Below are 55,671 nucleotides of genomic sequence, written 5' to 3' on the forward strand. Positions count from 1 at the left end.
CGGTGGCTATATGAAGATTATCTCGCTCGCTCCGGAGGTGCTGTAATGAAACTCCGTAGAGACGATAAAGTCATCGTGATCACCGGCCGCGACAAGGGCAAAACCGGCACCGTTATGGCCGTACTCCCCGCGCAAAACAAGATTGTGGTCGAGAACATCAACGTGGTAAAGCGCCACACCAAGCCCTCGCAGAAACTCCCGCGCGGCGGCATCCTGGACATCACCAAGCCTATCGACGCCTCCAAGGTCATGGTGCTCGACCCCGCCTCCGGCAAACCGGCTCGCGTTGGTTACCAGATCAAGCCCGACGGCACCAAGGAGCGCATCTTCAAGGTGAGCGCCAATCACGACAAAGCCGCCAAGAAGGCCGAGACCAAACCCGCCAAAAAGTCCCCATCACCTAGCAAAGCAGGTAAGAAGTAATGAATAGATTAAGCGAAAAATACCAGAAAACCGCCGTACCGGCACTCAAAGATGAGTTCAAGTACACCAATCCTCACCAAGTCCCCCGCATCCAGAAGGTCGTGGTGAGTGCCGGTGTGGGTCGCGCAGTCAGTGATGCCAAGCATCTCGACGCCGCGGCTGAGACGCTCGCCAAAATCACCGGTCAGCACCCCGTTACCACCATCGCCCGCAAGAGCATCGCCAGCTTCAAGCTGCGCGAAGGCAACAAGGTCGGTACCACCGTCACGCTGCGCGGGGCTCGCGCCGAAGAGTTCGTGGACCTGCTCGTGAGCGTGGTGTTGCCCCGCATCCGCGACTTCCGCGGCATTTCGGCCACCGCCTTCGATCCATTTGGCAATTACAGCCTCGGACTGCCCGATCACACCATCTTCCCGCAGATCGCCTTCGAAGAAGCCGGCGCTCCGCACGGATTGCAGATCAATGTGGTCACGAGCGCTAAAACTGCCGCCGAAGGCAAACGTTTACTACAGTTAATGGGATTTCCCTTTAGGAAGGACGCATAATGGCACGAGTAGCACTAGTCGTAAAAGCTGCGCGCAAACCGAAGTTTTCGACCCGCAAAGTCAACCGCTGCCAGGTTTGTGGTCGTCCGCGCGGTTATATCCGTAAATTCGCCCTGTGCCGGATATGCTTCCGCGAATTCGCTTCGCGCGGGCAAATCCCCGGCGTCACTAAGGCGAGTTGGTAAGGAGATAAGCTATGTTTAACGATTCAATTTCCGATCTCCTCACGCGCATCCGCAACGCCAACACGGCGCACAAGCGCTTGGTGGTGATGCCGTATTCCAAGCTCAAGGCGCAGGTCGCCGAGATCTTGGCCGCTAATGGCTTCCTCGAGGACGTCAAAGTGGCTGAGGATGGTGGCTTCAAGTCGCTCGAGCTGACGCTCCCGGCCAGCCCCGACACCATCACCTCGCTCATTCGCGTGTCCAAGCCGGGCCGCCGCGTCTACACGAGCGCTCAAGATATCCCGCTGGTTCTCGGCGGGCGCGGCCTCGTCATCGTCTCCACCTCAGGTGGCGTCATGACCGGCCGAGACGCTCGCAAGAAGGGCTTGGGCGGCGAACTAATCTGTAGGGTGTGGTAACATGAGTAGAATTGGACGAAAACCAATTATCGTGCCGGCCGGCGTCAACGTCGAGCTCAATGGCCAGCATGTCAAAGTCACCGGTCCCAAGGGCGCGCTTGAGCTAACCGTGCTCCCCGGTATCACCATCGAGCAAGACGGCTCCACGCTCACGCTCGCCCGAGCCGTAGAAACCGCCGAAACTGGCCGCTCATACGGCCTGATGCGCACGCTCGTCGACAACATGGTGGTGGGCGTTTCGAGCGGCTTCACCCGCGCGCTCGAAATCAACGGCGTCGGTTTCCGCGCTGCGGTCGCCGGTAACACCATCAATCTCAGCCTCGGATTCTCGCACCCAGTCGTGTTTACCCTGCCACAGGGGGTCGAAGCCAAGATCGAGAAGAACGTCATCACCCTCAGTGGCTTCGACAAGCAGCAAGTCGGCCAAGTCGCCGCCAACCTGCGGGCGCTCAAGAAGCCGGAGCCGTACAAGGGCAAGGGTATCAAATACGTAGAGGAGCAGATCCGCCGCAAGGCCGGCAAGACTGCTACAAAGGGTTAAAAACTATGATTAATCAAACACTAGCCAAACTCAACCGCCGCCGCGCCCGCGTTCGCTCCCGGGTATCGGGTGTGGCCGCGCGCCCGCGTCTGTCAGTCAAGATCACCCTCAGCCACGTGCAAGCCCAGCTCATCGATGACACTACCGGCCGCACGCTCGCCGCCGCCACGACCGTCGGACAAGATGTCAAAGGCACGATGACCGAAAAAGCCGTATGGGTAGGCGAAAAGATTGCCACCGCCGCCAAGGCCAAGAAGATTAAGCAGGTCGTGTTCGACCGCAACGGCCGCATCTACCACGGCCGCCTGCACGCACTCGCCGAGGCCGCCCGTAACGCTGGATTGGAGTTTTAGCATGGCTATCGAACAACAGCCCAAAGAATTCGAAGAAAAGGTCATAGCCATCGACCGCGTCGCACGCGTCGTGAAGGGTGGTCGTCGCTTCCGCTTCCGCGCCACCGTCGTGGTCGGCGATGGCAAGGGCCGCGTCGGCGTCGGCGTCGGCAAGGGCTCAGAGGTTATGACCTCTATCGCCAAGGCCGTCGCTCGTGCCAAAAGCCAAATGATCACCGTGCCGCTCAAAGATCGCACCATCCCGCACGAAATCCAGGTTCGGTTTGCCGGCGCTATCGTGCTCCTCAAGCCCGCCTCGGCTGGTACCGGCGTTATCGCCGGCGGCGCCGTCCGCAATGTCGTGGAAGTAGCCGGCATCCGAGACCTGTTGACCAAATCACTCGGCTCAAGTAATAAAGTAAACAATGCTTATGCCACCGCCCTGGCCCTTTCTCGCCTCAAAGGCGAAATCCGGCCGCTAACGCAGAGCAAGACCAAGAAGGAGCCGGCAGCCACTGCCGCATAAGGACCCGCAATGAAGATTCACGAACTCAATCTCCAGTCCGCCAAGGATAAAAAGCGCGTCGGTCGCGGTATCGGCTCAGGCTACGGCAAGACCGCCGGTCGCGGTACCAAGGGCCAAAACGCCCGTACCGGCGGCGGTGTCCGCATCGGCTTCGAGGGTGGCCAGAACCCCCTCGCCAAGCGTCTGCCCAAAAAGCGCGGCTTCACCGCTCTTTCTCACACCGAGTACCAAACCGTAAACCTCGGCTCGCTCGACCGCTTCAAGGCGGGCTCGACGATCGATGGTGCAGCGCTTGCCGCCGCGGGCCTCGTCAAGAAAGCCGGTGAGCGCATCAAGCTGCTCGGAACCGGCGAAGTTACCAAGAAATTGGTGGTCAAAGTGACCGCCGTCAGTCAGACAGCCAAAGCCGCCATCGAAGCTGCCGGTGGCTCCATCGAGTTGATCAAATACGTCGCTACCCCCAAAAAGGCCACGCGGCCCCAGCCCGCAGCCGACGACGGCAAACCAACCGCCAAGTCCGACACTAAGCCCACTGAGGAGCACACCGAGGCATAATGAACCTATCCAGTCTCAAGCAGATCTACCGTTCCCCAGATCTGCGCCGGAGGGTGCTGGTGGTTCTTGGTCTCATAATTATCTTCCGCTTCTTGGCGCACGTGCCGGTGCCAGTGCCGGACAATGCCGCGCTGTCGAATTTTCTCAAATTCATTTTCAACTCCAACAAAGTCCTCGGTTTCGCTGACGTTTTTTCCGGCGGCGCTCTGGCCAATTTCTCGATCATCATGATGGGCGTGGGCCCGTATATCAACGCGTCGATCATCATGCAGCTCCTTCAGCAGGTGGTGCCGCAGTTTGAGGCACTCTCCAAAGAGGGTGAGCAAGGCCGCCGCAAGCTCAACCAATACACTCGCCTGCTTACCCTACCGCTGGCATTGGTGCAGTCGTTTGGCATGGTGTTTCTCATTCAGCAAACCTCGATTCGCGTGGCCAACACCGACGTCATTGGGCATCCCAACCCTTTGCAATGGGCCCTCATGGTCTCGACCATCACCGCCGGCACTATGCTCCTCATGTGGATCGGCGAAATAATCACCGAAAAGGGGATTGGCAACGGCATCTCGCTCATCATCTTTTGCGGTATCGTTTCACGCCTGCCTACGAGCGCCGGACAGTTCGCTAGCCTGGCTTCCGGCGATGCGGGTAAAATCATCACCGTTATCGGGTTCTTACTCGCCACCCTCGCCATCATTGCCTTCATAGTGCTGCTCAATGAGGGCACACGCAACATCCCCGTGTCGTACGCCAAACGCACCCGTGGTGACCGTATTTTTGCCGGCGTCGACACCCATCTGCCCCTGCGCGTCATCACGGCCGGCGTTATCCCTATCATCTTTGCGCTCGCGTTTCTCTCGATCCCCGGTTTGCTCGGCCAGGTGCTCACGAGCGCCAAGACCCACTGGGTAGCCCAATTCGCATCTACGCTCAATAGCTGGTTTTCCCCCAATGGCGTCGTGTACGCGGTCTCGTATTTTGTGCTCGTGGTGGCCTTCACCTACTTCTACACCTCGGTGGTCTTCAATCCCAAAGACATTGCCGAAAACCTCCAAAAACAAGGTGGCTTCATTCCCGGCATCCGTCCCGGCAACCAAACCGCAACCTACCTCAAGCGGGTAGTCAACCGCATCACTCTGGCCGGCGCGTTCGGCCTAGGCTTCATCGCGGTACTGCCGTTTATCGGCCAAGCCTTCACCAATAGCCAGGTCCTCACCTTTGGCGGCACCGGACTGCTCATCGTGGTCTCGGTAGCTCTCGAGACTCTCAAACAACTCGAAGCCCAGGCTATCACCACCTCCTACGAACAGTATTAGGGCAAACATGGCCGACGCGAGCAACAACCGCCTCACGCTCCAGGCTTACGAAGATAATCTTCAGGCCTACATCGAAGGTACGCCGCAGACCGTGCACGGGCCGTTTCAGAAGTGGCTCGACCAAGTGCTTGGCCATATTGCGCGCGGCGGCACCATTCTCGAACTCGGCACCGCCTTTGGCCGGGACGCCGATTATATTGAGGCTCACGGCTTTCGCGTCGTGCGAACCGATGCCGTCACCGGCTTCGTCGACCTGCTCGCAGCCCAAGCGCAGGCGGCTCATCGGCTCGACGCCCTCGCCGATGATTTTGGTGGTCCCTACGACGCCGTATACGCCAATGCTGTCGTACTGCACTTCACGCCCCAACAGCTCGCAGAGGTGCTCCGCAAAGCCCACACGGCCCTCGCCAGCGATGGCATCCTAGCATTTACGGTCAAACAAGGTAGCGGTGCGGGTTGGAATACCGACAAACTAGGCGCCAAACGCTACTTTCACTATTGGACAGCCGACCCCCTGGCCGAGCTTGTGAAGTCGGCAAACTTCGAAATAATCCAGCTCGAAAGCGGATCATACCCCCACCGACCCGACACTATCTGGTTGCGGGTGATAGCCCGCAAATCCAACCCAGGAGCAAAAATCCCCGAAACAGATACAAAAGCCTTTACAACCCACTAAGATTTATCTATAATCGACAACTGTAGTCATATATGCCAGTCAAGAAGAAACCCACAAGGCCGGAACGCCCCGGCAAGCGAGCCACAAAGGAAGTAATTGAGCTCGAAGGCACCGTCCTTGAGTCTCTACCAAACGCCCTTTTTAAGGTAGAGCTCGAGAACGGCCACATTGTGTTAGCGCACATATCTGGCAAAATGAGGATGCACTATATCCGCATCATCCCAGGCGACCGGTTGACTCTGGAAATGACACCGTACGACCTTACCAAGGCCCGTATCACGTTCCGGCATAAATAATTAACGACGAGGACACCCCCGTGAAAGTACGCGCCAGCGTCAAACCAATCTGCGCCCGCTGCAAAGTCATCAAACGCGAAGGCGTGGTGCGTGTGATTTGCGAAGTGAAGCCCCGTCATAAGCAGAGGCAGGGTTAGCACGTGGCACGTATTTCCGGCGTCAACATTCCCGAGGCAAAGCGAGTCGAAATCGCCCTCACCTACGTTTTTGGTATTGGTCCCACCACTAGCCGCAAAATTTTAGCCACCACTGGCATCAACCCCGACACGCGAGTCAAGGACCTCACCGAGCCCGAAATCTCCAAGCTCCGTGAGCTCATCGACAAGAATTACCGGGTCGAAGGTGACCTCCAGCGCGAAATCAGTCTCAACATCAAGCGGCTCAAAGAAATCAACTCGTACCGCGGTTTGCGCCACAAGGCCAACCTGCCGGTCCGGGGTCAGCGCACCAAGACCAACGCCCGCACCAAGCGCGGCCGCAAGGTCACCATGGGCTCCGGTCGTAAAAAAGCGGCATCTAAGACGTAAGGAATATTCAGATGATGGCGAAACCAACCCCCAAAACCACGTCCACTGCCCGCCGGCGCAAGATCAAGCGTTCGGTTGCTACTGGTCAGATGCACGTACAGGCCACGTTCAACAATACTATCGTGACGTTTACCGACGAGCGCGGCAACGCACTATCGTGGGCCAGCTCCGGCTCCAGTGGCTTCAAGGGCAGTCGCAAAAGCACGCCCTACGCTGCGCAAACCGCCGCCGAGCGCGCCGCAACTGCCGCCAAAGATTACGGCCTCACTCGAGTTGACGTGCTCGTCAACGGCGTCGGCAGTGGCCGCGAGTCGGCTATCCGCGCCCTCACCACCATGGGCATCGCCGTCACAAGCATTAAGGACGTCACCGGCATTCCGCACGGCGGCTGCCGACCGCGAAAGGCAAGGAGAGTCTAATGGCACGCAACCTTACCCCGATCGTTAAGCTCAGCCGCCGCGAAGCCGTGGCCTTGCACCCCAAGGCCATCAAGGGCATCACCAAGCACCCCTACAAGCCGGGTCAGCACGGTCCCAACGCTGGCCGCTCCAAGCCCAGCCAGTACTCGCTCCAGCTACGCCAAAAGCAGATGGTCAAACGCATGTACGGCTTGCTCGAAAAGCAATTTGCCAAAGTCGTCCACGAGGCCGAGCGCCGCACCGGTAACTCCGGCGACATCATGCTCACCTTGCTCGAGCAGCGCTTCGACAACGCCGTCTACCGCCTCGGCATCGCCCCCAGCCGCCAATCGGCTCGTCAGCTCGTCACCCACGGCCATTTCATGCTCAACGGCCGCCGCGTCGACATCCCCTCCATCATCCTCAAACCCGGCGACGAATTTTCTGTGCGGCCCAAGAGTGCTGCAAACGCCTACTTCAAACAGCTCGGTACTGACCTCGGCGGTTCTTCCGCCCAGGTGCGGTGGCTCAGCTTCGATGCCAAAAAACTCTCCGGAAAAGTCACCGGGCTCCCTGCCCGCGAGGACATTACCGAAGAGATCCATGAACAGCTTATTATCGAATTTTACTCAAGGTAAGGAAGGACTAATTAAGTGTTACACCCGATTCAGCTCCCTGAGCTCAAGCCCACACGCGAAGACGGCAACAAGGCCACCTTCGCGGTCGAACCGCTGCACTCCGGCTACGGCATGACGCTCGGCAACAGTCTGCGCCGCGTCATCCTCTCGAGCCTTGGTGGCGCCGCCGTCACGGCCGTCAAGATCGACAGCGTTGCCCACGAATTCTCTACGATCGAAGGCGTCAAGGAAGACGTCGTCGAGATCATCCTCAACCTCAAGAAACTCCGCTTCCGCGTATTTTCCGACGAGCCGCAGTTCCTCGTGCTCACCGCCTCCGGCAAAGGCGAGGTAAAGGCTGGTGACATCAAGACCACCGCCGACGTCGAGATCGTTAACCCCGACCAGGTCATCGCCACTCTCGACACCGACAAGACCAAGCTCGGTATGGAAATCAAGGTCGAAAAGGGCCGCGGCTACGTGCCGGTCGAGAACCGCGAAGCCGAGAAGCTCGAAGTCGGCATGATCGCCGTCGACGCGCTCTACTCACCGGTCGTCCGCGTGCGCTACAACGTCGAAAACACCCGCGTCGGCCAGATGACCGACCTCGACCGCCTCGTTATGGAAATCGAGACCGACGGCACCATCACCCCAGCCGAGGCCATCCGCCAGGCTGCTGACATCCTCGTGGATCACTTCCGCGTGGTCGCCGGCAACTTCTCCGCCGAAGACACCGGCACCATCATCGGTGGCACTGCCGAATCCGGCTCAGCCAAGATCAACATCGAAGAGATCAATCTCTCGCCGCGCACCACCAACGCGCTCATCAATAACGACATTAAGTCCGTCAAGGACCTCCTCAAGCTGTCCGACACCGAACTGCGCGAGCTCAAAGGTTTCGGCTCTAAGGCCTACGAAGAGGTCAAAGAAAAAATTGCCGAACTCGGCATCTCGGACGCGGAGAAGGTAGCCTAGTATGCACCGCCATAGTTACACAGGAAGGAAATTGCAGCTCGCGGCCGGTCCGCGCCGCGCCCTCGTGCGCGGGCAGCTCACCTCGCTTACGCTTCACGAAGCCATTACCACCACACTGCCCAAGGCCAAAGAAGTCGCACCAGCCTTTGAGCGCCTGGTAACCTATGCCAAAAAAGGCACTTTGGCCGGCGGCCGCTCGTTGCGCCGTGAACTGCTTACCGAAAACGCCGTCCAAAAAATGATCCAGGAACTCGCGCCGGCCTTCGAAAGCCGTCACGGCGGGTACACCCGGATCATCAAGCTCGCCAACCGCCTGGGCGACAATGCCCCCATGGCTCGCCTGGAATTGGTGCTCGACGACATCAAGCCGGCTGTGGTTGCTTCGGCAGCACCCGCCAAAGCCAAAACCAAGGCGCCGGCCAAGACCAAAGCCGCTGCAACGAAAAAGACTGCGGTAGCCGCCACCGCCACCAATGAGGCCCCCAATGCTTAAAACCTACTCACCCAAACCTAGCGAACTCACCCACGATTGGTACATCATCGACGCCCAGGGCAAGACTCTCGGCCGGCTGGCCACGCTCGTCGCCACCTATTTGCTGGGTAAGCACAGAGTGCAATTTAGCCCCCACCTCGACTGCGGCGACAACATCGTCATCATCAACGCCGCCCAAATTGCCGTCACCGGCAACAAACTGACCGACAAAAAATACTACCACCACTCGGGCTACCCCGGCGGCATCAAAGAAACCTCGCTGGCTGAGCTCATTAGCCGCAACCCGGCCGCGGCCCTCGAAAAAGCCGTCACCGGCATGCTGCCCAAAAACAAGCTCACCGACGACCGCCTGCGCCGCCTCAAGGTCTACGCCGGCGCCGAACACCCGCACGCGGGCCAGAACCCTAAACCACTTGGAGATAACTAATGGCTGACGCTACCCACTATCATTACGCCCGTGGTCGCCGCAAAGAGGCCATTGCTACGGTACGGCTCTACCCCGGCAAGGGCGAAATCGTCGTCGGCGATAAGACCGCTGCCGATTACTTCAACAACGACGCACTCGTAACCGTCGTCGAGCAGCCCATCAAGCTGGCCGGCCAGGAGCAAAAGCTCCGCGTGAGCCTGCACGTCAAAGGCGGCGGCAAGCGCGGCCAAGCCGAAGCTGCCCAGCTCGCCATCGCCCGCGCCCTCAATGTGATGAGCGAAGACCTGCGCCCCACCCTCAAGAAAGCCGGCTTCCTCACCCGCGATCCCCGCGAAAAAGAGCGCATGAAGCCCGGCCTCAAGAAGGCCCGCAAGGCTTCGCAGTTCTCCAAGCGCTAGTCGAGTGAAGTTCTACGCCCTCGGTAACCCCCGCGACTCCGCCACCTTTCGGGAGGCCGTCGAGCGAGGATTAGCCAAAAACGGAAGTCTCTATTTCCCAACGCGTATCCCTAAGCTCTCGCGCCCGCAGCTCGAGAGCTTAGTTGATGCTACGCCGTCCGAAGTTGCCTATGTGTTGCTCTCGGCCTGGCTCGGCGACGAACTAGCCGAAGCCAACCTCCGCTCCATCATCGCCCAAGCCTGCACCTTCGAGGTGCCGGTAGTACAGGTGGGGCCCAAGGAAGTTCTGGAGGTGTTCCACGGCCCCACTGCTGCCTTCAAAGATGTCGCCGCTCGCTACTTGGCCGCCTTTATGGGCTTTTACGGAGCCGAAAACGGCCATACCAGCATCGTCCTCGTAGCGACCAGCGGCGACACCGGCGGCGCCATCGCCCAGGGATTTGCCGGCATCCCTGACACACATGTTGTGGTGCTATTTCCTCGTGGCCGCGTTAGCCAGCTCCAACGCGAACAACTCACCCGAGTAGCCGCCAACATCACGAGCCTCGAGGTAGAAGGCAGCTTCGACGACTGCCAAGACCTGGTAAAGCGCGCCCTAAACGATCCATCACTTAGCCAGCTCCACCTCACCACGGCCAACTCCATCAGCATCGGCCGACTGCTACCCCAGATAACCTACTACGTTACCGGGTCGCTGGCAGCCGGCGGCCTCCACCGGCCGCTGCGCTTCGTGGTACCCTCTGGCAACCTCGGCAACCTCACCGCCGGCACCCTCGCTCGCGCCATGGGCGCGCCGATCACCTCATTCTTAGCGGCCAACAACGCCAACAACCTGCTCCACCGCTATCTCCAGTCGCCCGAGGCCGGCACTCGTCCGGTGCAGGCCACGTTCGCCAATGCCATGGACGTGGGCCGCCCGGGCAACCTCCCGCGTCTCGCTCAGGTCTTTGGCGACCACCATAGCCAGCTCACCGCCGCCGTCACCGGGGCCACCATCACCGATGCCGAAATTATCGCCACCATCCAAAAGGTATGGACGGAGCACCACTATCTTCTCGATCCGCACACCGCCGTAGCCTGGGCCGCCAGCGACGCCCACCCGGCCGCAGCCGCCACCGATGTGATCGTGGCCACTGCCGCCCCGCAAAAATTCGCCAGCGAAATCGAAGCCCTGTGCGGCATTCCAGTCGACAACACCCAACTTTTGCAACAATTGCAGCACATCCCGGTGCGCTTCCAGGCCATGCCAAACAGCTATCAAGCCCTACTCGACGTGCTCGCGTCCGTCTCGCCGCACGCGCCCTCCACCTTATAGCTAAGCGCTACAGTTAATGGTATAATAATCCTGCTTCTAGCAGCCCTGCCGCTGGATGAATTCTTGGTGACCTTCACAACTCACGGGGGTGGGACAGCTATGACCAAATGGGATGCAAGGTGGCCCCGTCGCGCCGCCTGCAAAACTACCGAAACGGACACCATGTTTGCCCAAGGAGCGGCCCAGAATCGCGTCAAGCTGGTCTGTCTCGGCTGTCCGGTTCGAACTGAATGCTTGGCCGATGCTCTCGACAACCGCGTCGAATTTGGCGTCTGGGGTGGCAAGACCGAGCGCGAGCGCCGAGCAGTGTTGCGGCTAAACCCCGGTGTTCGCAGCTGGCGAGACGTGCTAGATGTTGCCCGTCGCCGCCACGAAGGCGAAGTAGACGCCCGTCTGCCCGAATACCCACCCGAACCGGCTCCGGTCCAGGACGAAAACCCGCCGCCAGCCAAGCCTCCACGGCCACCGTCATTGATCCCGCGTGGCTCACAAAGTGGGCGCGATCAGGCCGTGCTGGAATTCTTGCGAGACTGCTACCCGCCGAACCAGGAGCAGATGATGAGTACGGTCGCGACGGCCAAAAAACTCCACGTCGCGACCGTTACATTCCGAGCCGCCATCGCCAGCCTAGAAGCCCAGGGACTGATCACGTTTAGGCGCGGCTTCGGTCCACATCCCTCCCGCATCACCCTCCACTCCCAACCCGTCGTCACCCGGGAAACTAGCCTATCCGGCTAACCACGTCCGCCGGTTCTTGTTCTCACAAAGGACAGGAACCGGCGGCGCCCGAGCGTTATTCCGTACCTCAGCCATAAGCGCTATAATTACTCCAGTGAATCAGCACAATCAGCGGACCATCCGCGGCCTTATCATTTTCGCCGTCAGTATCGGATTGCTTGGTACTCTCGGTTTTTCGCACTTCGCTCACTTGTCGGTGGGTGAAGCTATTTATGAGACATTTATCATTCTGCTTACCCATTACGATCACTACGGGTTCACCGATACCCCGTCCCGTCTGCTCGTAATCCTCCTCATTATCTCGAGTCTTGGACTGGTTGCGTATTTACTTAAGTGGCTGGCCGAATATATGATGGGCCTTAGTGATAACGTACGCAGGTTGAGAGTGCAGGCAAAAGTCGAAAAACTAAAAAACCATTACATCGTGTGTGGACTCGGCCGAGTCGGCGCGCAAGTCGCAGGCGAAATGATGCACGAAGGCGTATCATTTGTGGGACTCGACCGCGACGAGGGCAAAGTGGCTGATGCGTTGGGGCGCGGCCAGATGGCTCTCGCCCTCGATAGCACGGTCGAAGAAGTGCTCACGTCGGTAGGCATTCAAAAAGCCGCCGGCCTCGTAGCCTGCTTGGGCGAAGATTCCCTCAACCTGTTTGTGGTGCTGGCGGCCCGCTCGCTCAACCCCAACCTCTACATTGTGGCCCGCGCCAACCGCCCCGAGAATGAAATCAAGCTCAAGCACGCCGGCGCCAATCGTGTTGCCATGCCATATCAGATCGGTGGCTACCACATGGCCTCCATGGCGTTACGCCCGAACGTGGTCGACTACATGGACGTCATGACGGGCAAAAACGGCCTTACCGAGCTCGAAGTCGAAGAAATGGTAGTGGGGGAGCACTCGCAACTAGCCGGCCATCGCCTCGGAAAAACCCTAGCCGAAGGCGAAATCGGAGCCACCGTCATCGCTATCAACGGCATCGATGGCACAAGCCGCGTGCGACCTACCGGCAAGGAGGTCATATACCCCGGCGACCGGCTCATCATACTTGGAGCCAAACGCGACCTCACACGAGCCTCGGAGCTCATCAGATGACTCTGGAGGCCTTTACCGTCACCCCCAGAGCCGCCAACGAGCGGCTCGATGTGTATTTAGCGCAGCAAACCACACGCCCCCGGAGCCAGATCCAGCGGCTGGTGAAAGCCGGGTTGGTGCTGGTAAATGATCGCCCCCAGCGCGCAAGCTACGCAGTGCAGGCGGGGGACAAACTCACGGTAGGGGAGACCTCCGCGCCAACCGGCCGCCCCTCAGCGCCCGATCTGCCCATCATCTACGAAGACGACGACCTGTTCGTAGTCGACAAACCGGCCGGCCTCCTCGTGCATCCCGGCGCCGGCAGTGGCCAGGCCGCCAGCGTGGCCGACTTTGCCCGCCCCCGCACCACCGATCCCGATGCCGAGCGGCCGGGCATTGTGCACCGGCTCGATCGTGATACATCCGGTCTGCTCATTATTGCCAAAACCCTCGAAGCCAAAGCCTTTCTGCAGGACGCCTTCAAGCGCCGCCAGATACACAAGACCTACCAACTACTCGTAGTAGGGCTGCCGTCGCACGAGGAGGCCACTATCAAGCTGCCGTTAGGCCGCCACCCAGCACATCCATTGCGGCAGACCGTGGTGAGCGGCGGCCGCGAAGCCGCTACCAGCTACCGGCTGGTGCGCAGCTTTCCAGGATTTGCGCTCCTAGAAGCCCAGCCGCAGTCCGGCCGCACACACCAGCTGCGGGTTCACTTTGCCGCTCTGGGGCACCCTGTGGCCGGCGATACCGCCTACGGCGTCCCGCGGCGGCCCCTCGGCCTGCGACGGCAATTTCTGCATGCCGCCGGGCTCCAATTTACCGCTCCCTCGGGCCGGGAGCTCCAACTCCACAGCCCACTGCCCACGGACCTCGCCGCCGCGCTTGCCCGCCTAGAATCATCCGCCGAAGCCGCGCCCAGTCCCACGGGAGACCAGTTATGACGACGAAACTCCTCCTTCACCCGCACACCGCTGCCAATCTTGCCACCTTCGCCGGCGCCGCGGGTGGCAGCGCCATATTTCATGGCGCGCCGGGTCTCGGCAAGTCCGCAGCCGTCCGCGAGCTCGCTATGCGCCTCAACTGCCTCGGCGACGAGGCCGGCCCCTGCGCCCACTGCCGCGCGATCGTCGCCGGCAACTTCCCCGATCTGTTGTGGCTCGACCGCGGCGACAAGGCCAGTCTGGGCATCGAGGCCGTTCGCGGTCTCACCGCCGAGCTGGGGCTACGGCCCTATCGCGCGGCCGCCGTGCGGATGGTCGGTATCCCCGACGCTCAGCTGCTCACTCCCGAAGCCCAAAACGCCCTCCTGAAGCTCCTCGAAGAACCACCTCCAGCCACCCTCATCATCCTCACCACCACCCGGGTGGAGGCATTACTGCTCACAGTGCGCTCGCGCTGCCGCCTAGTGCATTTTGTAGCACCCGGCGAAACGGCCGTTGCCACCCTGCTCACGAGTACCCATGGCGTCCCCGGAGCCACCGCCCAGCAGCTCGCGACCGCCGCCGGGGGAGCGCCCGGTACCGCCATCGCGCTCGTCGAGCACCCCGAAACTGCGCAGGCACTCCTCGAGCTTACGCGCCAAGCCGATGCCATTGCGTCGCACAGCCTGTTTGAACGCCTGCTCCTAGCCGCCCGATTGGCCGCACCGGGTACCGATCTGGAGCAATTCGGCTCCGCCCTCCATCGCCGCCTCATCGCCGCCACTGCAAACGGCACGCTCGGCCCCGCGCAAGCCGCCGTCCAACTCGGCGCCCTCGAGCGCTTCCGCCGCGGGCTCCAGGCCAAAATGGCGCCGCGGGTCGCGCTCGAGCGGCTCATGCTGGAGCTTGGCCAGTGATCGAGCTCACCATCGTAGTCGGCAGTTGGCTCGTCTTGCAGCGACAATTGGCCGCGCTCAGCCAAGGCCCGGCGCCGGTACTCGCTCCCAAACGCCCCAACGCGCAGCTAGCTCAGCTCGCCTCGTACGCCGACCGGCTCTATACCGAGCGCAAATGGCTCGCCGCCGAAAAAGCCTACCTCAACGTGCTCAAACTCGACCACAAAAACGTTACCGCCTACGTTCACCTCGGCATTATCTACTCCACCCAAAAAAACATGCCCGACGCCATCGAATGCTTCACTATTTCCGCTAGGCTTCGACCATCGGGCAGCTCATTCCAGAATTTAGCCCTCGCGTTCTATGATAATCGCAACTACATCAAATCAATCGCTGCCTACGAGAAAGCCATTATGTTCGAACCCCACACCCAGCGCTACGTTGGCCTCGGCAAAGCCCAGCTCAAACTGCACAATCTGGCCGCCGCCATCGAGGCCTTCGAGCACGCCGCCGAGCTTGATCCCTCGGCCCGCACCCTCCAGCGCCTGGCCGAGGCCTACGACGAGGCCGGCCGCAAGACCGACGCCGAGACCACCTACCAGCACATTCACGATCTCGATTCTGCTCTCCAACCTGCTCAAAAGCCTTGAAAGCCGAGCATTAAGCTGTTACTATATCCAAGTTGAAAATGCTCAACACGTGAGTAAATGCGTGATAGCGATGGAGTAATCGTGCCGACGTGGCTCAACGGTAGAGCAACAGTTTTGTAAACTGTAGGTTGCGGGTTCGATTCCTGTCGTCGGCTCCATTTTACCCTGCCGGGTTACTCAAGTGGCCAACGAGGGCTGACTGTAAATCAGCTGGCATTAGCCTTCGGGAGTTCGAATCTCTCACCCGGCACCAGTTTAGGCCCAAGTAGCTCAGTGGTAGAGCACTTCCATGGTAAGGAAGGGGTCCAGGGTTCAATCCCCTGCTTGGGCTCCATTTAGTAATACAAACTTTAGGATTAATCGAAAGCTCCATGAAGCGCCTCGTACTCAACCAACACGATAAAAAACTCACCGGCCTCTGCGCCGGGCTGGCCGACTATTTTGAGGTTGACGTCACCATCGTGCGTTTGCTGGTGCTGACCGTTGTCATCATGACGGGTGTGGTGCCAGGCTTCCTGGTTTATCTCATCGCCTCAGCCATCACCCCCAAAGAAGGAGAAGTAAAGTAATGCCCAAGCGCAACCGTCCGTTCATCACGCTGCGTTCCGAGGAAGACCCCACTATGGTCTACACCACCTCCAAAAACCCCAAAAACACCACCGCCCGCATCACGGCCCGGAAATATTCCAAGCTGTTGCGCAAAGTAGTGCTCTTCAAAGAAGCTAAATAACGGCTTCGCCAATCTACAAGGGGCTGCAGTTGCGGTCCTTTTTGGTGCTATGATCATGGATATGCTTTGGATTCTTCTCCTTTCGATCCACCTCATCGGGATCGTTGGCTACGCGCTCTATTTGCGCAAAAGCGCCCTCAGCTCCATCGACAAGACCCTGCTCGCCGCTCTCATGCAAACGGCGGTGTTTCTGCCCTCCCTCGCGCTGGCCGCTTACAGCGGGGTTAATCTTCACCTGCAGGCGTGGCAATGGGGCTCGCTGCTGCTCAACGGATTGTTTATCGTAGGCATTCAGTTTTTCGGCATTATGGCCCTCAAGTATCTCGAAGCCTCGGTGTTTACGATCATTTTCAGCCTGCGGCTCTTATTTACCACCATCCTCGGTCTAATTTTTCTGGGCGAACTGCCCACCCAGATACAACTCCTCGGCGGCTTCATCATCTTCGCCAGCATTATCGCCCTCAATCTTCATCGCGAGCGCCGCTACGCCAGCCGCCCGATCGTGTATGGCGTACTCATCACGTTATTTTTCTCACTCCACGCTACGCTCGAGAAGTTCAATATCGTCAACGTCGGCTTCATGCCCTACATCGTCATCTCCGGCGGGATCGCTACCGCCATTCTGTGGATTATCGTCTACCGCCGACGCATCCGCCTTCCGCACGTCGTCGCCGCGCTCGACGGCCACACGCTGCAATTGCTCGTGTTGCGCACCATGTCGGCCTGGGGCTACCTGCTCGCGCTCAAATACGGCTCCTTGGCCGTCACCAATTACGTTTCTGGTATGAGTGTGCCCCTCACGGTGCTGTTTGGCATTTTCATCCTGCGCGAACGCACCCAACTACGCGAAAAAATCACCGCTACGCTCATTGCCCTCGCCGGACTCACCCTGATTTTGCTCGGCCGCCTCACTGGCCATTGAGCTTAGGCTCAAATCGTGCTACGCTAAGCATCGCTTTTTAAGGAAAAACATGCTCTACGCCGCCCTGATCGGGCACCCCGTCAACCACAGTGCTTCGCCGGTCCTCTACGGCGAACTCGCTCGCATGGCCGGCCTCGGACCAAACGATTTTGCCTATCTCAAAATTGATGTCACGGCCCAAAACCTCTCCCGCGCCTTCGACCAGCTGGAGCAGCTCGGCTTCATCGGCGGCAACATCACCCTGCCCTACAAAATCGACGCCATGAAGCTAGTGAAGCCCGACGAGGCCGCCCAGTTCATCGGCGCCGTCAACACCTACGTGCTGCAGGATGGCCGCCGGCTCGGCTTCAACACCGACTGGCAAGGCGCGTACGGCGCCCTCAAGCGAGCCGGCGTCACCCCGGGCGGCACCTTCGTGGTACTCGGCACCGGCGGAGCCGCGCGCGCCGTTATCTACGCCGCCAAACAGCTCGGCTTCACCGACATCCGCGCCTTCTACGAAGAACCCACCGACGCCAAAACCCAAGATCTCCAGACCCGCGCAGCCGAGCTCGGCATCACGCTCCACCCCTACGACCACCACCTCGAATCCGCTCTCGCTACCGCCGCCGTCATCTACAACGCCACCTCCACCGGCATGACCGGCCAAGCCCCGGCCCCATTCGACCTCAACCGTCTCAGCAGCCTATCACTCAACCACGCCATCGCCGCCGACGCCGTCTTCGAGCCCGTGCAAACCCCGTTTCTCCAGGCCACCAAACAGGCCGGCGCCCGCACCGTCGACGGCATCTGGTGGACCCTCTACCAGGGCCACCCGTCGTTCAACCTCTGGACCAACCTCGGCACCGAGCCCACACCAGAGCAACTCGAGCACCTCCACGACGTCATGGCCCAGGTCCTGAGCAGCCCCACACCCGCCCGCGCGTGACGAAAACCCGCATTTTCAGTACAATATACCAGTTATCCAAACGCACCATAGGGGTGTAGCTCAGTTGGTAGAGCAACGGTCTCCAAAACCGTGTGTCGTGGGTTCGAGCCCTGCCACCCCTGCCAAGTCTTATTTGTATCTGTTAATCGCGCTTTATGGCTCGATTTTCTGTTTCTGATAGGGTCTCCTTATCTGTTAGAAGGTTCGAATCCTGGCACTGGGTCAGACAGAACGGATCGAATTTTGGTATTATTAGCGAATATGAAAGCCCAAAAAGCATCTCGTGCACCAATCGGCGCGAGCCTGATAGTACTGTCGTCGGTTTTTTATGCCACTTATGGCGTCTGGACAACACTTATGGGCGACTTTTTTGGTAGCTTTACGGCTAGCGCTCTACGCTGCGTATCGGTATTAGGTGGTTTAATCGTTGTCGCCATGGTGCGCCGAGAACTGCAAAAAATTAACTGGCGCCGTGACCGTAAATGGCTAACGACGATGGTTGTTTCATCGATTTTCGTGTCTGCGCCTCTGTATTATGCAGTCTTAAACGCCGGCATCGGCATAAGTCTTGCGATTGCTTATATCGGAATCGTCATCGGCATGTTTATATTCGGCTGGCTGTTTGAAAACGAGCGGTTTACTAAGGAAAAACTAGTAGCAACGATGCTGGGTATACTTGGCCTTGTGCTGGTGTTTTCCCCGAGTATTAAACTGGGCGGCTGGCTTGCGCTTGCCGGCGCACTAGTGGCTGGGCTAGCGACTGCAGCCAACATGGCGACGACTAAGAAAGTGCCCTATAACGGGTCGCAATCTGCCATATTAGTGTGGGGTTCTGGCGTAATCGCGAATGTGCCGATGGCTTTCTTGCTCAGTGAGCCGCTGCCGTCAGTTGGCTGGCACGCACAATGGGGCTACTTATTGTTATTTGCTGTCGCATCTTTGGTTGCTTCATGGACATTTATTAAGGGACTGAAGCTCATTGAGGCAGGAGCAGCAGGAATTTTGGGTTTATTAGAAGTTGTGTTTGGTGTGTTATTCGGTGTCATTTTCTTCCACGAACGACCTAGTCTAGTAGTTCTGATTGGAATTACTAGTATTGTTGCAGCCGCAGCTATACCGTACTTGCAGCACTACAATGCCCAAAAAGGCACACTGGATTAATCCGAATCCTGGTCTAGAATGTTGCGAATTTCTTCAACATCATCCCAAAAAGTTCGATTCATCATGAGCGCGTTTTTGTTCCAGACCCCCCGGGCGCAACGTGCGCCAAGGGGGTCTGGAATGCTACCGCCACACCCTAATGCGAAAAATCACCTGGTGGGTGTCGGGGTTAACACCCTCGACCCGATACCAAGCGATGTGGCCGTCCGACGTAAAGAAGCAGAACTGCTCGCCTTGGACCCGGCTCCCCGACGTCAGCGGATTGACAGTTTCGCGCACTTTGGCGCACAACTCTTGAACCGCTGCCTCCGGCTCAGTCGGCCCGTCAACGGGGTAGACCTTCTCATCAGCGATCGACTGAACCACAGCGCGATCGCGGGGCAAAAATAGGTCGGTCTCGTTCTGGATGAGGTCCGAAGTGACAACCTGGCCAGTATCGAGGTCGACCGTCTTGCCCGGCAGAATGCTGACCTGGCTATCTAGAATCATCCCAGCCGGAGGCGAGGGAGTGGGCGCCGAAACCGAAGCAGACACGATTGGCGAGCTGGTGGTCGGACGGGAGTGGTCTGAGGTCGTGTTCGACGCGCCATTTGACCAAGACACCCCGATCCACGCCAAGACCAGACCGCCTAGCAGCGCCAAAAGCCACAGCAGTCCTCGCCAGTGAAGCCGCCATAGGCGCGCCACCTCGAACGTACTGTAGATCACGATTCCAGCAGCCATAGTCAGGAGCATTGCACGCAGACCGTTCGTAAAAAGAGCCACGATGCCAGCGATAGCGCTTAGGCCGCCGATAATGGTGAAGGCTCGCTGACGGGGGCTGGGGGGAGTTGTCACCTGGCACTCCTTGTCCTGGGGTTGGATATGATCACGCTCAATGGTAGCAGTTGAGGCGAGATGGGGGAAGTGTCTGCTAAGGCCCAATCAGGCCTACCATCACCAATTTAACCCGCCAATATACACATTGCTTGATTTGACCGATGTCGCACCAGCCACGACAGTCGCATATGCCATATGGGGAGCCTCACTAGGTGCATAGCTACACGCAAAATCCTGCGCTTCATCGGCGGCCACAGTGAGGGTTTGCGAACAGAGAGTAGCGCCGGTCTCCTGTCTCGTCACCATCATCGTCACGCTCGCGCTGGCGCTAACGGTTACGGGAAGGGTGAAGGTAATAGTGGGCGGAGTAAAGGGGTCGAATGTGAGGGTTCCGAGTGTCAGGTCTATGGCAGCGGGAGCCGGCGAAGACGGGGGAGGCGTCGCGGCGGCCACGACACGAGACTCACTACGCAGGATGGGCGTGGACAGCAAACCAGTGGTTCGGGTCGGTGTAGGAGTCGAAGTAGGCACCGGCTGCGGTGTGCCTGCCAGCTTATTGGTAAGAGGAGTGGGTTCTGACTGAGCGTTTTGAGCAGGTCGGTCGGTAGCTGCCCCCTGAACCTGAGCCACAGTACGTCCGGCGGTCTTCGTATGCAGAATAGCGGCAACAACACCCGTGCCGATAGCCGTAGTCACCAACACCCCCAGCAGGACCACGAGTTCTCACCTATCTAGCCCGATTATCGCGCAGTTCCCAGGCTTTTGTCGAGTCGCTGCCAAAATTTCCCCTCACCTGACGGCGGAAGGACCATTTCATGGCTTTACAGCGGCCAAATGAGTGCTCATACTAGTGTCATACATCGAGAAATTCGGACACCAGCATGCCCTCGATACCACACCCTACCCACCCGCGCCAAGCCGACGTCGTCATCATCGGTGGCGGTTCAACCGGCGCTAGCATTGCCCGCGATGCCGCCCTGCGCGGACTACGCGCCATACTCATCGAAAAAACCGGGCTCGGTGCCGGCACCACCGGCCGTTTTCACGGCATGCTCCATAGCGGGGCACGGTATGTCGTGAACGACCCCGCCACTGCCAAAGAATGCTTTACCGAAAATCAAATCCTCCGCCGAATCGCCGCACCGGCCATTCACGACACCGGCGGGCTCTTCCTGGCGCTCGACGACGACGAAGCCGGCCACGGCGACATCCTCACCCAAGCCTGCAATCAGCAAGGAATCCCCATTCGCGATATTTCGCTACCCGAAGCCACCAAACGCGAACCCCACATCACGCGGAAGCTCAAGCGCGCCCTGGCCGTACCCGATGGTTTCATCGACTCCAAAGTATTACTGCAGCTTCTGCGCCAATCTGCCGAATCCGCCGACACCCCGGCCACGTTTCTCACGCACCACGAAGTAACCGCTCTTGGCCGGGCCAACCACCGCCTCGAGACCGTTACCGTCCGCGACACCCAATCCGGTCGGCAATTTGCGATCGAATGCGGCTTCGTCATCAACGCTGCCGGAGTCTGGGCCGGCCGAGTCGGAGCACTCGCCGGCGTCACCATCGACCTCGTGCTCGACAAAGGCACCATGGTCGTCCTCCAAGATCAGCTCAACAGGGCGGTGCTTAATCGGTGCCGACCCGAAGCCGACGGCGACCTGCTCGTATCCACCGGTACGCATAGCATCATGGGGACCACCTCCTTGATCGCGCCCGAACCGAGCGTAATCGACAACCCTCAGCCCACCACGGCCGAGATCGAGCTCCTCATTCGCGAGGGCGCCCGCCTAGTGCCACGCCTGGCCACCTCACCAATCATCTCCGCCTACTCGGGAGTGCGTCCGCTCTTTAAGACCGCGCAGCCGACCTCCAAAAGCCAGAGCTCGCGGAACATTCGGCGTAGCTTTACCGTCATCGACCACCAAGCCGCCGGCATCGAAAACTTCATCAGCGTGGTCGGCGGCAAGGTCACCACCTCGCGGCGCATGGCCGAGGCCGCTATCGACCTACTCTGCGCCAAACAAACCATTACCGCCTCCTGCCAAACCGCCCAAGTACCACTAGCCGGCCACCCCGTCCCCGCCGAGACCGAGCAATCCCTGTTATAATACCGGCATGAAAATTCTGACTTTTGACGTCGAGAGCAACGGGCTGCACGGGGAAGCGTTCGCGGTTGCCGGGGTGCTGATGGATTCCGGCCGCGCTATCTTAAGCCAATTCACGAGCCGCTGCCCCATCATCGGTCCCGTTGACCCGTGGGTATCCGAAAACGTTCTCGGCCCCATGCAGGGCATGGCCGATACTGCCGCCGACGGCCTCACGATGCGCAACGCCTTTTGGGACTGGTACCACGAAGTCAAAGCCCAGGCCGACCTCATCGTCGCCGCCAATCCCTACCCAGTAGAAGCCCGTTTTCTCATTGCCTGCCAGGAAGACGATATGCCCGCTCGCGAATTTGACCACCCCTTCCCGTATTTCGACCTTTCCTCAATGCTCTATACGCTCGGCATCACCACCGCGCCCGATCGCCGCGCCTACTCCGCCGAGGCTAGCAAATCCGATTCCGGACAGCCCCACAACCCGCTCTGGGACGCCAAATCCACCGCCATGACCGCTCTCGCAGCCATTGAGCAAGCTGCCGCCAAATTGCCAGCGTAGCGTATACTAAAAGCACCATGAGCCAACCACCGTCCCAGGCCAAACGCGCCAACAGCCGCGTGATGCAGCAAGCCAAAAGCGGCACGGCCCGAGCCGCGCTGCTGGGCGCCAGCGATGGTCTCGTCACCAACATCTCGCTGATCCTCGGTGTGGCCGGCGCCGGAGCCGGACCGCAGGTGATCCAGGTGGCCGGCTTCGCCAGCCTCATTGCCGGCGCGCTCTCCATGGCAGTAGGGGAGTACATCTCCATGCGCGGCCAAGTCGAACTGCTCTCGGGCATCCTCAAGCTCGAGCGCGAGCAACTACACAGCAACCCAGACGAGGTTCACACAGCGCTCCACGAAATCCTGGAGGCCGACGGCGTAGCCGCCAAGACCGCACACCGCGCCAGCCTAGAGGTGGCCGCCGATCCCGAAAAAGCCATGGCCATGTACGCCCGCGGCAAGCTCGGCATCAACCCCGAGGAGCTCGGCTCCGTCTGGGGCTCGGCCGGCAGTTCGCTCGTCATGTTCTCGATCGGCGCCTTCGTGCCACTCCTGCCGTGGCTCCTCACGAGCGGCCCGACCGCCATCTGGCTATCCATCGGCCTATCCGCCATCGGCGCGCTAGCCATCGGCTCGTACCTCGCCTACACCGCCGGCAGCCGCATGCTTCACTCCGCACTACGCCAGCTCCTCGTGCTCATTATTGCCGCCAGCGCCACCTATCTCATCGGCCGGCTCTTTGGCACCCAAATCTCGTAAATCATGAAGTTCGCCTCCGCCACCCCACCAACGCCACTCAAAACCGCCATCCTGCGACGACTCAGCTACGCGCTAGCCATCTTCACGGCCATACTGGCCGCCACTCAAATCGCAAGCTGGTCCGATTTCGCCAGTATTTTCCAAACCTACCAGCTCGCCAGCGCCCCCGCTTCGGCCATACTAGCCGGCAGCGTTATCGGGCTCGAATTACTCTCGCTACCGTTTTTGTGCCGGTTGCCTCTTAGCCGCGGCCTGCGCCGGGCCAGTGCATCCGCCTTCGTGAGCCTGCCGTACCTCTGGACATATCTCGCCACCTCGGCCATCTTCCGAGACCTTGCCGTATCCAATTACGGCCTCTTCGGCACCCTCATCCCCATCGGCACCTGGCAGCTAGCGCTCGCTATCGAACTCCTATGGATGACGCTTGTAGGCCTCACCTTTGGCGCATTTGGCGGACGCAAGGCCCTAAAACTGAAGTAGATTCTTGCAAAAATCATATATTTATGCTATTATATAAAATCGTCATGCACAACCGCGCGCGACGTCATCGCACCAACACATCCCAAGCACCCACCTACGCGGCCACCCGGCCAAGACAGGGAGAGCACCATGACCGAGACCACTGCCATCAAGGCCGTGACGCCGACCGCCAGCAAGTTCTCCGGCATGCAGCCCGGATGGATCTGCTACGCGATCAGCCTCATCGGCTTCGGCAGCGCAGTCATTGCTGCGTTCGCCCTGCTCCTCAACCTGAACCTCCCGAATCCGAGCGAGCCGGTCAATGTGGCAAAGTTCGGAGCCTGGATCGCCCTCCTCCTGGGCGTCGGCTTCTTCTCCGGCGTCTGTTCGCTCCGCCTGATGATCGAGAAGGTCATCCAGAACCAGGCCGCGAGCCGCCACCCGGCGACGCCGCCCACCCCAGAGGCCTAGCCTCCAACCACAAGGCGGCGGGGCCGAGGAGCTCCGCCGCCCGGGCGACCGGAATAAGGGCTTGGATGTGTTGGTGCTAAGCTCAACGATTGCGTAATCGTTCTGACGAGTTCAAAAGAACGAAAGCTTAAGTCCCAAGCCGCCCTACGGCGCCAACCGCTTCGTATCCCGCGGAAACAGCGAAGCTTCCTTCACATTATGCAGCCCGATCAGCTCCTGCGTCACGCGCTCTAGCCCCATGCCAAACCCACCATGCGGCGGCATACCGTACTTAAACGCGCTCACGAAATACTTGAACCCATCACTCTCCGGGTCGCCTTTCGCCATCTCGCGCAGCTGCTTCACGAGCCGGTCGTACCGATGCTCGCGCATACTGCTCGTCACCACCTCAATGCCCCGAAACAGCAAATCCGCCCGCACCGCAATCTCCGGATGCTCATCGTCGGCCAAGTGATAAAACTTCGCGTCGCGCATCGGCCATTCCGTCACAAACACCGCCTCCGAACCGAGCTCCTTGGCCGCATACTCACAAATCCAGCGCTCCTCCGCCGGGAACAAATCCAGCTCCTCGCGCGTATTCTCACCCGTAGCCTTCGAGTACAAATCGTGAATCTCACGCATGCTCAGCCGCGGCAACTCCTTGGTGAGTTTCGGCTTCGTAGCGCCCAAAAGCGTCAATTCCTCACCAGCCTCTTTCCAAGCCGAACCCACCATATGGTTAAGCAACTCACTCAGCATAGTCAAAAGCTCGTCAAACGTCACAAACCCCACCTCCGCATCGAGCGAAATGTATTCGCTCATGTGCCGCGTGGTCACGCTCGGCTCGGCGCGATACACCGGCCCCACCTCAAACACCCGCTCCAGCGCCCCCACCATCATCTGCTTATAAAACTGCGGGGACTGCGCCAAAGTCGCCACCTGCCCAAAGTAATCCGTCTTAAATACCTCCGCGCCGCCCTCAGTCGCCCCGGCCAGCAACTTGGGCGTGTGAATTTCCGTAAACCCGCGCTCGTCGAAGTATTCACGAAACGCCCGGCCCACCGCCGCCTGCACCCGAAAAATCGCCCGCTCACTAAGATTGCGCAAATTCAGCGCCCGATACTCAAACAGCGTGTCAAAATTCTCGCTCTTGTGATCAATTGCCTTATCGATCTCGATCGGTGGCACATCGCTCACCGGCGAAATCACCACAAGCTCCGGGTCATGGATTTCCACCCCACCCGCCGCGCGAGGTTCCGCCACCACCGTGCCGTGCACCTCGAGCACCGTGCCAGGGTACAGCCCCTCAAGCTTCTTTTGCTCCGCCTCATCCTTCACCACCATCTGCACCACGCCGTCGCGGTCGCGCAGCACCACAAACACCAGCGCTCCCAGATCACGGCGCTTGTGCAGCCAACCCTTCACCAATACCTTCTTGCCCGCTTCGGTGGCCAATTCACCTGTTAATAATCGCTTCATAAAACTATCTCCTTAGTAACAAAAAATCCCCGCGGTTCCCGAACCAAATCGGAAGCCCGCAAGGACGAAAATTTCGTGGTGCCACCTTGCTTTGCCGCTCTCGCGGCCTCATTTTACGGCTATTACGGGCCTTCCCGGGGAGTTCTAATCACCAATTTGGCTTTCTTCTCCCAGCTCGTGCGGTGTCGACCGCGTCATCGCCTGTATGCCATTCTTAGCACGGCCCGAGACATTTCTCAAGCCCCCCAAACGTCAAACGCCCCGCCGGTCCCGAAAAATCCAGGACCGGCGGGGCGTATCGCCCCGACAGCGAATCACTAGCGTGCCCAGCCAGCGAGATCCACCATGGCCTCGTAGCCCTCCCGCACCTTGCCCTCGCTGAGTGCCGTAGTACGCTCGCAGAGGTCGACGCGAGCGTAGCGAGCCACAGCCTCACAGATCTCGTCCTTGCTCACCGAGCAAGCCGGGAACGAAGTGCCCGCGCCGGCGGCATATCCCTGCGACTTTTCCATGAAGGCCGCCACGAACGGCGCACCCGGTCGCAAGGAGCGGATGAAGGCCGCGACCGCCGCGTCGAACATCGCCTTGCTGGAAGCGATCGAGCAGGCCACGAAGAACATCGAGCCTGAGCCGTAGTGCGCCCTGGGCAGATCGTAAATACTGCCCTGGCTCACCACCGACCGCGCGCGCAGGCGCTGGAGCACACCCTGCCAGTAGGGACCGTAGGCACCGCCACCAGCCGCTACCATCGCGGCCTCCTGCGGCAACCAACGCTGGTCGAGCGGCTGGAGCAGCGCCTTCTGAAGTCCCGCGACGTTGCCGCGACCGAACTCCACCTCGTGCAACTGTGCCCCGGGTGCCATCGTGACTTCCAGGATGGCAGGCCAGTGCCGAGTCTTGGCCGGCCCGACATCCAGATGCGGGCCCTCCAGCGAGTGGGGCTCGAGCGTACCCGCCTGGAGCTGATCGACCACCCAACCTACCAGGCCGTCGATAATCTGGGCGTCTTCCGCACCGACTCCGTTGACATAGTGATCGTTGTAGCGGTCACCGTCAAAATCGGTGTGGAACGAACTCGGACTCGCCGAGGCCGAGGCGTCGTAGCGTTGTTGGATTGACATGCGCGGTTCCCCCGTTTCAGGGTAGAAGGATGAAGGACTGCTTTACGATGTCTCGATAAAGCAGGCCATACTATACCACATTTAGCCTCGCTCTGCTAAAAATCAGCGCGCCGCGTTCGCCGTACCCTTGAGCTGGAAATAATCCCAATACACGTCCCGCGCCGCACCACCCGTAGCATAAAAGCTCAGAGCCGGCGACATGCGCGCCACACCATCAATCGTCACCGCCGTCACCACCTGTGCGCTGCCGTTGATGCCAAAGGTGGCCTCAGACGTCCCCACACCCACGCCGCTCACATTAATGCTCAACCGCACCCACGCATTGGCCACGATCAAGTTTGTAGTCGGCGTGCACGTAGCTGCCACCCCATCGCCGTAGCAATATTGCCAGTTTGGATTCACCGCCGGATTGGCCTCCCACCACACGCCCGACACCGGCGCTGTCGTGCCGCTCGTCTCACCGTGCAGGCCGATCCGCAGCACCAGCCCCGCCGTCGCGCCCACCGCCACCGCCGTCTTCAAAATATCGCCGCGCTGCAAAATAGCAGACCCGCCGCTCGTGTTGCCCAGCATCAATGTGGTGCCCTGACTGGCCACCGCCGGCGTCTGCAGCGCCAGCACTCCCGGCCGGTCCGCCACCGCCGCCGGTGTCGCTGGGTTAAAATCAATCGCTCCGTTGGCGCCGATGGCCGTCGCATGCCAGCCCAAGCTGCCAATATTATCATTCGGACTAAACGAATTCGTCTGCCCGCCCATAAATTCATCCTCGACCGAGAAGCCCTGATCCACGGTCGTCGAAGTACAATCACTCCATTCGCCGTCGCGATAACACCGAAACATCTTCTGGAAACGATTGTAATAAATCGCCCCCTCCGTACCCGATGGATCACCCGGCTCAATTTTGTTGCCCAGCACCAGAATCGTCCCGTCCGTATCCCCGCCGCCGGGCCCGATGATCACCCGCAAATTCGCCGTACTCACCGTAAATAGCGGTGTCGTATTAGCCTTTTGAATACTAAAGGCATCGAGCGAATCATTGGCATTGCGAAAAATATTATGGCCGCTAAAGATCTGCGCCGACCCGCGTTTGGCGATATTGCTATCGTTGGCCAGGTCCCCCGAAGCAATTTGGGCGCCATTTACCCGATATTTGGCCGCCAAATCGTAGGTGGCACCGGTGAATACCACGTCCACCCAGTAGTTGCTGGAGCTAAACGTGCGCGTCGGAAAGGTGCCCGGCGTACCGTAGTTAAACACCCCATTGCCACCATCAATGCCGCTAGCCAGCGCATGCAACGGCCCGTTATCGGCGCCATTTGAGCCAAAATAGTTATTGTTGGCCGCATAAAATCCCGCTCCCGTATGATACGAAATCACGTACGTTGTATCTGGCGAAATCGACACCGGACTGCTAAAGAGCGCTGTCTGCCAGCCCGAAGCCCCCTCGGCCGTAAACGTCACGCTAGCCAAAATCGTGCCCGTACTGGTCCACAATCGCCCCGTGTGCGCGCCCGTATTTTGCGAACCCTTATAAAACCGCAATCCCCGCACCTGACCCGCCACATCGGCAGTGAATTTCGTGCCCAGTTCCACCGGCCCGTTGCCGTCCGGCGAGTTTTCTACCGCCGGAATCGGATTAGTCGGCCAAAAATCCAGGTCAGACAGCGTGGATGTAGCCAAAAGATTCACCCCGCCGTTGACCTGAATATGCGTGCCGTTATCCGTCACGATCGAGTCGCCGGTAGACTGCGCACCCGTAAACTTCACCAAGCGCCCCGCCGTACCCGTACCCGCAGTAGCATTGATAACCGTATTGCCGCCCACATTGGTAACATTGGTCGCACCCTGAATAAACGTAGTATTGCCCGCCACCGGCACGTACTGACTGCCGTTGTAGTAGTTGAGCAGATTCGACGACTGGTCGTAATACATTTGGCCGGCCACCGACGAAGCCGGCTGCAACGTGGGGTTAAGCACCAACGAGCTGGCCACTTGCAGCTGCCCATTCACCCTGAGCGCTTGCGCCGCCGTTGTCGTCGTCTCGGGCGCCAACCCCGCCAGCCCCAACTGCACCGTATTAAAATTGCCCGCCTTCACCGTGTTGGCCGGCGTAACATTCCGCCGGGCCAGAGCCACCACCCCCGCAATCAACACCAAAACCACCAGCCCAGCGACCCGAAAACGACGAACAAACCGTCCCAACCGTCCCGGCCGCGCCGAGCCCACCATGTCCACGTTTGGCTGTACCGAGCCTATCGTCCGCACCCCCACCTGTGATTGGTTGAGATTTTGCGCCGGCGGCACCACACCCGCCGTGCTCAAAGAATCGAGCGGCGCCGTCGTGGCTCCATCAGTTTTGGGCGATACCGCAGACTCATCCATCCCCTCTATTCTATAACGGTTATGGCTGGAGCTCTAGCTAGTAGACCAAAATCAAATACACGCCCAAAAGCGTCAAAACAATCACGAGCAAAACCGTTATTCCCACATTCACCAACCCACGCTGGATCGCTCCCGCCGCCAGGGGATTGCGCCCCAGCGACACAATGCCGGCCCGCACCGCCGTATAGATCAGCGCAAATACCACCCCAAACGCCAGCAACAATACCACCCCGCTCAGCAAAATCCGCGCACCCGACACCGGCCGCCCCGAAATACTATTGGCCAAACTTTGCAAAAACGGCGGCAAAAACTGATTAGTCGGCGCCACATAATACGACACCCCCACCGCCAACGGCACCGTACCCACATGAACCGTCTGCCGCTTACCCGCTTTATCCGTCACGCTCACCGCCTTGGCCACGTTAGTATCAAACGCCAACCCGGCCGTGCCTACGATTTGCGCATCGTCCGTGGCCAGCATCCCCACGCCCTCAATAGGTGAGGCGGTAATCTTGTCGCCTGCCTTGATCGCGCCGTTGATGTCGCTCACCAGCGCCGGCGCTGTACCGCTAAGCGTCACCTGGACTTGCGCCCCCGCGCCACTCGACAGCCCCAGCAGGGGACTCATGATCACCACTCCCGCCAAACGGCCGGCGCGCTCAGGCGTGGCTAGCTCGACCGCACCGGAATTATCCGCCTTCGTGGCCACGAGCGACCCCTCCACCACTCCCTTATCGGCGGTCGTAAAACCCCGCGCCACCACCGACCCCGGCTGGTCACCGGAAGCCGCCTGCGCCAACACGCCCCAGCCCAGCACCACCAACACCGGCAATACCCAGCGGAATCCAACAGACCGAAAAGACCAGTTCATGAAACGCATTGTACCGGTCGTGCCGACTCGTGTCATTAAGCAAAAGCGGTAAGCATAGCGGCCCTATACAAGCAATAACTGTTGTGTTACAATATACCCAGATTAGATCAACCCCAGCGTCCCGGCGCGCCCTGCCCGAGACGTTTTTATGAGCCAACTATGAATCCCACCCTCACCACCACCAATCTCATCCGCAACGTCGCCATCATCGCGCACGTCGACCACGGCAAAACCACGCTCGTCGACGGCCTGCTCAAGCAATCAAAAACCTTCCGCGACAACCAAGCCGAAATGCAGCAAACCGCCATCCTGGACACCGGCGACCTGGAGCGCGAGCGGGGGATTACCATTAGCGCCAAAACCATCGCCGTCAGCCATGATGGGCACAAGATCAACATCATCGACACCCCCGGCCACGCCGACTTCAGTGGGGAAGTGGAGCGCACCCTGGGCATGGCCGACGGTTGCCTGCTCATCGTCGACGCCCAAGAAGGCCCCATGCCGCAGACCAAATTCGTGCTCTCACGCGCCCTGGCCCTCGGTCTCAAGCCGGTCGTGGTGGTCAACAAAGTCGACAAGCGCGATTCGCGCATCGAAGAGGTAGTGAGTGAAGTGGAGCATCTGTTCCTCGACCTCGCCGTCTCCGACGACCAGCTCGAATTCCCCGTGTACTACGCTATCGGCCGCGACGGTAAGGCCTGGGACCACATCCCCACGCCGGCCGAAACCGAAGCCCCGGCCGACCTCGAGCCCATTTTTAACGCCATCATCAACGATATTCCCGCTCCTTCGGTTGACCTCGAGGGCGATTTCCAAATGCTCGTGACCTCTTTGTCGTGGGATTCATACCAGGGCAAATACGCCATCGGCCGCATCGAGCGCGGCGTCATCACCGCCGGGATGCCCCTAGCCTACATCCACCGCGACGGCACCGTCTCCGGCGCCAAATCCGATAAATTGTTCGTGGCCAGCGGGCTTGAGCGCATCGAGGTCACCGAGGCCATCGCCGGCGACATTGTCTGGATCACCGGCATCGGCGCGGCCAATATCGGCGGCACCGTCACCAGCCCCGAAAACCCCGAGGCCCTGCCGGTGATGGAAATCGAAGCCCCCACGCTCCAGATCCAAATCGGCCCCAACACGTCACCCTATGCCGGTCGCGAAGGCAAATTCACCACCAGCCGCCAAATCGGCAGCCGCCTCGAGCGCGAGCTCGAAACCAACGTCGGCCTGCGCGTGGTCGACCGCGGCACCGATTTCCTCGTATCCGGCCGCGGCGAGCTCCATCTCTCCGTACTCATCGAAACCCTCCGCCGCGAAGGCTTCGAAATGGAAGTGGGCCGCCCGCAAGTGGTCACCAAAGAAGACAACGGCAAAACCATGGAGCCCATCGAGGAGCTCACCGTTGAGGTGCCCGAAGAGTTCGTCGGCGCCGTCACCTCCGAGCTCGGCCGCCGCCGCGCCAGCATGGTCACCATGGAACCCACCACCAAGAACACCACTCAGCTCATCTATACTTTGCCCACCCGCACCCTTCTCGGCCTGCGCAACGTACTCCTCACCAACACCAAAGGCACTGCCATCGTCAATAGTCTCCTCCACGGCTACGAGCCCCTCGGCGCCCCGCTCCAGCAGTTGCGCAACGGCGTGCTCGTGAGCGCCGAAACCGGCAGTGCCACCACCTACAGCCTCAAAACCGTCGAAGAGCGCGGCACCGCCTTCATCGGCCCGTCCACCAAAGTCTACGAAGGCATGATCATCGGCCTCAACCGCCGCGGCGACGACATGGAAATCAATGTCACCAAAGAAAAGAAGCTCACCAACGTACGCGCTTCCAGCACCGATATGACCACCCAGCTCACACCCTTCACGCTCCTCACCCTCGAAGAAGCGCTCGATTTTATCGAAAACGACGAATTGCTCGAAATTACCCCCCAAAACATTCGCATGCGCAAGCGCTACCTCAGCGCCGGCGAGCGTAAGCGCCACCGTTCGGGCTAGCCCGCCACTTCGAACCTCTCGAGGACCGGCGCCCCCATTGACTTATTATACTAGTTATGTTAATATAGCGAGCGTTGCGCTACCCCACACCACGCGACAATTTCGTACCTACAAGCTTTGGGAGACATCCATGCTCACTACCATCAAGAACCGAGCCCCGTTAGGGGCCTTCGTCTTCTGCCTCCTGATGGCCATCGGCAGTGTCTGCATAATCATCGTCGAGGTGATCACCCCGCACCCCAGAGAACTTCAGTTCTTCGCCCTCCTGAACGCGGCAGCCTGGATCTCCTTCACCGTTATCACGCTCAGCCACCTCCCTCGGCCACGCCTGTAGGTGCGCCCCGGGCGGCGATTAGGTCTGGTTCCGACTTCGGACCGACCAATCGCCGCCCGGCACCCGCAATTTGAAGCCCAATCTTAGTTGAGAAACAAATGCCGGGGCTGGTGTCCCTAATTGACGTATCGCGTCACTTATGGTATGGTGTAACTGATCGCGTGGCTCTGCCGCGCGGCCACTACCGCACCTACCATCGTTCTCGCTCTCGAAGGGAGCACCATGAAGCTGACCCGTCGCGGCCGATTCTTGATCGCGAATATCATCGGGGCCCTGGGCCTGCTGGTATCCGCCCTCTGCGTACTCGAGCTGTACGCCAACGCCGGCCGGGCAATCTCGCTGGTCGAGCTCAACCACCCACCGCGCTGGAGGACCATGGCCTTCTGCGGGCTCGGCGTCCTCGCTGGAGTCGGCATGATGTACCTGGCCTGGGCCATGCTGCGGGCCCTGTACCGAACGGCCCACCACGCCGCCGCAAGTCCGGCCCCCTTCATCATACCCACCTCCTTCGATGGACCGCCGCCGGTGCAGGTGCGCTTCGACATCCCCCCGGGCTCGCTCCGCTGCGAGATCTACCGAGCCGATCGCCTGCGTGGGCTCCCCAAGCCCATGCCCGTCGAACCCTTGCGCATCGAGTGCACCCAGGACCCCACCAGGCCCAACCGGTAGGTGCGGCCCGGACGGCGATTGGCGGCTTCGGTTCAACCCGGAGCCACCCAGTCGCCGTCCGGCATCCGCGTTGACAACAGCATTACTTATGTCATGATTATATCGATCGCGTAGCCACGCTACGCGGCCAATCACCGCACCTACCACTCGATGCAAGGGAGAATCCCATGAGCACACCCTCACCAGACCGCCGGCGGCGGCTATTCCGCACGGGCTGCACGCTGCTGGGGCTCGGCGGCCTAGCCGTGATCAAGTCAACCCCATGGTCATGGGCGAAGAGCCAGTGGCTCGAAGGAATTGCCGCATTCGTGGCAACCTTCGGGAGCATCCTGGCCTACGGCAACCGCCCCCTCCGCTGGCAGCGGGGCCGGGTAACCATCACGCCCACCGCTTCACGACACGTCAGTGGGCCGGCGGGGGGTCCGTGGCACCCACGCACCCAGCCTGATCCCACGAGCCTCACGTGGCCTCCCGTCCACAATTCAGGCCGATACCCAAGCCACGCCAACCACCGGGTAATTCGGCCCGCCCAGATCGATTCATCCGAGTAGGTGCGGCCCGGACGGCGATTGGCGGCTTCGGTTCAACCCGGAGCCAACCCAATCGCCGCCCGGCACTCCGCAATTTTGAAGCCAAAACTAACCACACACTTGACGAATCATACTTCTTATGGTATGATTCAGTGATCGTGTGGCTTCACCGCGCACGATACCAACCGCACCTACCACCCCGCGAGGAGAACCCCGTGATCAAGCAGAACCGCAACCGCACCACCGTCGCCCTCTGGACGACCCTGACGGTCGTCGCCGGCCTCCTCACCTTCGCCGGCCTCTACGCGACCCTCACGGTGCTCGCGCAGGCGACCTCGCCCGCTCACAGCACGGCCTCCATGAACCTCACGATCGCCACCGCCCTCGCCACCGCTGTCTACGCCATGCTGACCGGCGGCTTCGCCGCGGCGCTCAAGCAGCGCTTCAACATGGCTTACGCCATGCCGCAGCGCTAACCAGTAGGTGCGGCCCGGGTGGCGACAGATCGGTTCCGGACTTCCCGGACCATCAGTCGCCGCCCGGCACCCGCAATTTGAAGCTCAGCCCCATTATCGGCTGGGATGCAGACACCGGAGGACTATAGCCAAAAAATGACAAAAATTGTCAAAAATCACCCATGCGCATCTGCCAAAACCATCCGAACCAGCCCGCCAGCTAAAGACCAACAAGTGGGGTACAATATCGATATGCCAAAACGCTTCTTCGCCCTCATCACACTCACCCTTAGCCTCGCCCTCCTGCCCCTCAGCGCCCTGGCCGACGACACCGCCAGCTCCGCCGGTCTCGGACCACAAACCACCACCGGCGCCGGCGGCTCCAACGCCGACGCCGGCGCCCTGCAGCCCGCAGGTCTGGCGCCGCTACAGGCCACCACCGACGACTCCGCCAACCTCGGCGCGCCCGCGAGCAACCTCCAAGCCCCCGCCGCCAGCGACGCCCCGCTCCAGGTGCTCGCCGGCGAAGGCGACGGCCCCACCCACGACGGCACCGACACCGCCGACACTACCTGGACCTGGCCGCTCGCTACCATTTTGCTAGCTCTCATTGCCGGCGCCGCGGTCGTCATCCGTGATCGCCGCCGTTTTGCCCGCACCCAAACCGACCTCTAGCCGCCAACCCCCAAACCAGTTATGCTAACACCATATGAGAGCTGCGGTTAAACGGCCGGTTTTTGATCGAGACGAGTACTACGAAACATCGTCACGCACCGTGCGCTGGATCGTGCTCGCGCTCGTCCTCATCAGCTACCCCTATGACGGCCCCAACAACATCGTCGTGTTCACCATGCTGGTGTTTACCGCCATCTACAACCTGCTCCGCTACAGCCGACGCCTCCGCAGCGCCGAATTCTTCGGCTCCCGAGCCAACTCACTCGCCGTCGATCACGTGTTTGTGCTGGCACTCGTCTTGCTCACCGGCGGCCTGGCCAGCCCGTATTACCCCTTATTTTACCTGCTCATCATCGGCGTTATCGCCTCATACGGCATCGCCGGCTTCGCCTTTTCGCTCGGTTCGCAGGTCATTATCACGCTCATTTTACTCCGCATCCAATTACTACCCGAGCCCAACAGTCCCGAATTCCAATTCGTCATAAAACTCGTCATTCTCATCATTTTCAGCCTCGTCGCCGAGCAATCCGTCCGTAGCCGCGACGAAGAATACTTGCTCGAGGGCCGCTTCACCAAACGCATCGAAAACGAACGCCAGCGCCTGCTTTCGCTTATCAATTCGCTCTCCAACGCCGTGCTCGCCATCGACGAAAAGGGGAAGGTCTACCTCTACAACGCCGCCGCGCTTGAGCTACTCAATACCAATCGCGACATCAACGGCGAACCCATCAACGAGCTCCTGCCGCTCCACAACAAATCCGGCCGCAAAGTAAATCTCCTCCAACTCATCACCAGCGAAGACCACGCGCTCAACCGCCAAGACCTGCACTACGTAGCGCCCGATAGCTCTCAGATGATCCTCGACCTCACCGTCACGCCGGTGCACGTATTCGGCTACGATCAAGACAACTGGGGTGGGTACATCGCCGTATTTCGCGATATCACCAAAGAAAAATCGCTCGACGAAGAACGCGACGAATTTATCTCGGTCACCTCGCACGAGCTGCGCACCCCGCTCGCCATCGCCGAGGCCAATCTCTCGACCGCCCTGCTGCCAGGCTATGCCAAAATCGACACCAAGGCCAAAACGCTCCTGGGTCAAGCTCACGAAAATATCGTCTTCCTCAGCCAGCTCATCGAAGACCTCGCCACCCTCTCGCGCGCCGAACGCGGCGACCTCAAGCTCAAACTTGAGCTGGTCGACGTCACTGAGCTGGCCGAGGAGCTCGCCCGCGACTACCGACCTCAAGCCGAGGCGCGCCATCTCAAGCTCAACCTCGAACTCGGCAGCGGACTCGGAAGCGTTGTCACCAGCCAACACGAACTACGCGAAATTCTCCAAAATTTCCTCACCAACGCCATCAAATACACGGCCGCCGGATCAGTCACCCTAGGCATCAATCTCGTCGATGGCGGCACCGAATTCTCCGTCAAAGACACGGGCATTGGCATCTCCGCTAGCGACAAAACCAAAATCTTTAGCAAATTCTACCGCTCCGAAGACTACCGCACGCGCCAAACCGGAGGCACCGGCCTCGGCCTCTATATCGTCCACAAACTAGCCGAAAAACTCGGCATCATCATCACCTTCACCTCGCGGCTCAACCATGGCTCCACTTTCCGCATCATGGTACCAGTGCGCACCGACAAAGCCGCGAGCAGCGCCATTACCACCGCCGCTCTTGGACAAACTTCTGAGTAAGAATCACCGTTTACCGTCATTTCGCACAATAAATCTGTGGATAGCGGTGGATAAACCGCCCCACATTCCCGTTTGAGAACTCACCCCAATAATGCTTAAATAATGCTAATGGTTTGCCCAAATTGCCACTCCGACCAGATTATTGCAGTGCAAGATCAGCACTTCTGTATTAATTGTGGCCAAATGGTGCCCGAAGCGAGTGCCGCACCACCCGCCAAAGCCGCCGTAGCCGTCCAGGAAAACGGCCTGCCCGAAGGCGTCAAAATCTTGCCCGTGGTCCCAGACGCACCGACCGCCAAATCGCCGCCACCGGCACTCCCCGCGCCCGCTGGCCCGCTCATCCAAAAACGACCCCGCCTAGCCGCCGCCAAAACCGAGCCAGATCCAGCCGGCAGCACTGCCAAGCGCCGCAAACCTGGCCGCCCCAAAGCCGGCCGGCTCGACCTGCCACGCGCCATCGCCAACACCGTTCCGGCGCCATTGCCGCCCGCACCACCCACCGCATCGAAGCCCGCCGGTCCCCGCAGCATGAGCGACCTAGCTCCGCGGCGAGCCGCACCACACCAGCACACCCCTCACGCACCCGCCATCAAGGCCACCCATGCTAGCGGCAAGCCGTCGCACACCCCCAAGCCGGCCGACGCCGCGCCTGCATCCACCGATGCCGCCGTCAAACCCGCCAAACACCGCCGCGGCCAGGCACACCATGTCGGCGTACCGGCGCTTCATTACGCGCCCATCATCGCCTTTAGCCTCCGAGCGCGCGCCCACCCCGGCCTCGTGGGGCTCGGCGCGATCGGCGCGGTTAGCCTCGGTGTAGGCGGCGGTTGGGGAGTGTGGCAATTCCTCAACGGCGGTCCCGGCGCCCTCACCACTGCGCTCCTGCACGGCGGCTGGCCTCTCGCCACCGAGGCCGGGTTGCTCGCGGCCGTGTACTACATTGGCCGCAGCCTCGGCCAAACTGCCATCGTCTACGGCATCGCGCGCGAGGCTGACCAACGCCCCGTCACGCTCGCTCGCCAATTTGGCGTAGCCATCAACACCTTTGGACGGCGACTGCGCCTCGATCTCGGCTTTGGCTTGGCAGAGCTTGCGCTTATCGCAGCCGGCGGCACCCTGCTCGTCACCGGCGGCGCCGCCTGGCCCATAAACCCCAATCTGCAGGTTGGCCTCATTTTCGCAATCTATCTCGTGCTGCTGTATCTGCTATGTGCTCTCGCCATTTCGCGCGGGCTGGCCGGCGTCAATCTCACGCTCACCACCCATCGCGCCGGCACCGCCGCCAAACTCGGCTGGCAACTCTTTAGCCACCGCGTCGAGCTCATTGGCCCCCGCTTGAGCGCCGTGCTCATGGAGGCCATTTTAGCCGTACCCATCCTCGCGGTAGGCCTTGCCGGCGTCGCGGCCGCCGATCCCCAGGATCACGCCGCTTTCGCCGTCGCTGCCGGCCTGCTCGCCTGGGTAGCCGGCGCCTGCTCCGGCGCCGGCACCGCCGCCTGGTGGTCCATGCTCTACCGCCAGCTCGTGCTCGCCGATCGTCCCGGAGCCAGCGTCCCTCTGCTCTCGAGCCGCCAACCCGAAGAAGCCCGTCGCGGCCCGCTCGCACTCATCGTCGCGCTCACCACCCTCGTGGTAGCAGCCAGCATCACCGTACCATTTCTTCACTTCAGTTAATCAATCCGGGGGGACGTGCCCTGCCAACTCCGCAGAGCCGGCAGGGCATGACACCGCCCCTTAGCGCCTTCAGTTCATCGGCAGTCGCCGGAAGTTGTTAGGATTGGAACAGCTAACCCTTCCCGTCGCCACACGCTTATCGAGCATGAGTGCCCCCTCTCTCTGCCAAAGCCCGCAGCCAACTTCCGCCTTGGGCTTAGTCAAGAAGTACACTCGCAGCTGTATCGGCGTACCGTCGTACCCATCCATCAGGTACACCCACACGTGAACGCCACCCGATAGAGCTCGGAATGTACCCTCACGAGCATCCAGACCGAGTGGCTTACCGTGGTAGTGAATAGTGGCCGCGAGCAGGAGACCAGTAGTCACTTGCCTCGGATCGTACGCCACGATGAGGACCAGCAAGTTTGGATCGTGATCCTGCACCGCAAGCTGCTCCGCTTGCTCGGGCATCTCCGACAAGTCCAGTGGCCCGGCACCAACGGGAGCTAACGTACCCATCTGGATCACGAACAACACCGCGACAACCACGCAGACAAGCACGACCACTGGGCGAGCAATTTTCAGCACGCTTTCACTCCACTCCGACGAAGCCCCAAGGGGCAGACTTGGCTCATGGATCCATGAGCCACAAGCACTAATTTAAATTACTCCGGGGGTCCGCAGCAACACGCTGCGCCCATACGCAAGCCAACATTCTCCAAAAACACAACCAGCCTGCCCGAGATGCAGCGCATAGCCGCACCTCGGGCAGGCCTGTGACCCCACCTCCCGCCACTTAGTTATCGGCGGGGGAGACGGAGCCGGATAGACCGACTCCTAGGTAGTCGCCGATCGAGTCAGAGCAACGGCATCGGCTGGAAGCCGTGAGGGTTGGAACAGCTGACCTGCCTCGTGGCATAAGCAGCATCGAGCATGCGGTTCGTCCTCTCCTCCCAGAGCCCACAGCCCACGAACGCCTGAGGCGACTCCTTAAACTCGGCTATCACCTGTATCGACGTGCCCGCGTATGGCAGGAAGTAAACCCAGGATCCACGCCCCCCTGATACAGGTATAAGCACGCCGTCGCTAAGCCTCAGCTTTCGAATGTAATCGAACTGGTAAAGCCTAACTGCCAGCTGTGCAATGTTTACCTGCTCCGGGCGAAACTCCACGATCACTGCCAGCGTGTCTGGGTCGTCGTCTTTCTCGGCGAGTTGAGCCACCCGCTCGAGTACTCCGGACAAGCTAAACGACCCGGAACCGCTGGGAGCTGGCGTACCCGGCCGCACCAGCAAGAAAGCCACGGCGGCCGCAGCGACGAGCAACACGACCAGTGGGCGGCGGCGTGTCTTCACCATGTTTTGCTCCAATTCCGATGAAGCCCCAAGGGGCAGACTTGGCTCATGCCATTCATGAACCACAGCACTAATCTAAATTACTCCGGGGACCCACATCAACTCGCCGCATGCGCGATTTGACTTTTACCTCAATTTCAGGCACTATTTGACACAAAGCCACGAGCTTTTTTTAATTTGGCCGTTTATCAAGCGGCCGCCGGAGATCTCCGCCACGAAGCCGTTCATCGAGTACATCAAAGCCTCGCGCATCGAACTCACCAAGGTCACGTGGCCGTCGCGCCGCAACACCGCTCGTCTCACGTTGCTCGTTATCGCGTTTTCGCTCGTTTTCGCCGCCTTCTTGGGTGGCCTCGATGTCATCTTCTCCGCTCTGGTTCAGAAAATAATCGTTAAAGGGTAAGCATGGCCGACAGTCACAATCCTACTAAGCACTGGTACGTAATTCATACCTATTCCGGCTACGAAGACCGCGTCGCCGAAAACTTGCGCCAACGCATCGAAACCATGCACATGGCCGACAAAATTTTCGACGTGATCGTGCCCAAAGAAAACCAGATCGAGATCAAAAACGGCCGTCGTCGCATCGTAGAGCGCCGCATCTTCCCCGGCTACGTGCTCGTGCAAATGGACGTCACCGAGGATTCTTGGTACGTCGTACGCAACACTCCCAACGTCACCGGCTTCGTCGGCTCCGGCACCACCCCCACCCCGATCTCCGAAGATGAAGTCAAGCACATCCAAAAGCGCATGGGCGTCGAGGAGCCGAAGTTCAAGATCGACTTCTCGGTCGGCGAAGCGGTCAACATCGTCGACGGCCCCTTCAAGGGCTTCGACGGCATGGTCAACGAGATCGACGAAAACAAGGGCAAAATCAAGGTTTTGGTCAACATGTTTGGCCGCGAAACCCCGGTGGAGCTCGACAGCTTGCAGGTCAAGAAGATTTAAGTTTAACGAACGTGGGAGGTCGCCGCAGCGGCCGCTAGCACCACGAGGAGAATCCCATGGCACAACCAATCGCCAAACCAGTCAAAGCCAACATCAAATTCCGCGTTCAAGCCGGCAAGGCCACCCCGGCGCCGCCCGTCGGCTCCATGCTCGGTGCCCACGGCGTCAACATGATGGAGTTCATCGGCGCCTTCAACGACCAGACCCGCGACATGGGCGACGTCGTCGTCAGCGTAAAAGTGCAAATCTTTGAAGACCGCACCTTCACCTTCGCCGTCAAGGGCGAATCCATGGCCAATCAAATCCGCAAAGCCGCCGGCGTCGCCAAAGGCTCGGGTGTTCCGAACAAAACCAAGGTCGGCAGCCTCACCAAAGCTCAAGTCAACGAGCTCGCCGAGAAGAAAATGACCGACATGAACGCCCACACCGTCGAAGCCGCGGCCAAGATTGTCGCCGGCCAAGCCCGTTCCATGGGCATCGAAGTTACCGATTAATTACTAACGTGGGAGGCGCCCCAGTAGCGCCGCCGGGACCACGAGGAGACCATCACCATGGCAAAAGACAAGACCGCCGAAACCATTGAAGAAACGAAAATCGAAGACGAGACCAAGGCCGAACTCGAAGAAGTAGGGGAGACCGCGCAGGTCGACCTGCCAAGCGAGGCTCCGAGCAGCCAAACCAACGCCGAATCCGCCGCCGAAGCCAAAGCCGATGCCGAGGCTGAAGCCGCCGGCTCGGGCAAGCTCACCAAGGCCGGCAAGCACAGCGCCAAGGCCCAGCGTGAAGCCGAGGAAGAAGAAGCCCGCCTCAAAGCCAAAGAAGAGCACCAGGCCGAGACCGAAAGCGACGCCCCCAAGGCCCCCCAGCGCTCGGTGCCCAACCCGCTACACCTGCACGGCAAGAAGTACCGCGAAGCCGCCAAGCTCGTGGACGCCGCCACCGCCTACAGCCTCGATGACGCCCTGGAGCTCGCACGCAAAACCGCCAGCACCAAATTCGACAGCTCCGTCGAGCTGCACATCAACCTCGGCGTCGACCCGCGCCAGGCCGACCAAATGGTCCGATCCACCGTCGTGCTGCCCCACGGCACCGGCAAAACCATCCGCATCGCCGTCTACGCCGACGGCAAGGCCGGCGACGACGCCAAAACCGCCGGCGCCGACATCGTGGGCACCGACAAATTGCTAGCCGACATCGAAAAAGGCAAGCTCGACTTCGACATGCTCATCGCCACCCCCGCCAGCATGGCCTCACTCGGCAAAGTCGCCAAGGTCCTCGGACCGCGCGGCCTCATGCCCAACCCCAAATCCGGCACCGTCACCCCCGACGTCGCCAAGGCCGTCAAAGAAGCCAAAGCCGGCAAGGTTGAATTCCGCATCGACAAGCAGGCCATCATTCACCAGGTAATCGGCAAAGTCTCCTTCACCCCCGAGAACCTGCGCGAAAACGCCGGCACCTTGCTGAGCGCCATCCTGAAAGCCAAGCCCGCCACTGCCAAGGGCACCTACGTAAAGGCGCTTTCTACCACCACCTCCATGGGCCCCGGCATCAAAGTCGACGCCGCCGCTACCATCTCGGCAATCGCTACCGGCAAGAAATAACCCCAAAAGCAGCCCGGCCCTCACGGCACCAACTGCCGAAACACTCCCAGCGCAGGCTTGGGCGCGCCGCCATGGCAGGTAATGCCGAAACGACTACCAAAGACCGGCACATCCTGCGCCGCAAACCAAAATACCGGCCCCATCCATGGCTGACCGCGCACCAACCCCACAATATCGGTCAAGAACTGAGCTTGCCGAGCCTCACTAGGATTGCCAGTCGCCCCACACGCACCCGAGGTTGCCTGTCCGGCCTCGGTCACCCACATCCGCTTAGCACCGGCACCATTGGCAACCATCTGCTGGCGAACCTGCATCGCCTGATCCCACGCCGTCGTTTGATTGTATAAATGCACACTAAAAGCATCCCAGCACGTACCCGGCGAAGCCGCAAAAAATTGCTGCCCAAACGTCGCCATCGCGATATCGTTCGCACCCGGGCCCAAACCCAGCGCCCCGACCACCACCACCGCCCTCGGATCCGCCTGCTTAATCACCGGGCAAACCGCCCGCACCACGCTAGAGTATTCCGCCGCACTGGGACGAGGCCACCACCGCGCCGCCATATTCGGCTCATTCCATATCTCATACTGATGAACACCAAGCGGCGCGTAGCGTGAAACCACCGTTTGCGCGAAAGCCGCAAAGGCGGCGGGATCAGTCGGCGCACACCGCGGCCCCGTGTCGGTACAACCCGGCCGTCCCGCCCACGGCGGCGCGTAGTCCAGTATCGCCAACACCGGCGTGCCATGACCGGCCGCCGCCCGGACAATGGGATCAAATTTGCTCCACTTGAGCACCCCCGGCTGCGATTCGATCGTGCGCCAAAATAAGTCCACGCGCAAACCCGCCGCGTGGCTGGCACTTATCAAGCCAAACCGGGTATCGAGGTCGCTCGGGCTCATCCCGATCACGCTCGGATCAGCCAGCCCCAGGACAGTACCAGGCGGCGCATCGGCAACCGCGGCCTCCTGCGTAGGGCCAGGCGGCGTCGTGCGCAACGGAGCCACCGACGGCGCCAGATCCAGCGAGGTGTACCCCGGCGCGCCCAGAGTCACCACGCACACCACCGCGCAAACAAACACCGATCGTCTCAATTCAATCCTTCCGAAGCCGAATATAACATCACCCGGCACTCTTAAATTATGATGTAAACATTACGTAATCATTAACTCGAGTTAATTACGCCGAAAACTCGCTACCAAGTTTCCGCGACGAATCGCTTAAGGTATACTCGACCCATGGTTTACTCCGACAAACAGATCAAAGACGCCCTCAAAGACGGCCACATCATCATCAACCCGCTCGTACCCGACAATATCCGCGGTTCCAGCGTCGACGTGACGCTCGGTGAGTGGTTCTACGTCACCGAGTCCAACGGCCGCAAAGACTACTACAATCCCTTCGACGAAGACGATGTAGCGCGCTACTTCAAAGGACCCCTCCAGGCCATCCGCCACGACGAATGGTGCGAAAACAACGGCCGCAAACTCTTTGGCGGCATCCCCGCCGACAAGCAAATTATCGTGCTGCGCCCCGGCGAACGCATCCTCGCACACACCAGGGAATTTATCGGCATCAATCCGCCCGGCACCACCGAAATGAAATCCCGCTCCAGCTGGGGCCGCAACGGCATCGCCGCCTGCTTCGACGCCGGCTGGGGCGATCCCGGCTACATCAACCGCTGGACCATGGAAATCTACAATCTCAACCAGCACGAGAGCGTGCCCTTGCCGGTAGGGGAGCGCATTGCGCAAATCATCTTCCACGAAACCGGCCCCGTCGAGCGCCACTACGGCGATGGCGGCAAATATCAGGGCAGCACCGACATCGAGCAAGTCATCGCCACCTGGAAACCCGAGCAAATGCTACCCCGAGCCTTCAAGGACGTCCGCAGCTCATGACTGCGCGCGGTAAGTACATCGTTCTCGAAGGCGACGAGGGCGCGGGTAAAACCGCGCAGCTCGTGCGCGTGCGCGATCGCCTCGAAGCTCTCGGCCACACCGTCGAAATCGTGCGCGAGCCCGGCGGCGATCCCTTTGCCGAGGAGCTGCGCAAGCTCCTCAAACACGCCGAGTACCCCATTTCACCCGTCGCCGAAACCCTAGCCTTCTCCGCCGCCCGCGCCAACATGATCGCCAACGTCGTCAAACCCCATCTCGACCGCGGCACCTGGGTACTTTCAGATCGGTCATTTCTTTCAACCATAATCTACCAGGGAGGAGGCCGAGAGCTAATCTCAAAAGACACCAAAGACGCCGACGATAAAGACTTCTCAACCGTAGTGAAATACGCCATAAAAGATGCCTTTCCCAATCTCATCTTGATTCTCGATGTGTCGTTCGAAGAATCACGCCGCCGACAGCAAAAACGCGGCCTTTCGCCCGATCGGTTCGATAGCACCCCTGAGTTTCGTCTTCGCATCAACAAAAACTATAAGCTGGTTAAAAATGACGAAGGAGTTCTGCACGTCGACGGCGAAGGCACCTTTAAAGTAGTCGAGGATCGTATCATGGAGGCAATCGAGCAACACCTACACACTTAACCCGTCCTCGACAAATCCATCTCCAATTTTTGACACTTTGTGTCAAAAATCAGCCAGTGCTCCGCGCCAATCGACGCCGCAAATGATATGATCAAACCATGAAGCAGTATCTCGATCTCCTCGAAGACATCAAAGCCAACGGCACCACCAAATCCGACCGCACCGGCACAGGTACCAAGAGTGTGTTTGGCCGCCAAATGCGCTTCGACCTCAGCGCCGGTTTTCCCGCCGTCACCACCAAAAAATTGTTTATGCGCGGCATTACGCACGAACTGCTGTGGTTTCTGCGAGGCGAAACCAACATCAAATATTTGGTCGACAACGACGTGCACATTTGGGACGAATGGCCCTACCGCGCCTACCTCCAAAAGCAAGGGAAGCCGCTACCCGCCAGCGACTCGGACGAATGGAAGACCGGCATCAAAGAATTTACCGAACGTATCAAACAAGACGACGCCTTCGCCCAGGAGCACGGCGAGCTCGGGCCCGTCTACGGCAGCCAGTGGCGGCACTGGCCCACGCCCGACGGCGGCCACATTGACCAAATCCAAAACGCCGTCGACACCATCAAGCACAACCCTGATTCCCGCCGCATCATCGTCTCGGCCTGGAATGTCGCCGAGATCGACGAAATGGCCAAGGCCGGCTTGCCGCCATGCCACACCATGTTCCAATTCTATGTCGCAGACGGCAAACTCAGCTGCCAACTCTACCAGCGCAGCGCCGACACCTTCCTCGGCGTACCGTTCAATATCGCGTCGTACGCGCTGCTAACCATGATGATGGCGCAGGTCACCGGACTCAAACCCGGCGAGTTCGTCCACACCTTCGGCGACGCCCACCTCTACCTCAATCACCTCGAGCAAGTCGACGAGCAACTTTCTCGCACCCCCAAGCCATTACCCACCATGTGGATCAACCCCGAAGTTACCTCGATCTTCGACTTCACCATCGACGACTTCCGCCTCGAAAACTACGATCCTTACCCGGCCATCAAGGCCCCCATCGCGGTTTAGCCCGTGAAGATCTCGTTAATCGTAGCCGCGGCCGAGAATGATGTCATCGGGCAAGCCGGGATGATGCCCGCCTGGAATCTGGGCACCGACATGGCGCGCTTTCGCGATATCACCAAAGGCCACCCCATCATCATGGGCCGCAAAACCTACGACAGCATCGGCCGGCGACCGCTTCCTGGCCGACTCAACATCGTGATCTCGCGCCACCCCGACTTCACCGCCCCTGATTGCAAGATCGTAACTACGCTTGAGGCCGCTCTCAAAACCGCCCGCGCTACCGGTACCGACGAAGCTTTCGTGATCGGCGGCGGCGCCATCTACGCCGAAGCCCTCCCGCTAGCCGATCAAATCTACCTTACCCGCGTCCACGCCGCGCCCCCCGGCGACACCTATTTCCGTTTCCCCGCCGCCGGCTGGCGCGAAATTAGCCACGAAGACCACCCAGCCGACGACCAAAACGATTACCCCTACAGCTTCATTACGCTTGAGCGTGTTGTCTGATACACTAAGCGCAAAAGGAGCTCCATGAACAAACTCACCGAACTCACCACTGCCGAATACACCAAGCAGCGCGACACCCTCAATCTCATCGCGTCCGAAAACTACCCGTCGCAAAAGGTTCTCGACCTCCTCGGCAGCGTCTGGAGCAACAAATACGCCGAAGGCACCCCCGGCAAACGCTACTACGCCGGCAACGTCTACGCCGACGAAATGGAAACCTTCGTACAGCAAAAAGCCCTAGAGGTTTTCGACACCACCGGCGAGTATAGCGTAAACGCTCAGGTGCTTTCGGGTTCCCCAGCCAACACCATGGTGTATATGGCAATGCTCGAAGCCGGCGACACCATCATGAGCCTCAACCTCGCCAACGGCGGCCACCTGTCGCACCTGCACGCCACCTCGAACTTCCTCAAATTCTTCAAGCACGTCAACTACGACGTCACCGAAACCACCCCCGGCACCTACGACATTGACGAAGCCGACTATCAGGTCAAATTAGCCGAACACAAGCCAAAACTCGTCATCCTTGGCTTCTCGGCCTACCCGCGCAAATACGAGTTTGCCAAGCTCACCACCTGGGCCCACGCGGCCGGCGCCCTGGTGCTCGCCGACATCGCCCACATCAACGGCCTCGTCGCCGCCGGCCTCCACGACACGCCCTTCCGCGCCGGCGACGAGGGCGCCGATTTTGTCTCGATGACCACGCACAAAACCTTCCGCGGCCCTCGCAGCGCCATGCTGTTTGCCAAAACCGACCATATTGCCGCCATCAACAAAACCATCTTCCCCGGCACCTCCGGCGGCCCGCACCTGCATGCCATCGCCGCCGTCGGTCAGGCGCTGCTCGAAATTCTGGGCGAAGACCAGCACCCCGACGGCCGCAGCTTCAAAGACTACTCGCAGGCCGTACTCGACACCTGCAAAGCCCTCGAAAACGGCGCCAAAGAGGGGGGCCTCACCGTGGTCAGCCCCACTCAAAACCACCTCTGCCTCGTGAAGCTACCCGACGACGTCGACAGCCTCGAGTTCCAGCGCCTGCTCGAGCGCGTCGGCATCATCACCAACCGCAACATGCTGCCCTTCGACACCAAATCCGCCTGGCGCCCCAGCGGCATGCGCTTCGGCACCGCCGCCCTCGCCAGCCGCGGCCTCACCGTGGAGCAAGCCGGCGACCTCGGCCGCCTCATCGCCAGCCTCGCCCTCGGCAAAACCACCGAGGATGCCGCCCACGAGCAAACCGTAAGCCTCGCCAAGCAACTCGCCTGGTGGTACAACGAACCTACACGCTCATCCAAAGTTTGACGCTGCAAAAAGCGTAAGCTACCATTACACGGTTCGCGACAAACGCGAACAACCCCAGCCCGAAGGGAAAATCGTGAAACGTCTGTCCAGGGCCCGCGCCGGCCGACTTCTTGTCTGCGCCACGGCAACAGTCCTACTGGCCGGTTGCATCCATGGCGAGTCGACCTCGACTCCAGCCGTACCCGATGTACCAACCCTGAACCTCGCCGTTGCCAGTAGCCGCACAAGCGCCACGGTCGGCTTTTCGACCGGCGCCAATCGTGGCCGCACGCTCGACGGCGAGTTCGCCCAGCAAGCCGCCGGCGGCGTCCATCTCGCCCGCACCGACATCCAGATGTCCGACGTCTGGCGGTCGCGCACCACCAACTGGACCGCCCCATCAGCATGGAGCGCCCCAGATCAGGTGGTTACCGCCGCCGCCCGACACGGGCAATGGCTGCACGCGCTCATCGACTCCCCATCCAGCTGGAGCACCGACAGCTCCTGCGGCGAACAGTCGTGGCACTGCGGGCCCAGCGGCAGTCCGTCCGACGCCCAGTCGGGCGCCGCCGCGTACGTCCGCTTTGCCGCTGCCGCCGCGCACCGTTATTGCCGCGCCCTGCGCACGCTCGAGGTGCTCAATGAGCCCAACAGCCTGCCGACCTACTGGCAGCATCCCGATCAGTACGCTCATCTGTTCGTCGCCGTCGCCAAGGCCGTCCACGCCGCCTGCCCCAGCGCACGCGTCGAACCCGGCGGCACCGCGGCCGTCGGCACGAGCAATGCCGACGAGGGCTACGCCCCCACCGAGTGGTACCAAGACCTCTGCGCTACGGACGGCTACGCCGCGGTCGGCACCATCGCCACGCTTCACCCGTACACCTTCCCCTCCACGCCGGCCGACTCCGACCCCAACAGCCAATGGCGGCAGCTCGCGAGCGTGAACAACACGCTCAAAACCGACTGCCGCATCATCGGACCAACCCTCGACATCACTGAGATCGGCTGGCCCACCGCCGGCGGATCGCGCAAACCGGCCGACACCCGCTACCCCGAATGGCAGAACCACCAGCCCGTCACGCCGTACTGGCAGGCACGCTTCCTCCAGGACGCCTTCGACGGCGTGTTCATCCTGCGGCACAACGACATCAAGGTTGGTGAGGTCATCGTCCACCAGCTCCGCGACGCTGGCAGCGCCAACGATCCCGACATCGAAGCCCACTTCGGCGTCACCGACCAGCTCGGCCATCCCAAGCCGGTGAGCAGCGACAACGGGCTGCATCCACGCACGACCACCGCATTCCAGGTGGTCGCCGCGGCCGCCCAAGCCGCGTAAGTCCGGCCCTTCGTGTGCCCCAGGCCGCCCCGGACCACCAGTCTGGGGCGGCCTGCACTCGCTCTATCGTCGCCACAACCATTGACACAAAGCCGTAATATCATCTACAATAATCAAGTTCACCACAGACAGTAGCCGCTCACCCGAGCTTAATCCGCTACCGAGGTAATTCTCAAAACCGGCCAAGGCCGAACCAAGAACCCCCGAGCTGTCCCTTTGGTGTGCAACCAGGAGATTTTTTAATAGAGAGGTAGTGTATGGCCATTTCTCGAGAAGCCAAAGAGCAGGCGGTAGCGAAGCTATCGGATGATCTTGGCCGCATCAAACTGGCCGTCATGACCGACTACCGAGGTCTCACTGTCCGCGAGGTTGAAGAGCTCCGCGGCGCCCTGCGTACAGAAGGTATCAGCTATCGCGTTACCAAAAACACGCTCCTGCGCCTCGCCGCCAAAAACAACCCTGCGCTCGGCGACATCGCACCCACCAGTTTCACGGGCCCTATGGCCTTGGCAATGGGATTTGACGACGAAGTGGCTCCGGCCCGCGTTATCTTCCAATACGCCAAGACCCACCAGGCGCTTGAAATTGTCGGCGCGATCACCGCAGACGGTCAGGTCCTCAGTGCCGCCCAAGTGAAGGCGCTGGCAACCCTGCCGACCCGCGAGCAGCTCATTGCTCAGGTCGTGGGTACCATTGCCGCCCCGCTTACCGGCTTCGTCGGCGTCATGTCTGGCAACGTCCGTTCCATCATCAATGTACTAAATGCGCTCAGCGAAGCGAAAGCGTAAAGGAGAAACCCTATGGCAGAAGAGAAGGTCGAAGCGACCGAAGAAAAATTTGAAGTTCCCGCCGAGTTCGAGAAGCTCGTTGGCGAGATCGACAAGCTCAGCGTCCTCAAGCTCAGCGAGCTCGTGAAGGTCCTCGAGAAGCACTACGGCGTCAGCGCCGCGGCCCCCATGGCCGTAGCCGCCGCCCCCGCCGCTGGCGAGGAAGGCCCCGCCGCCGAAGAGAAGTCGAGCTTCACCGTCGTCCTGGCCTCCGCCGGCGACCAAAAGATCAACGTCATCAAGGCCGTGCGTGAAATCACCGGCCTCGGCCTGGCTGAAAGCAAGGCCCTCGTTGACGGCGCCCCCAAGCCCGTCAAAGAGAATGTCGCCAAGGCCGACGCCGAAGACGCCAAGTCCAAGCTCGAAGCCGCCGGCGCTACCGTCGAACTTCAGTAAGCTCCTCGTCCTATGCAAAAACGACCCCTCCCCGGGGTCGTTTTTGCGTGGTACACTCACTAGGTGCATTCCAGAACGGTATTTATCATCGGCGGCGGAGGCATGGTGGGAGCGAGTGCCGCCTACACCATTGCCATCCAAGAAACCGTCAGCGAAATCGTCCTCATCGATGTGGCCACCGAGTTAGCGGCAGGCCAAGCCATGGACATCAGCCACGCCACCGGCTACTCTGCCGGCGTACGCGTGCGCACCGGCGATTATAGCGAAATCAAGCGCGACGACATCGTCGTCATCACCTCCGGCGTACCCCGCCGACCCGACCAAACCCGCCTCGAGCTCACGGGCATCAACGCCCGCATCATGCGCGACGTAGTAGGGAAGGTGATGGCGCAGGGCCAGCCAGTGTTTATCGTGGTAGTCACGAACCCTGTCGACATCCTCACCCATGTCGCACTCGTTGCCTCAGGCCTACCTCGCTCGCGCGTGTTCGGCACCGGCACCACTCTCGATACCGCCCGGCTGCGCATCACGCTCGCCCAGCATCTCCAGGTCTCGCCGGCCGAAATCCAAGCCTACATCCTCGGCGAGCACGGCGACTCATCGTTTGCGGCCCTCTCTGGCGCGTCCATCGGCGGCCTCCCCTTGGCGAAATTCCCCGGCTACAAACCTCAAATGGCCGCGGGGCTCAGTCACGAAATCCGCACTGCATCGCAAAAAATCATCGAATCCAAAAAGGTCACCTATTTTGGCATCGGCCAAGTCGTCGCCAAGCTCGTGGCCGCGCTCACTCACCCCGACGGCGGCATTTTCCCCGTCTGCATGCTCACCAAGGGCGAGTATGGCCTTCGCGATGTCGTCTTGGGCTTGCCGGCTCTCGTCAACGCCAGTGGCGCCCAGCTGCTCGACGATTATCCGCTTAACGCCGCCGAAATAAAGCAGCTCCGCGAGTCCGCCGCGGTCCTGAAAGACGTTGCCGAAACGCACATGGCTTCACCCCAAAACGTCTAAAACTCGCGGACTCTGAGTAAGAAGCCTCGAGATTGTTTTGACTTTGCTCGCTGGGCGTAGTATGAATAGAGCCAAGCAAGAGTGAAACCAAGACCAAAGGATATTTGGGTGGCAGATATTACGGAAAAACAACTCAAGACGCTCAAAAAGCTCATCGAATCGGCTGAAACCAATTTGGCCGGCGCGAAAGAGCTCCTCACGAGCCTCATTGGCTCCGACGAAACCGTTTCGGTAGCCGAAGCCAAAAGCAGCACGGGCAGCACCGGCAAGGTCATCGAGGGCGGCTTCGACGGCCAGCACATGATCGGTCCCGACGGCAAATCCTACCCAGTGCCAGCCAACTATGCCAGCAAATCCAAGCTCGTTCAGGGCGACCAACTCAAACTCATCATCGGCGATGACGGCACGTTCATCTACAAGCAGATCGGCCCCGTAGAGCGCAAAAAACTCATTGGCACCCTCAATCTCAAAGATGGTGCTTACTTCGTAGAAGCGCGCGGTCAGGAATACCATGTGCTATTTGCCAGCGTCACGTATTTCAAGGCCCAGCCCGGCGACCAGGTCACCATGGTGATCCCCGAAGAAGGCGAAGCCGAATGGGCCGCTATCGAGGCCGTAATTGGCTAAACCGTCCGCTTCGCTCTATTTCATCACCGGCAACGCCGGCAAATTTCGCGAAATCCAGGCAGTAATCCCCGAAATCCAGCAGCTCAAGCTCGACCTCGACGAGATCCAGAGCCTCGATCCGCAAGTCGTGATCGAGCACAAGCTCACCCAAGCCGCCGCTCACCACGACGGCACCTTCATCGTCGAAGACACCATGCTTACATTCGGCTGTATCAAGCCACTTCCCGGCACGTTCGTCAAATGGTTTCTCGACGCGCTCCGGCCGGCAGGCCTGGCCGAGCTCGTGACGCACTACGAGGATCATTCTGTCACCAGCCAGGTCACCATCGGATACCGAGACACGGGTGGCGCTACCCATTACTTCTCGGCCCAGCACCACGGGCAAATCGTCGCCCCCCGAGGCGAGAATGGCTTCGGTTTTGACTCCATTTTTCTCGCCGACGGCCAGACCAAAACCAACGCCGAGCTCTCCGCCGACGAAAAGAATGCTTTCAGCGCCCGCGGTCAGGCCGCCCGCCAGCTCGCCGCCCACCTCGCCACCTCTGCATAACCGCAAGCGTTATCCACTATGAAGCCGTCCGCCAATCAGATATAATTCTAGTCTGAAGTGAGGGGAAGTGAGGCTAGGCCGTGGCTGAGTTAGCGTTGTATCGTAAATATCGCAGCGGAAATTTTTCCGAAGTGGTGGGGCAAGATCATGTGGTCCGCACCCTCAAAGCCGCCCTCGAAAGCGGCCGGTTGCGCCATGCCTATCTCTTTACCGGTCCTCGCGGCGTTGGCAAAACCAGTGTCGCCCGACTGCTCGCCCGCGCGCTCAACTGCACTGGTGATCCCAAGCCTTGCAACCAGTGCCCCAATTGCCTCACCGCCATCAACTCATCACTCGACATCATCGAGATGGACGCCGCCTCCAACCGCTCCATCGACGCCGTCCGCGATCTGCGCGACAAGGTCAACCTCGCCCCCACCCAAGGCCGCTACAAAGTCTACATTATCGACGAAGTCCACATGCTCACCACCGAAGCCTTCAACGCGCTCCTCAAAACCCTCGAAGAACCGCCGGCCCACGCCGTGTTTATTCTGGCCACCACCGAAGCCCACAAGCTACCCGAAACCATCGTGTCGCGCACCCAAGCCTTTGCCTTCAAACCCATCAGCCAGGCCGATCTCACCATCCATCTCGAGCGCATTGCCGCCAGCGAAGGCATCAAGACCGAGCCAGAGGCGCTCAACATCATCGCCACGGCCGCTCGCGGGGGCTTTCGCGACGCCATCAGCCTGCTCGACCAATTAGCCGGCGCCGGCACCCAAACCATCACCGCCGCCGGAGTACGCGAGCTCCTTGGCTACTCATCGGGCGAGGAGCTAGCCGCGCTCAGCCGAGCTATTGCCGCCCGCGACACCCGAGCAGCGCTCGCTGTAGCCGCCCGACTCGACGCCGCCGGTGCCCAAGCCGGCACCGTGGCTGCCCAGCTAGCGGGCCTGTGGCGCAACCTGTTGCTAACCATCACCGGCGCTGCCCCGGCGACCGACGACGTTGTGCGCGAGCTCAGCTCCACCGTCGAGGCCGCCCATGCTGCCACCGTCATTTCGTGTCTCATCGAAATTTCTCGCTCTAGCTGGCCCCAATTAGCCTTAGAGGCCGGGCTCGTGCAACTCACCGCTGCGCCCCAAACCGCCACAGCCGCCCCCGTCGCCGCTCTCCCCACGCCACCCATGCCCGCAGCCGCCAAACCCGCCCCGATCGCGACCCCGACCGTCGCCGCACCACCACCCCCAGCCGCCCCCGCCGCAACCGCCACGCCGGCCACAGCCGAAGCCAACCTCTGGCCCAAAGTGCTCATTCTCATCAAGTCCCAAAACAATTCGCTGGCCGCACTCCTCCAGATGTACCCGGTAGAATTCAGCCCCGATGAAGTCACCGTCAAGCCTCGCTTCAACTTCCACCGCGACCTCTTCCTCAAACCCGCCAACCGCACCACCATCGAATCCGCCATGGCCAAGGTCTACGGCCGCTCGCTGCGGCTCGCATCGCGCACCACCGAAAACGCCAAGGCTGTTCGCAGCGGCAAACGCGACGCCACCGCCGAACTCGTATCCTCGGCTCTCGAAATCCTCGGTGGCGAGGTCGTAGACTAATGGCTCAGCCAAGCACCAAACGTCGTCGCGACGAACCAGCCGCCCCATCCATCGGCGAGATTCTGGCGCGCGAGGTTTCGGCCGGCCGCATCCCGCCGCAAAACCTCGAAGCCGAAACCAGCCTCCTCGGCTCCATCCTGATCGAAAAAGACGCCATCATTCGCGTCGCCGACATTGTGTCGGCCGAAGATTTCTACGTTGATCGCCACGCCCTCATCTACGCCGCCATTATGGATCTCTACGAGCAACGCCAGCCCATCGATATCGTCAGCCTCTCAAACAAACTCAGTGCCGCCGGGGAACTCGAGCGGATAGGGGGCAGTGCCTACATCGCCAGCCTCACGAGCGCCGTGCCCACCGCGGCTCACGTCGTCCACTACGCCGGCATCGTGTCGCACAAAGCCACCCTGCGCCGTCTCATTGCCGCCGCCTCCAACATCACCGGCTACGGCTACGACGAGCAAACCCCGCTCGACGCCCTCCTCGACAAAGCCGAGCAAACCATCTTTGAAGTTTCGCAAAAAAACCTCAAGCAAAACTTCATCCCCATCAGCTCCATTCTCACCGACTCCTTCGACCGCCTCAACGAAATGCACTCCAACGCCGACAAACTCCGCGGCATCCCCACCGGCTTCCGCGACCTCGACCGCCTGCTGGCCGGCCTCCAAAACTCCGACCTGCTCATCCTGGCCGCCCGCCCGTCCATGGGTAAGACCACGCTCGTCATGAACATCGCCCACCACGTGGCCGCCAAAGAGGGGATACCGGTCGGCTTCTTCAGCCTGGAGGTCTCCAAGGAGCAGCTCATCGACCAGCTCCTGGCCATCGAATCCGGCATCGACTCCTGGAAACTGCGCACCGGCGCCCTCGACGACGACGACTTCCCGCGCATCAACGAAGCCATGGCCGAGCTGTCCGAAGCCCCGCTCTACATCGACGACTCCGCGCTCACCAACGTCATGGAAATGCGCACCAAGGCCCGCCGCCTCCAAGCCGAACACGGCCTCGGACTCATCGTCATCGACTACCTCCAGCTCATCTCCGGCGGCGCGCGCAGCCTCGAAGGCCGCCAGCAAGAAGTCTCCGAAATCTCGCGCGGGCTCAAAGGCCTCGCGCGCGAGCTCAATGTGCCGGTGCTGGCCCTCTCCCAACTCTCCCGCGCCGTCGAATCCCGCAACCCGCCCATCCCACAGCTTTCCGACCTGCGCGACTCCGGCTCCATTGAGCAAGACGCCGACGTGGTGGCATTCATCTACCGTCCCTGGTATTACGACAAACAAGCCGACGAAAACACCACCGAGGTGCTCATCAAAAAGCACCGCAACGGCCCCATCGGTGATGTCGAACTCTACTTCCACCCCGAACAACGCCGGTTCACCGACGCCCCCAACAGTTTCCGGTCTCATGGGTAACGTTTACGCGCGTACTCGAATCGGTTATGCTTTAAACCATCAACACCAGAGGTATTCGTGCTAAACAAACAGGTACTCCGCGGTCACGATTTAGTCCGTTTTAGCAAATTCGGCCTAGTTGGCGCCCTCAACACCCTTATCGACTTCGCGGTGTTCAACTTCCTCTCGAGCATATTCCGCTTTACGCTCATTCAATCAAACATCGTCTCTACCACTGTGGCAATGCTGTTTAGCTTTACCGCCAACCGTCACCTCGTGTTCAAAAAAGATAACGGCAATGGCTCAGTCTGGCGCCAAGGCATCATCTTTTTCGCCGTCACCGCTTTTGGCTTATATGTACTCCAAACCGTCACAATCAAGCTGCTCACCGAAATCTGGCTAGCGCCGATTGGGCTGGGGCTAGCAGCCGCCCATATGCTCGGCATTTTCGGCCACGATCAATTTTTGGCCAAAAACGGCGCCAAGGCCATCGCGACCATCGTTAGTCTCGTCTGGAATTACATAATGTATAAAAAGGTAGTGTTTTCGTAATGACAAAACCACCCGCAATCACCCCACCATTCGCCTGGCTCGGCCGGTACTGGACCCCAGTCGGTCTCGCTCTCATCACCGGCACCGCCGCATTTTTCCGCTTTTATCAGCTGGGCAGCCTTCCGCCCGGGCTCGACGAAACCTCCGCGCGCATCGGGGTGCAGGCACTCCAGCTCGACACCAC

69 protein-coding genes, 4 tRNA genes and 2 pseudogenes (2 of these 75 only partly in view) are annotated in these 55,671 nt (G+C 60.3%); 67 read left to right on the top strand and 8 right to left on the bottom strand.

Annotation, left to right across the window (positions count from 1 at the left end):
- The 35 genes and pseudogenes from rplN to VMT30_07440 all read left to right on the top strand — a co-directional run.
- A protein-coding gene (rplN, locus tag VMT30_07270) for a 50S ribosomal protein L14 (protein HVQ44734.1) crosses the window boundary here: on the top strand, positions 1-46 show its 3' end. The gene continues 323 nt to the left of window position 1, outside the view; the window shows 46 of its 369 coding nt (coding positions 324-369); its start codon lies off the left edge, out of view; it ends in the stop codon at positions 44-46.
- On the top strand, positions 46-423 hold the full coding sequence (gene rplX / locus VMT30_07275) for a 50S ribosomal protein L24 (GenBank protein ID HVQ44735.1): 378 nt from the start codon (positions 46-48) through the stop codon (positions 421-423). The genes rplN and rplX overlap by 1 nt, the downstream gene beginning before the upstream one ends.
- Positions 423-968, top strand: a complete 546-nt coding sequence (gene rplE, locus VMT30_07280) for a 50S ribosomal protein L5 (protein HVQ44736.1) — start codon at positions 423-425, stop codon at positions 966-968. Before rplX ends, rplE begins: the two co-directional genes overlap by 1 nt.
- On the top strand, positions 968-1,153 hold the full coding sequence (locus tag VMT30_07285) for a type Z 30S ribosomal protein S14 (GenBank protein ID HVQ44737.1): 186 nt from the start codon (positions 968-970) through the stop codon (positions 1,151-1,153). Before rplE ends, VMT30_07285 begins: the two co-directional genes overlap by 1 nt.
- Positions 1,154-1,164: 11 nt before the next feature.
- Positions 1,165-1,551 carry a 30S ribosomal protein S8 gene (gene rpsH / locus VMT30_07290; GenBank protein ID HVQ44738.1) on the top strand — a complete coding sequence of 129 codons (387 nt, stop codon included), beginning with the start codon at positions 1,165-1,167 and terminating at the stop codon, positions 1,549-1,551.
- 1 nt (position 1,552) lies between these two features.
- The gene (gene rplF, locus VMT30_07295) at positions 1,553-2,092 is read left to right on the top strand and encodes a 50S ribosomal protein L6 (protein ID HVQ44739.1); all 540 of its coding nucleotides are present in this window, start codon (positions 1,553-1,555) and stop codon (positions 2,090-2,092) included.
- Positions 2,093-2,097: 5 nt separating this feature from the next.
- Positions 2,098-2,445: a 50S ribosomal protein L18 gene (gene rplR / locus VMT30_07300; GenBank protein ID HVQ44740.1), complete on the top strand. Its 348-nt coding sequence runs from the start codon at positions 2,098-2,100 to the stop codon at positions 2,443-2,445.
- A 1-nt stretch (position 2,446) separates the two neighbouring features.
- A complete protein-coding gene (gene rpsE / locus VMT30_07305; protein HVQ44741.1) occupies positions 2,447-2,950 on the top strand; it encodes a 30S ribosomal protein S5 in 504 nt (167 codons plus the stop codon).
- A gap of 9 nt (positions 2,951-2,959) precedes the next feature.
- Positions 2,960-3,394: pseudogene (gene rplO, locus VMT30_07310) on the top strand (50S ribosomal protein L15).
- Between the two features lie 110 nt (positions 3,395-3,504).
- Complete coding sequence (gene secY, locus VMT30_07315; protein ID HVQ44742.1) at positions 3,505-4,818, top strand: preprotein translocase subunit SecY; 1,314 nt, start codon at positions 3,505-3,507, stop codon at positions 4,816-4,818.
- A 7-nt stretch (positions 4,819-4,825) separates the two neighbouring features.
- Positions 4,826-5,494: a methyltransferase domain-containing protein gene (locus VMT30_07320; protein HVQ44743.1), complete on the top strand. Its 669-nt coding sequence runs from the start codon at positions 4,826-4,828 to the stop codon at positions 5,492-5,494.
- A gap of 32 nt (positions 5,495-5,526) precedes the next feature.
- Positions 5,527-5,790, top strand: a complete 264-nt coding sequence (infA, locus tag VMT30_07325) for a translation initiation factor IF-1 (GenBank protein HVQ44744.1) — start codon at positions 5,527-5,529, stop codon at positions 5,788-5,790.
- Positions 5,791-5,810: 20 nt separating this feature from the next.
- Positions 5,811-5,927 carry a 50S ribosomal protein L36 gene (gene rpmJ, locus VMT30_07330; GenBank protein HVQ44745.1) on the top strand — a complete coding sequence of 39 codons (117 nt, stop codon included), beginning with the start codon at positions 5,811-5,813 and terminating at the stop codon, positions 5,925-5,927.
- A gap of 3 nt (positions 5,928-5,930) precedes the next feature.
- Positions 5,931-6,317 (top strand): 30S ribosomal protein S13, encoded by a 387-nt coding sequence (gene rpsM / locus VMT30_07335; protein ID HVQ44746.1) that lies wholly within the window; start codon positions 5,931-5,933, stop codon positions 6,315-6,317.
- Between the two features lie 14 nt (positions 6,318-6,331).
- On the top strand, positions 6,332-6,736 hold the full coding sequence (rpsK, locus tag VMT30_07340; protein HVQ44747.1) for a 30S ribosomal protein S11: 405 nt from the start codon (positions 6,332-6,334) through the stop codon (positions 6,734-6,736).
- Positions 6,736-7,353 (top strand): 30S ribosomal protein S4, encoded by a 618-nt coding sequence (gene rpsD / locus VMT30_07345; GenBank protein ID HVQ44748.1) that lies wholly within the window; start codon positions 6,736-6,738, stop codon positions 7,351-7,353. Before rpsK ends, rpsD begins: the two co-directional genes overlap by 1 nt.
- A gap of 15 nt (positions 7,354-7,368) precedes the next feature.
- The gene (locus tag VMT30_07350; protein ID HVQ44749.1) at positions 7,369-8,307 is read left to right on the top strand and encodes a DNA-directed RNA polymerase subunit alpha; all 939 of its coding nucleotides are present in this window, start codon (positions 7,369-7,371) and stop codon (positions 8,305-8,307) included.
- 1 nt (position 8,308) lies between these two features.
- Complete coding sequence (gene rplQ, locus VMT30_07355; protein ID HVQ44750.1) at positions 8,309-8,800, top strand: 50S ribosomal protein L17; 492 nt, start codon at positions 8,309-8,311, stop codon at positions 8,798-8,800.
- Positions 8,793-9,227 carry a 50S ribosomal protein L13 gene (gene rplM / locus VMT30_07360; GenBank protein ID HVQ44751.1) on the top strand — a complete coding sequence of 145 codons (435 nt, stop codon included), beginning with the start codon at positions 8,793-8,795 and terminating at the stop codon, positions 9,225-9,227. The genes rplQ and rplM overlap by 8 nt, the downstream gene beginning before the upstream one ends.
- Positions 9,227-9,625 (top strand): 30S ribosomal protein S9, encoded by a 399-nt coding sequence (rpsI, locus tag VMT30_07365; GenBank protein HVQ44752.1) that lies wholly within the window; start codon positions 9,227-9,229, stop codon positions 9,623-9,625. Before rplM ends, rpsI begins: the two co-directional genes overlap by 1 nt.
- A 4-nt stretch (positions 9,626-9,629) precedes the next feature.
- Positions 9,630-10,940, top strand: a complete 1,311-nt coding sequence (gene thrC / locus VMT30_07370; GenBank protein HVQ44753.1) for a threonine synthase — start codon at positions 9,630-9,632, stop codon at positions 10,938-10,940.
- 99 nt (positions 10,941-11,039) lie between these two features.
- Positions 11,040-11,315, top strand: a pseudogene (locus tag VMT30_07375) (WhiB family transcriptional regulator).
- Positions 11,316-11,772: 457 nt separating this feature from the next.
- Positions 11,773-12,768: a TrkA family potassium uptake protein gene (locus VMT30_07380; protein ID HVQ44754.1), complete on the top strand. Its 996-nt coding sequence runs from the start codon at positions 11,773-11,775 to the stop codon at positions 12,766-12,768.
- Complete coding sequence (locus tag VMT30_07385) at positions 12,765-13,691, top strand: RluA family pseudouridine synthase (protein HVQ44755.1); 927 nt, start codon at positions 12,765-12,767, stop codon at positions 13,689-13,691. The genes VMT30_07380 and VMT30_07385 overlap by 4 nt, the downstream gene beginning before the upstream one ends.
- Positions 13,688-14,587, top strand: a complete 900-nt coding sequence (locus VMT30_07390) for a hypothetical protein (GenBank protein HVQ44756.1) — start codon at positions 13,688-13,690, stop codon at positions 14,585-14,587. The genes VMT30_07385 and VMT30_07390 overlap by 4 nt, the downstream gene beginning before the upstream one ends.
- Complete coding sequence (locus VMT30_07395; GenBank protein HVQ44757.1) at positions 14,584-15,216, top strand: tetratricopeptide repeat protein; 633 nt, start codon at positions 14,584-14,586, stop codon at positions 15,214-15,216. The genes VMT30_07390 and VMT30_07395 overlap by 4 nt, the downstream gene beginning before the upstream one ends.
- An 83-nt stretch (positions 15,217-15,299) precedes the next feature.
- Positions 15,300-15,374, top strand: a tRNA-Thr gene (locus tag VMT30_07400).
- 9 nt (positions 15,375-15,383) lie between these two features.
- Positions 15,384-15,469: transfer RNA gene (locus VMT30_07405), tRNA-Tyr, on the top strand.
- 6 nt (positions 15,470-15,475) lie between these two features.
- Positions 15,476-15,550, top strand: a tRNA-Thr gene (locus VMT30_07410).
- Positions 15,551-15,587: 37 nt separating this feature from the next.
- Entirely contained in the window at positions 15,588-15,785 is a 198-nt protein-coding gene (locus VMT30_07415; protein ID HVQ44758.1) for a PspC domain-containing protein, read from the top strand.
- On the top strand, positions 15,785-15,946 hold the full coding sequence (rpmG, locus tag VMT30_07420; GenBank protein HVQ44759.1) for a 50S ribosomal protein L33: 162 nt from the start codon (positions 15,785-15,787) through the stop codon (positions 15,944-15,946). Before VMT30_07415 ends, rpmG begins: the two co-directional genes overlap by 1 nt.
- A 61-nt stretch (positions 15,947-16,007) precedes the next feature.
- The gene (locus VMT30_07425) at positions 16,008-16,868 is read left to right on the top strand and encodes a DMT family transporter (protein ID HVQ44760.1); all 861 of its coding nucleotides are present in this window, start codon (positions 16,008-16,010) and stop codon (positions 16,866-16,868) included.
- Between the two features lie 49 nt (positions 16,869-16,917).
- Positions 16,918-17,796, top strand: a complete 879-nt coding sequence (locus tag VMT30_07430) for a shikimate dehydrogenase (GenBank protein ID HVQ44761.1) — start codon at positions 16,918-16,920, stop codon at positions 17,794-17,796.
- A 49-nt stretch (positions 17,797-17,845) separates the two neighbouring features.
- Positions 17,846-17,921, top strand: a tRNA-Trp gene (locus tag VMT30_07435).
- A 136-nt stretch (positions 17,922-18,057) separates the two neighbouring features.
- Positions 18,058-18,957 (top strand): DMT family transporter, encoded by a 900-nt coding sequence (locus VMT30_07440; protein ID HVQ44762.1) that lies wholly within the window; start codon positions 18,058-18,060, stop codon positions 18,955-18,957.
- A 123-nt stretch (positions 18,958-19,080) separates the two neighbouring features.
- Here the strand turns inward: VMT30_07440 and VMT30_07445 are convergent, their stop codons facing one another.
- A complete protein-coding gene (locus tag VMT30_07445) occupies positions 19,081-19,794 on the bottom strand; it encodes a hypothetical protein (protein ID HVQ44763.1) in 714 nt (237 codons plus the stop codon).
- 863 nt (positions 19,795-20,657) lie between these two features.
- On the opposite strand from VMT30_07445, the gene VMT30_07450 reads away from it, so the two are divergent.
- From VMT30_07450 to VMT30_07470, 5 genes are all read left to right on the top strand, one after another.
- A complete protein-coding gene (locus VMT30_07450) occupies positions 20,658-21,890 on the top strand; it encodes an FAD-dependent oxidoreductase (protein ID HVQ44764.1) in 1,233 nt (410 codons plus the stop codon).
- A 7-nt stretch (positions 21,891-21,897) separates the two neighbouring features.
- A complete protein-coding gene (locus VMT30_07455; protein ID HVQ44765.1) occupies positions 21,898-22,440 on the top strand; it encodes a hypothetical protein in 543 nt (180 codons plus the stop codon).
- Positions 22,441-22,457: 17 nt separating this feature from the next.
- Positions 22,458-23,183 (top strand): VIT1/CCC1 transporter family protein, encoded by a 726-nt coding sequence (locus tag VMT30_07460; GenBank protein ID HVQ44766.1) that lies wholly within the window; start codon positions 22,458-22,460, stop codon positions 23,181-23,183.
- A 3-nt stretch (positions 23,184-23,186) separates the two neighbouring features.
- On the top strand, positions 23,187-23,663 hold the full coding sequence (locus tag VMT30_07465; protein HVQ44767.1) for a hypothetical protein: 477 nt from the start codon (positions 23,187-23,189) through the stop codon (positions 23,661-23,663).
- Positions 23,664-23,792: 129 nt separating this feature from the next.
- Positions 23,793-24,113, top strand: coding sequence for a hypothetical protein (locus VMT30_07470; GenBank protein ID HVQ44768.1), 321 nt, complete (start codon positions 23,793-23,795; stop codon positions 24,111-24,113).
- A 144-nt stretch (positions 24,114-24,257) separates the two neighbouring features.
- Here VMT30_07470 and aspS read toward each other — a convergent pair whose 3' ends face one another.
- The 4 genes from aspS to VMT30_07490 form a co-directional block, all read right to left on the bottom strand.
- Complete coding sequence (aspS, locus tag VMT30_07475; protein HVQ44769.1) at positions 24,258-25,571, bottom strand: aspartate--tRNA(Asn) ligase; 1,314 nt, start codon at positions 25,569-25,571, stop codon at positions 24,258-24,260.
- A 317-nt stretch (positions 25,572-25,888) separates the two neighbouring features.
- On the bottom strand, positions 25,889-26,692 hold the full coding sequence (locus VMT30_07480) for a hypothetical protein (GenBank protein ID HVQ44770.1): 804 nt from the start codon (positions 26,690-26,692) through the stop codon (positions 25,889-25,891).
- Between the two features lie 102 nt (positions 26,693-26,794).
- On the bottom strand, positions 26,795-29,074 hold the full coding sequence (locus VMT30_07485) for a DUF4082 domain-containing protein (protein ID HVQ44771.1): 2,280 nt from the start codon (positions 29,072-29,074) through the stop codon (positions 26,795-26,797).
- 37 nt (positions 29,075-29,111) lie between these two features.
- Positions 29,112-29,945, bottom strand: a complete 834-nt coding sequence (locus VMT30_07490; GenBank protein ID HVQ44772.1) for a hypothetical protein — start codon at positions 29,943-29,945, stop codon at positions 29,112-29,114.
- Positions 29,946-30,104: 159 nt separating this feature from the next.
- On the opposite strand from VMT30_07490, the gene typA reads away from it, so the two are divergent.
- The 8 genes from typA (at position 30,105) to VMT30_07530 (ending at position 37,985) form a co-directional block, all read left to right on the top strand.
- Positions 30,105-31,946, top strand: a complete 1,842-nt coding sequence (typA, locus tag VMT30_07495; GenBank protein HVQ44773.1) for a translational GTPase TypA — start codon at positions 30,105-30,107, stop codon at positions 31,944-31,946.
- Positions 31,947-32,076: 130 nt separating this feature from the next.
- Positions 32,077-32,280: a hypothetical protein gene (locus tag VMT30_07500; GenBank protein HVQ44774.1), complete on the top strand. Its 204-nt coding sequence runs from the start codon at positions 32,077-32,079 to the stop codon at positions 32,278-32,280.
- Between the two features lie 222 nt (positions 32,281-32,502).
- Entirely contained in the window at positions 32,503-32,949 is a 447-nt protein-coding gene (locus VMT30_07505) for a hypothetical protein (GenBank protein HVQ44775.1), read from the top strand.
- 167 nt (positions 32,950-33,116) lie between these two features.
- Positions 33,117-33,500, top strand: a complete 384-nt coding sequence (locus VMT30_07510; protein ID HVQ44776.1) for a hypothetical protein — start codon at positions 33,117-33,119, stop codon at positions 33,498-33,500.
- 137 nt (positions 33,501-33,637) lie between these two features.
- Positions 33,638-33,955, top strand: a complete 318-nt coding sequence (locus VMT30_07515; protein HVQ44777.1) for a hypothetical protein — start codon at positions 33,638-33,640, stop codon at positions 33,953-33,955.
- 231 nt (positions 33,956-34,186) lie between these two features.
- Entirely contained in the window at positions 34,187-34,609 is a 423-nt protein-coding gene (locus VMT30_07520; protein ID HVQ44778.1) for a hypothetical protein, read from the top strand.
- Between the two features lie 34 nt (positions 34,610-34,643).
- Positions 34,644-36,311 (top strand): ATP-binding protein, encoded by a 1,668-nt coding sequence (locus VMT30_07525; GenBank protein ID HVQ44779.1) that lies wholly within the window; start codon positions 34,644-34,646, stop codon positions 36,309-36,311.
- A gap of 147 nt (positions 36,312-36,458) precedes the next feature.
- Positions 36,459-37,985: a hypothetical protein gene (locus VMT30_07530; GenBank protein ID HVQ44780.1), complete on the top strand. Its 1,527-nt coding sequence runs from the start codon at positions 36,459-36,461 to the stop codon at positions 37,983-37,985.
- A 69-nt stretch (positions 37,986-38,054) separates the two neighbouring features.
- Here VMT30_07530 and VMT30_07535 read toward each other — a convergent pair whose 3' ends face one another.
- On the bottom strand, positions 38,055-38,555 hold the full coding sequence (locus tag VMT30_07535) for a hypothetical protein (protein HVQ44781.1): 501 nt from the start codon (positions 38,553-38,555) through the stop codon (positions 38,055-38,057).
- A gap of 269 nt (positions 38,556-38,824) precedes the next feature.
- Positions 38,825-39,325 (bottom strand): hypothetical protein, encoded by a 501-nt coding sequence (locus VMT30_07540; protein ID HVQ44782.1) that lies wholly within the window; start codon positions 39,323-39,325, stop codon positions 38,825-38,827.
- Between the two features lie 145 nt (positions 39,326-39,470).
- On the opposite strand from VMT30_07540, the gene secE reads away from it, so the two are divergent.
- The 4 genes from secE (at position 39,471) to rplA (ending at position 41,871) form a co-directional block, all read left to right on the top strand.
- Positions 39,471-39,725 carry a preprotein translocase subunit SecE gene (gene secE, locus VMT30_07545; GenBank protein HVQ44783.1) on the top strand — a complete coding sequence of 85 codons (255 nt, stop codon included), beginning with the start codon at positions 39,471-39,473 and terminating at the stop codon, positions 39,723-39,725.
- Positions 39,726-39,727: 2 nt separating this feature from the next.
- The gene (gene nusG / locus VMT30_07550) at positions 39,728-40,270 is read left to right on the top strand and encodes a transcription termination/antitermination protein NusG (protein HVQ44784.1); all 543 of its coding nucleotides are present in this window, start codon (positions 39,728-39,730) and stop codon (positions 40,268-40,270) included.
- Between the two features lie 68 nt (positions 40,271-40,338).
- Positions 40,339-40,764 carry a 50S ribosomal protein L11 gene (rplK, locus tag VMT30_07555; protein HVQ44785.1) on the top strand — a complete coding sequence of 142 codons (426 nt, stop codon included), beginning with the start codon at positions 40,339-40,341 and terminating at the stop codon, positions 40,762-40,764.
- A 378-nt stretch (positions 40,765-41,142) separates the two neighbouring features.
- Entirely contained in the window at positions 41,143-41,871 is a 729-nt protein-coding gene (gene rplA, locus VMT30_07560) for a 50S ribosomal protein L1 (protein HVQ44786.1), read from the top strand.
- A 20-nt stretch (positions 41,872-41,891) separates the two neighbouring features.
- Here the strand turns inward: rplA and VMT30_07565 are convergent, their stop codons facing one another.
- Positions 41,892-42,965, bottom strand: a complete 1,074-nt coding sequence (locus VMT30_07565) for a glycosyl hydrolase (protein ID HVQ44787.1) — start codon at positions 42,963-42,965, stop codon at positions 41,892-41,894.
- Positions 42,966-43,109: 144 nt separating this feature from the next.
- Here VMT30_07565 and dcd point away from each other — a divergent pair, with 144 nt between their 5' ends.
- The 15 genes from dcd to VMT30_07640 form a co-directional block, all read left to right on the top strand.
- Positions 43,110-43,772 carry a dCTP deaminase gene (gene dcd, locus VMT30_07570; GenBank protein HVQ44788.1) on the top strand — a complete coding sequence of 221 codons (663 nt, stop codon included), beginning with the start codon at positions 43,110-43,112 and terminating at the stop codon, positions 43,770-43,772.
- Positions 43,769-44,413: a dTMP kinase gene (tmk, locus tag VMT30_07575; protein ID HVQ44789.1), complete on the top strand. Its 645-nt coding sequence runs from the start codon at positions 43,769-43,771 to the stop codon at positions 44,411-44,413. The genes dcd and tmk overlap by 4 nt, the downstream gene beginning before the upstream one ends.
- 98 nt (positions 44,414-44,511) lie before the next feature.
- The gene (gene thyA / locus VMT30_07580; GenBank protein ID HVQ44790.1) at positions 44,512-45,429 is read left to right on the top strand and encodes a thymidylate synthase; all 918 of its coding nucleotides are present in this window, start codon (positions 44,512-44,514) and stop codon (positions 45,427-45,429) included.
- Between the two features lie 3 nt (positions 45,430-45,432).
- Positions 45,433-45,930: a dihydrofolate reductase gene (locus VMT30_07585; protein HVQ44791.1), complete on the top strand. Its 498-nt coding sequence runs from the start codon at positions 45,433-45,435 to the stop codon at positions 45,928-45,930.
- Between the two features lie 24 nt (positions 45,931-45,954).
- Positions 45,955-47,232: a serine hydroxymethyltransferase gene (locus VMT30_07590; protein HVQ44792.1), complete on the top strand. Its 1,278-nt coding sequence runs from the start codon at positions 45,955-45,957 to the stop codon at positions 47,230-47,232.
- 73 nt (positions 47,233-47,305) lie between these two features.
- Positions 47,306-48,547, top strand: a complete 1,242-nt coding sequence (locus VMT30_07595; protein ID HVQ44793.1) for a hypothetical protein — start codon at positions 47,306-47,308, stop codon at positions 48,545-48,547.
- A 257-nt stretch (positions 48,548-48,804) separates the two neighbouring features.
- Positions 48,805-49,335, top strand: coding sequence for a 50S ribosomal protein L10 (gene rplJ / locus VMT30_07600; GenBank protein ID HVQ44794.1), 531 nt, complete (start codon positions 48,805-48,807; stop codon positions 49,333-49,335).
- Between the two features lie 12 nt (positions 49,336-49,347).
- The gene (gene rplL, locus VMT30_07605; GenBank protein HVQ44795.1) at positions 49,348-49,770 is read left to right on the top strand and encodes a 50S ribosomal protein L7/L12; all 423 of its coding nucleotides are present in this window, start codon (positions 49,348-49,350) and stop codon (positions 49,768-49,770) included.
- A gap of 63 nt (positions 49,771-49,833) precedes the next feature.
- Positions 49,834-50,778: an L-lactate dehydrogenase gene (locus VMT30_07610; GenBank protein HVQ44796.1), complete on the top strand. Its 945-nt coding sequence runs from the start codon at positions 49,834-49,836 to the stop codon at positions 50,776-50,778.
- A gap of 108 nt (positions 50,779-50,886) precedes the next feature.
- Positions 50,887-51,405 (top strand): hypothetical protein, encoded by a 519-nt coding sequence (locus VMT30_07615; protein ID HVQ44797.1) that lies wholly within the window; start codon positions 50,887-50,889, stop codon positions 51,403-51,405.
- Positions 51,398-51,955, top strand: a complete 558-nt coding sequence (locus VMT30_07620; protein ID HVQ44798.1) for a non-canonical purine NTP pyrophosphatase — start codon at positions 51,398-51,400, stop codon at positions 51,953-51,955. The genes VMT30_07615 and VMT30_07620 overlap by 8 nt, the downstream gene beginning before the upstream one ends.
- An 80-nt stretch (positions 51,956-52,035) precedes the next feature.
- Positions 52,036-53,544, top strand: coding sequence for a DNA polymerase III subunit gamma/tau (dnaX, locus tag VMT30_07625; protein ID HVQ44799.1), 1,509 nt, complete (start codon positions 52,036-52,038; stop codon positions 53,542-53,544).
- A complete protein-coding gene (gene dnaB / locus VMT30_07630) occupies positions 53,544-54,956 on the top strand; it encodes a replicative DNA helicase (GenBank protein ID HVQ44800.1) in 1,413 nt (470 codons plus the stop codon). The genes dnaX and dnaB overlap by 1 nt, the downstream gene beginning before the upstream one ends.
- Before the next feature lie 57 nt (positions 54,957-55,013).
- Complete coding sequence (locus tag VMT30_07635; GenBank protein ID HVQ44801.1) at positions 55,014-55,487, top strand: GtrA family protein; 474 nt, start codon at positions 55,014-55,016, stop codon at positions 55,485-55,487.
- A protein-coding gene (locus VMT30_07640) for a glycosyltransferase family 39 protein (GenBank protein ID HVQ44802.1) crosses the window boundary here: on the top strand, positions 55,487-55,671 show its start. It continues 1,357 nt past the right edge of the window; only the first 185 of its 1,542 coding nucleotides appear in the window; its start codon is at positions 55,487-55,489; the stop codon falls past the right edge of the window. The genes VMT30_07635 and VMT30_07640 overlap by 1 nt, the downstream gene beginning before the upstream one ends.

The organism is Candidatus Saccharimonadia bacterium (assembly GCA_035544015.1).
In the GTDB taxonomy this organism is placed as follows: domain Bacteria; phylum Patescibacteriota; class Saccharimonadia; order UBA4664; family UBA4664; genus UBA5169.

What these genes read in the sequence shown, in the direction of transcription:
- rplM (HVQ44751.1), top strand. Translation starts at nt 8,793, where the DNA reads ATGCTTAAAACCTACTCACCCAAACCTAGCGAACTCACCCACGATTGG.
- VMT30_07540 (HVQ44782.1), bottom strand. Translation starts at nt 39,325, where the DNA reads ATGGTGAAGACACGCCGCCGCCCACTGGTCGTGTTGCTCGTCGCTGCG.
- typA (HVQ44773.1), top strand. Translation starts at nt 30,105, where the DNA reads ATGAATCCCACCCTCACCACCACCAATCTCATCCGCAACGTCGCCATC.
- VMT30_07450 (HVQ44764.1), top strand. Translation starts at nt 20,658, where the DNA reads ATGCCCTCGATACCACACCCTACCCACCCGCGCCAAGCCGACGTCGTC.
- rpsD (HVQ44748.1), top strand. Translation starts at nt 6,736, where the DNA reads ATGGCACGCAACCTTACCCCGATCGTTAAGCTCAGCCGCCGCGAAGCC.
- VMT30_07415 (HVQ44758.1), top strand. Translation starts at nt 15,588, where the DNA reads ATGAAGCGCCTCGTACTCAACCAACACGATAAAAAACTCACCGGCCTC.
- VMT30_07465 (HVQ44767.1), top strand. Translation starts at nt 23,187, where the DNA reads ATGAAGTTCGCCTCCGCCACCCCACCAACGCCACTCAAAACCGCCATC.
- VMT30_07285 (HVQ44737.1), top strand. Translation starts at nt 968, where the DNA reads ATGGCACGAGTAGCACTAGTCGTAAAAGCTGCGCGCAAACCGAAGTTT.
- VMT30_07455 (HVQ44765.1), top strand. Translation starts at nt 21,898, where the DNA reads ATGAAAATTCTGACTTTTGACGTCGAGAGCAACGGGCTGCACGGGGAA.
- VMT30_07480 (HVQ44770.1), bottom strand. Translation starts at nt 26,692, where the DNA reads ATGTCAATCCAACAACGCTACGACGCCTCGGCCTCGGCGAGTCCGAGT.
- rplE (HVQ44736.1), top strand. Translation starts at nt 423, where the DNA reads ATGAATAGATTAAGCGAAAAATACCAGAAAACCGCCGTACCGGCACTC.
- rplL (HVQ44795.1), top strand. Translation starts at nt 49,348, where the DNA reads ATGGCAGAAGAGAAGGTCGAAGCGACCGAAGAAAAATTTGAAGTTCCC.
- rplR (HVQ44740.1), top strand. Translation starts at nt 2,098, where the DNA reads ATGATTAATCAAACACTAGCCAAACTCAACCGCCGCCGCGCCCGCGTT.
- dnaB (HVQ44800.1), top strand. Translation starts at nt 53,544, where the DNA reads ATGGCTCAGCCAAGCACCAAACGTCGTCGCGACGAACCAGCCGCCCCA.
- rplF (HVQ44739.1), top strand. Translation starts at nt 1,553, where the DNA reads ATGAGTAGAATTGGACGAAAACCAATTATCGTGCCGGCCGGCGTCAAC.
- VMT30_07520 (HVQ44778.1), top strand. Translation starts at nt 34,187, where the DNA reads ATGCCAAAACGCTTCTTCGCCCTCATCACACTCACCCTTAGCCTCGCC.
- aspS (HVQ44769.1), bottom strand. Translation starts at nt 25,571, where the DNA reads ATGAAGCGATTATTAACAGGTGAATTGGCCACCGAAGCGGGCAAGAAG.
- VMT30_07460 (HVQ44766.1), top strand. Translation starts at nt 22,458, where the DNA reads ATGAGCCAACCACCGTCCCAGGCCAAACGCGCCAACAGCCGCGTGATG.
- rpsH (HVQ44738.1), top strand. Translation starts at nt 1,165, where the DNA reads ATGTTTAACGATTCAATTTCCGATCTCCTCACGCGCATCCGCAACGCC.
- VMT30_07425 (HVQ44760.1), top strand. Translation starts at nt 16,008, where the DNA reads ATGCTTTGGATTCTTCTCCTTTCGATCCACCTCATCGGGATCGTTGGC.
- VMT30_07525 (HVQ44779.1), top strand. Translation starts at nt 34,644, where the DNA reads ATGAGAGCTGCGGTTAAACGGCCGGTTTTTGATCGAGACGAGTACTAC.
- rplX (HVQ44735.1), top strand. Translation starts at nt 46, where the DNA reads ATGAAACTCCGTAGAGACGATAAAGTCATCGTGATCACCGGCCGCGAC.
- VMT30_07320 (HVQ44743.1), top strand. Translation starts at nt 4,826, where the DNA reads ATGGCCGACGCGAGCAACAACCGCCTCACGCTCCAGGCTTACGAAGAT.
- rpmG (HVQ44759.1), top strand. Translation starts at nt 15,785, where the DNA reads ATGCCCAAGCGCAACCGTCCGTTCATCACGCTGCGTTCCGAGGAAGAC.
- rpsK (HVQ44747.1), top strand. Translation starts at nt 6,332, where the DNA reads ATGGCGAAACCAACCCCCAAAACCACGTCCACTGCCCGCCGGCGCAAG.
- rplJ (HVQ44794.1), top strand. Translation starts at nt 48,805, where the DNA reads ATGGCCATTTCTCGAGAAGCCAAAGAGCAGGCGGTAGCGAAGCTATCG.
- rpsI (HVQ44752.1), top strand. Translation starts at nt 9,227, where the DNA reads ATGGCTGACGCTACCCACTATCATTACGCCCGTGGTCGCCGCAAAGAG.
- VMT30_07390 (HVQ44756.1), top strand. Translation starts at nt 13,688, where the DNA reads ATGACGACGAAACTCCTCCTTCACCCGCACACCGCTGCCAATCTTGCC.
- infA (HVQ44744.1), top strand. Translation starts at nt 5,527, where the DNA reads ATGCCAGTCAAGAAGAAACCCACAAGGCCGGAACGCCCCGGCAAGCGA.
- rpsE (HVQ44741.1), top strand. Translation starts at nt 2,447, where the DNA reads ATGGCTATCGAACAACAGCCCAAAGAATTCGAAGAAAAGGTCATAGCC.
- VMT30_07590 (HVQ44792.1), top strand. Translation starts at nt 45,955, where the DNA reads ATGAACAAACTCACCGAACTCACCACTGCCGAATACACCAAGCAGCGC.
- VMT30_07385 (HVQ44755.1), top strand. Translation starts at nt 12,765, where the DNA reads ATGACTCTGGAGGCCTTTACCGTCACCCCCAGAGCCGCCAACGAGCGG.
- VMT30_07485 (HVQ44771.1), bottom strand. Translation starts at nt 29,074, where the DNA reads ATGGATGAGTCTGCGGTATCGCCCAAAACTGATGGAGCCACGACGGCG.
- tmk (HVQ44789.1), top strand. Translation starts at nt 43,769, where the DNA reads ATGACTGCGCGCGGTAAGTACATCGTTCTCGAAGGCGACGAGGGCGCG.
- dcd (HVQ44788.1), top strand. Translation starts at nt 43,110, where the DNA reads ATGGTTTACTCCGACAAACAGATCAAAGACGCCCTCAAAGACGGCCAC.
- VMT30_07490 (HVQ44772.1), bottom strand. Translation starts at nt 29,945, where the DNA reads ATGAACTGGTCTTTTCGGTCTGTTGGATTCCGCTGGGTATTGCCGGTG.
- secY (HVQ44742.1), top strand. Translation starts at nt 3,505, where the DNA reads ATGAACCTATCCAGTCTCAAGCAGATCTACCGTTCCCCAGATCTGCGC.
- VMT30_07500 (HVQ44774.1), top strand. Translation starts at nt 32,077, where the DNA reads ATGCTCACTACCATCAAGAACCGAGCCCCGTTAGGGGCCTTCGTCTTC.
- rplQ (HVQ44750.1), top strand. Translation starts at nt 8,309, where the DNA reads ATGCACCGCCATAGTTACACAGGAAGGAAATTGCAGCTCGCGGCCGGT.
- VMT30_07470 (HVQ44768.1), top strand. Translation starts at nt 23,793, where the DNA reads ATGACCGAGACCACTGCCATCAAGGCCGTGACGCCGACCGCCAGCAAG.
- VMT30_07440 (HVQ44762.1), top strand. Translation starts at nt 18,058, where the DNA reads ATGAAAGCCCAAAAAGCATCTCGTGCACCAATCGGCGCGAGCCTGATA.
- VMT30_07510 (HVQ44776.1), top strand. Translation starts at nt 33,117, where the DNA reads ATGAGCACACCCTCACCAGACCGCCGGCGGCGGCTATTCCGCACGGGC.
- VMT30_07430 (HVQ44761.1), top strand. Translation starts at nt 16,918, where the DNA reads ATGCTCTACGCCGCCCTGATCGGGCACCCCGTCAACCACAGTGCTTCG.
- VMT30_07505 (HVQ44775.1), top strand. Translation starts at nt 32,503, where the DNA reads ATGAAGCTGACCCGTCGCGGCCGATTCTTGATCGCGAATATCATCGGG.
- thyA (HVQ44790.1), top strand. Translation starts at nt 44,512, where the DNA reads ATGAAGCAGTATCTCGATCTCCTCGAAGACATCAAAGCCAACGGCACC.
- nusG (HVQ44784.1), top strand. Translation starts at nt 39,728, where the DNA reads ATGGCCGACAGTCACAATCCTACTAAGCACTGGTACGTAATTCATACC.